At 72.3% G+C, this 56,444-nt stretch carries 52 protein-coding genes (2 of these 52 only partly in view); 29 read left to right on the plus strand and 23 right to left on the minus strand.

Annotation, left to right across the window (positions count from 1 at the left end; all coding sequences use genetic code 11):
- The 3 genes from CHC05_RS31355 to CHC05_RS31365 all read left to right on the plus strand — a co-directional run.
- Positions 1 to 404 carry the 3' portion of a TenA family protein gene (locus CHC05_RS31355; protein WP_089254242.1) on the plus strand. The gene continues 178 nt to the left of window position 1, outside the view, so the window shows 404 of its 582 coding nt (coding positions 179-582); its start codon lies beyond the left edge, outside the window; its stop codon occupies positions 402 to 404.
- Complete coding sequence (locus tag CHC05_RS31360; RefSeq protein ID WP_089254243.1) at positions 401 to 1,021, plus strand: TenA family protein; 621 nt, start codon at positions 401 to 403, stop codon at positions 1,019 to 1,021. Before CHC05_RS31355 ends, CHC05_RS31360 begins: the two co-directional genes overlap by 4 nt.
- A 66-nt stretch (positions 1,022 to 1,087) precedes the next feature.
- Complete coding sequence (locus CHC05_RS31365) at positions 1,088 to 3,976, plus strand: glycoside hydrolase family 2 TIM barrel-domain containing protein (protein WP_089254359.1); 2,889 nt, start codon at positions 1,088 to 1,090, stop codon at positions 3,974 to 3,976.
- Here the strand turns inward: CHC05_RS31365 and CHC05_RS31370 are convergent.
- Both CHC05_RS31370 and CHC05_RS31375 read right to left on the minus strand, forming a co-directional pair.
- Positions 3,953 to 4,717: an SDR family NAD(P)-dependent oxidoreductase gene (locus CHC05_RS31370; RefSeq protein ID WP_089254244.1), complete on the minus strand. Its 765-nt coding sequence runs from the start codon at positions 4,715 to 4,717 to the stop codon at positions 3,953 to 3,955. The genes CHC05_RS31365 and CHC05_RS31370 overlap by 24 nt on opposite strands.
- The gene (locus CHC05_RS31375) at positions 4,714 to 5,544 is read right to left on the minus strand and encodes a VOC family protein (protein ID WP_089254245.1); all 831 of its coding nucleotides are present in this window, start codon (positions 5,542 to 5,544) and stop codon (positions 4,714 to 4,716) included. Before CHC05_RS31375 ends, CHC05_RS31370 begins: the two co-directional genes overlap by 4 nt.
- A 248-nt stretch (positions 5,545 to 5,792) precedes the next feature.
- On the opposite strand from CHC05_RS31375, the gene CHC05_RS31380 reads away from it, so the two are divergent.
- The 6 genes from CHC05_RS31380 to CHC05_RS31405 all read left to right on the plus strand — a co-directional run bounded on the left by CHC05_RS31380 (position 5,793) and on the right by CHC05_RS31405 (position 12,960).
- On the plus strand, positions 5,793 to 7,154 hold the full coding sequence (locus CHC05_RS31380) for an ABC transporter substrate-binding protein (RefSeq protein ID WP_089254246.1): 1,362 nt from the start codon (positions 5,793 to 5,795) through the stop codon (positions 7,152 to 7,154).
- Between the two features lie 3 nt (positions 7,155 to 7,157).
- Entirely contained in the window at positions 7,158 to 8,084 is a 927-nt protein-coding gene (locus tag CHC05_RS31385) for a carbohydrate ABC transporter permease (RefSeq protein WP_245871306.1), read from the plus strand.
- On the plus strand, positions 8,081 to 8,917 hold the full coding sequence (locus CHC05_RS31390; protein WP_218824741.1) for a carbohydrate ABC transporter permease: 837 nt from the start codon (positions 8,081 to 8,083) through the stop codon (positions 8,915 to 8,917). Before CHC05_RS31385 ends, CHC05_RS31390 begins: the two co-directional genes overlap by 4 nt.
- A 4-nt stretch (positions 8,918 to 8,921) precedes the next feature.
- A complete protein-coding gene (locus CHC05_RS31395) occupies positions 8,922 to 10,277 on the plus strand; it encodes a GH1 family beta-glucosidase (protein ID WP_089254247.1) in 1,356 nt (451 codons plus the stop codon).
- 34 nt (positions 10,278 to 10,311) lie between these two features.
- On the plus strand, positions 10,312 to 11,373 hold the full coding sequence (locus CHC05_RS31400; RefSeq protein ID WP_218824742.1) for a LacI family DNA-binding transcriptional regulator: 1,062 nt from the start codon (positions 10,312 to 10,314) through the stop codon (positions 11,371 to 11,373).
- A 72-nt stretch (positions 11,374 to 11,445) separates the two neighbouring features.
- The gene (locus CHC05_RS31405) at positions 11,446 to 12,960 is read left to right on the plus strand and encodes a glycosyl hydrolase 53 family protein (protein ID WP_089254248.1); all 1,515 of its coding nucleotides are present in this window, start codon (positions 11,446 to 11,448) and stop codon (positions 12,958 to 12,960) included.
- Positions 12,961 to 13,659: 699 nt separating this feature from the next.
- Here CHC05_RS31405 and CHC05_RS31410 read toward each other — a convergent pair.
- Positions 13,660 to 15,159, minus strand: a complete 1,500-nt coding sequence (locus tag CHC05_RS31410) for an MFS transporter (protein WP_089254249.1) — start codon at positions 15,157 to 15,159, stop codon at positions 13,660 to 13,662.
- 86 nt (positions 15,160 to 15,245) lie between these two features.
- Between CHC05_RS31410 and CHC05_RS31415 the strand changes: the two genes are divergently transcribed.
- The gene (locus tag CHC05_RS31415; protein WP_089254363.1) at positions 15,246 to 16,214 is read left to right on the plus strand and encodes an Lrp/AsnC family transcriptional regulator; all 969 of its coding nucleotides are present in this window, start codon (positions 15,246 to 15,248) and stop codon (positions 16,212 to 16,214) included.
- Positions 16,215 to 16,224: 10 nt separating this feature from the next.
- Positions 16,225 to 16,629 (plus strand): DUF1801 domain-containing protein, encoded by a 405-nt coding sequence (locus CHC05_RS31420; protein ID WP_089254250.1) that lies wholly within the window; start codon positions 16,225 to 16,227, stop codon positions 16,627 to 16,629.
- Between the two features lie 46 nt (positions 16,630 to 16,675).
- Here CHC05_RS31420 and CHC05_RS31425 read toward each other — a convergent pair whose 3' ends face one another.
- Positions 16,676 to 17,212 carry a hypothetical protein gene (locus tag CHC05_RS31425; RefSeq protein WP_089254251.1) on the minus strand — a complete coding sequence of 179 codons (537 nt, stop codon included), beginning with the start codon at positions 17,210 to 17,212 and terminating at the stop codon, positions 16,676 to 16,678.
- 240 nt (positions 17,213 to 17,452) lie between these two features.
- Here CHC05_RS31425 and CHC05_RS31430 point away from each other — a divergent pair, with 240 nt between their 5' ends.
- Entirely contained in the window at positions 17,453 to 18,556 is a 1,104-nt protein-coding gene (locus CHC05_RS31430; protein WP_089254252.1) for an AI-2E family transporter, read from the plus strand.
- Here the strand turns inward: CHC05_RS31430 and CHC05_RS31435 are convergent, their stop codons facing one another.
- A complete protein-coding gene (locus CHC05_RS31435) occupies positions 18,557 to 19,243 on the minus strand; it encodes a GNAT family N-acetyltransferase (protein ID WP_089254253.1) in 687 nt (228 codons plus the stop codon). It lies immediately after the preceding gene.
- Positions 19,244 to 19,368: 125 nt separating this feature from the next.
- Here CHC05_RS31435 and CHC05_RS31440 point away from each other — a divergent pair, with 125 nt between their 5' ends.
- Entirely contained in the window at positions 19,369 to 22,842 is a 3,474-nt protein-coding gene (locus tag CHC05_RS31440; RefSeq protein ID WP_089254254.1) for a S8 family serine peptidase, read from the plus strand.
- On the opposite strand, the gene CHC05_RS31445 is transcribed toward CHC05_RS31440, so the two are convergent.
- Positions 22,817 to 23,812, minus strand: a complete 996-nt coding sequence (locus CHC05_RS31445) for a helix-turn-helix domain-containing protein (protein ID WP_089254255.1) — start codon at positions 23,810 to 23,812, stop codon at positions 22,817 to 22,819. The genes CHC05_RS31440 and CHC05_RS31445 overlap by 26 nt on opposite strands.
- A 135-nt stretch (positions 23,813 to 23,947) precedes the next feature.
- On the opposite strand from CHC05_RS31445, the gene CHC05_RS31450 reads away from it, so the two are divergent.
- From CHC05_RS31450 to CHC05_RS41770, 7 genes are read left to right on the plus strand one after another with little or no spacing between them, the layout of a single operon-like run.
- A complete protein-coding gene (locus CHC05_RS31450; RefSeq protein ID WP_089254256.1) occupies positions 23,948 to 24,640 on the plus strand; it encodes a DUF1684 domain-containing protein in 693 nt (230 codons plus the stop codon).
- A gap of 39 nt (positions 24,641 to 24,679) precedes the next feature.
- The gene (locus CHC05_RS31455; RefSeq protein ID WP_089254257.1) at positions 24,680 to 26,191 is read left to right on the plus strand and encodes an ABC transporter substrate-binding protein; all 1,512 of its coding nucleotides are present in this window, start codon (positions 24,680 to 24,682) and stop codon (positions 26,189 to 26,191) included.
- Positions 26,188 to 27,144 (plus strand): ABC transporter permease, encoded by a 957-nt coding sequence (locus CHC05_RS31460; protein WP_089254258.1) that lies wholly within the window; start codon positions 26,188 to 26,190, stop codon positions 27,142 to 27,144. The genes CHC05_RS31455 and CHC05_RS31460 overlap by 4 nt, the downstream gene beginning before the upstream one ends.
- Positions 27,141 to 27,953 (plus strand): ABC transporter permease, encoded by an 813-nt coding sequence (locus tag CHC05_RS31465; RefSeq protein ID WP_089254259.1) that lies wholly within the window; start codon positions 27,141 to 27,143, stop codon positions 27,951 to 27,953. The genes CHC05_RS31460 and CHC05_RS31465 overlap by 4 nt, the downstream gene beginning before the upstream one ends.
- On the plus strand, positions 27,950 to 28,738 hold the full coding sequence (locus tag CHC05_RS31470) for an ATP-binding cassette domain-containing protein (RefSeq protein WP_089254260.1): 789 nt from the start codon (positions 27,950 to 27,952) through the stop codon (positions 28,736 to 28,738). The genes CHC05_RS31465 and CHC05_RS31470 overlap by 4 nt, the downstream gene beginning before the upstream one ends.
- Entirely contained in the window at positions 28,735 to 29,475 is a 741-nt protein-coding gene (locus tag CHC05_RS43180; protein ID WP_089254261.1) for an ABC transporter ATP-binding protein, read from the plus strand. Before CHC05_RS31470 ends, CHC05_RS43180 begins: the two co-directional genes overlap by 4 nt.
- A 14-nt stretch (positions 29,476 to 29,489) precedes the next feature.
- A complete protein-coding gene (locus tag CHC05_RS41770; protein ID WP_179266467.1) occupies positions 29,490 to 29,663 on the plus strand; it encodes a hypothetical protein in 174 nt (57 codons plus the stop codon).
- Between the two features lie 790 nt (positions 29,664 to 30,453).
- Here CHC05_RS41770 and CHC05_RS31485 read toward each other — a convergent pair.
- From CHC05_RS31485 to CHC05_RS31495, 3 genes are all read right to left on the minus strand, one after another.
- A complete protein-coding gene (locus CHC05_RS31485) occupies positions 30,454 to 31,191 on the minus strand; it encodes a phosphodiesterase (RefSeq protein WP_089254262.1) in 738 nt (245 codons plus the stop codon).
- A gap of 82 nt (positions 31,192 to 31,273) precedes the next feature.
- Positions 31,274 to 34,333 carry a hypothetical protein gene (locus tag CHC05_RS31490; protein ID WP_144022863.1) on the minus strand — a complete coding sequence of 1,020 codons (3,060 nt, stop codon included), beginning with the start codon at positions 34,331 to 34,333 and terminating at the stop codon, positions 31,274 to 31,276.
- Entirely contained in the window at positions 34,323 to 35,123 is an 801-nt protein-coding gene (locus CHC05_RS31495) for a glycosyltransferase family protein (RefSeq protein WP_089254264.1), read from the minus strand. The genes CHC05_RS31490 and CHC05_RS31495 overlap by 11 nt, the downstream gene beginning before the upstream one ends.
- Before the next feature lie 30 nt (positions 35,124 to 35,153).
- Here CHC05_RS31495 and CHC05_RS31500 point away from each other — a divergent pair, with 30 nt between their 5' ends.
- A complete protein-coding gene (locus tag CHC05_RS31500; protein ID WP_089254265.1) occupies positions 35,154 to 36,626 on the plus strand; it encodes a serine/threonine-protein kinase in 1,473 nt (490 codons plus the stop codon).
- On the opposite strand, the gene CHC05_RS31505 is transcribed toward CHC05_RS31500, so the two are convergent.
- From CHC05_RS31505 to CHC05_RS31535, 7 genes are read right to left on the minus strand one after another with little or no spacing between them, the layout of a single operon-like run.
- Positions 36,619 to 38,091 (minus strand): CoA-acylating methylmalonate-semialdehyde dehydrogenase, encoded by a 1,473-nt coding sequence (locus CHC05_RS31505; protein WP_179266468.1) that lies wholly within the window; start codon positions 38,089 to 38,091, stop codon positions 36,619 to 36,621. The genes CHC05_RS31500 and CHC05_RS31505 overlap by 8 nt on opposite strands.
- 12 nt (positions 38,092 to 38,103) lie before the next feature.
- Positions 38,104 to 39,945 (minus strand): 3D-(3,5/4)-trihydroxycyclohexane-1,2-dione acylhydrolase (decyclizing), encoded by a 1,842-nt coding sequence (gene iolD / locus CHC05_RS31510; RefSeq protein WP_089254267.1) that lies wholly within the window; start codon positions 39,943 to 39,945, stop codon positions 38,104 to 38,106.
- Positions 39,942 to 40,745: a 5-deoxy-glucuronate isomerase gene (gene iolB / locus CHC05_RS31515; protein WP_245871307.1), complete on the minus strand. Its 804-nt coding sequence runs from the start codon at positions 40,743 to 40,745 to the stop codon at positions 39,942 to 39,944. Before iolB ends, iolD begins: the two co-directional genes overlap by 4 nt.
- 32 nt (positions 40,746 to 40,777) lie before the next feature.
- The gene (locus tag CHC05_RS31520) at positions 40,778 to 41,653 is read right to left on the minus strand and encodes a Cgl0159 family (beta/alpha)8-fold protein (protein WP_089254269.1); all 876 of its coding nucleotides are present in this window, start codon (positions 41,651 to 41,653) and stop codon (positions 40,778 to 40,780) included.
- The gene (iolC, locus tag CHC05_RS31525; protein WP_089254270.1) at positions 41,646 to 42,590 is read right to left on the minus strand and encodes a 5-dehydro-2-deoxygluconokinase; all 945 of its coding nucleotides are present in this window, start codon (positions 42,588 to 42,590) and stop codon (positions 41,646 to 41,648) included. The genes CHC05_RS31520 and iolC overlap by 8 nt, the downstream gene beginning before the upstream one ends.
- A complete protein-coding gene (locus tag CHC05_RS31530) occupies positions 42,587 to 43,432 on the minus strand; it encodes a TIM barrel protein (protein ID WP_089254271.1) in 846 nt (281 codons plus the stop codon). Before CHC05_RS31530 ends, iolC begins: the two co-directional genes overlap by 4 nt.
- A complete protein-coding gene (locus tag CHC05_RS31535) occupies positions 43,429 to 44,412 on the minus strand; it encodes a Gfo/Idh/MocA family protein (RefSeq protein ID WP_089254272.1) in 984 nt (327 codons plus the stop codon). The genes CHC05_RS31530 and CHC05_RS31535 overlap by 4 nt, the downstream gene beginning before the upstream one ends.
- A 121-nt stretch (positions 44,413 to 44,533) precedes the next feature.
- Between CHC05_RS31535 and CHC05_RS31540 the strand changes: the two genes are divergently transcribed.
- From CHC05_RS31540 to CHC05_RS31550, 3 genes are all read left to right on the plus strand, one after another.
- Entirely contained in the window at positions 44,534 to 45,280 is a 747-nt protein-coding gene (locus tag CHC05_RS31540) for a GntR family transcriptional regulator (RefSeq protein ID WP_089254273.1), read from the plus strand.
- 121 nt (positions 45,281 to 45,401) lie between these two features.
- Positions 45,402 to 46,154 carry an SDR family oxidoreductase gene (locus tag CHC05_RS31545; RefSeq protein ID WP_089254274.1) on the plus strand — a complete coding sequence of 251 codons (753 nt, stop codon included), beginning with the start codon at positions 45,402 to 45,404 and terminating at the stop codon, positions 46,152 to 46,154.
- A 20-nt stretch (positions 46,155 to 46,174) separates the two neighbouring features.
- Positions 46,175 to 47,053: an RNA polymerase sigma-70 factor gene (locus tag CHC05_RS31550; RefSeq protein WP_089254275.1), complete on the plus strand. Its 879-nt coding sequence runs from the start codon at positions 46,175 to 46,177 to the stop codon at positions 47,051 to 47,053.
- Here CHC05_RS31550 and CHC05_RS31555 read toward each other — a convergent pair.
- The 3 genes from CHC05_RS31555 to CHC05_RS31565 form a co-directional block, all read right to left on the minus strand.
- Complete coding sequence (locus CHC05_RS31555; protein ID WP_245871308.1) at positions 47,046 to 48,266, minus strand: MFS transporter; 1,221 nt, start codon at positions 48,264 to 48,266, stop codon at positions 47,046 to 47,048. The genes CHC05_RS31550 and CHC05_RS31555 overlap by 8 nt on opposite strands.
- Positions 48,267 to 48,461: 195 nt before the next feature.
- Positions 48,462 to 49,493: a D-2-hydroxyacid dehydrogenase gene (locus CHC05_RS31560; protein ID WP_179266469.1), complete on the minus strand. Its 1,032-nt coding sequence runs from the start codon at positions 49,491 to 49,493 to the stop codon at positions 48,462 to 48,464.
- 26 nt (positions 49,494 to 49,519) lie between these two features.
- Positions 49,520 to 49,969, minus strand: a complete 450-nt coding sequence (locus CHC05_RS31565; protein WP_089254277.1) for a response regulator — start codon at positions 49,967 to 49,969, stop codon at positions 49,520 to 49,522.
- 229 nt (positions 49,970 to 50,198) lie between these two features.
- Between CHC05_RS31565 and CHC05_RS31570 the strand changes: the two genes are divergently transcribed.
- Entirely contained in the window at positions 50,199 to 50,465 is a 267-nt protein-coding gene (locus CHC05_RS31570; protein WP_089254278.1) for a hypothetical protein, read from the plus strand.
- 55 nt (positions 50,466 to 50,520) lie between these two features.
- On the opposite strand, the gene CHC05_RS41775 is transcribed toward CHC05_RS31570, so the two are convergent.
- Positions 50,521 to 50,829, minus strand: coding sequence for a hypothetical protein (locus tag CHC05_RS41775; protein WP_179266470.1), 309 nt, complete (start codon positions 50,827 to 50,829; stop codon positions 50,521 to 50,523).
- Between the two features lie 51 nt (positions 50,830 to 50,880).
- On the opposite strand from CHC05_RS41775, the gene CHC05_RS31575 reads away from it, so the two are divergent.
- Entirely contained in the window at positions 50,881 to 51,261 is a 381-nt protein-coding gene (locus CHC05_RS31575) for a VOC family protein (protein WP_089254279.1), read from the plus strand.
- A gap of 25 nt (positions 51,262 to 51,286) precedes the next feature.
- Here CHC05_RS31575 and CHC05_RS31580 read toward each other — a convergent pair whose 3' ends face one another.
- Positions 51,287 to 52,687, minus strand: a complete 1,401-nt coding sequence (locus CHC05_RS31580; RefSeq protein ID WP_218824743.1) for a M20/M25/M40 family metallo-hydrolase — start codon at positions 52,685 to 52,687, stop codon at positions 51,287 to 51,289.
- 163 nt (positions 52,688 to 52,850) lie between these two features.
- On the opposite strand from CHC05_RS31580, the gene CHC05_RS31585 reads away from it, so the two are divergent.
- Entirely contained in the window at positions 52,851 to 53,546 is a 696-nt protein-coding gene (locus CHC05_RS31585; RefSeq protein WP_089254281.1) for a DUF4386 domain-containing protein, read from the plus strand.
- Between the two features lie 4 nt (positions 53,547 to 53,550).
- On the opposite strand, the gene CHC05_RS31590 is transcribed toward CHC05_RS31585, so the two are convergent.
- Entirely contained in the window at positions 53,551 to 54,423 is an 873-nt protein-coding gene (locus CHC05_RS31590) for a hypothetical protein (RefSeq protein ID WP_089254282.1), read from the minus strand.
- Positions 54,416 to 54,925: a sigma-70 family RNA polymerase sigma factor gene (locus tag CHC05_RS31595; protein ID WP_089254283.1), complete on the minus strand. Its 510-nt coding sequence runs from the start codon at positions 54,923 to 54,925 to the stop codon at positions 54,416 to 54,418. Before CHC05_RS31595 ends, CHC05_RS31590 begins: the two co-directional genes overlap by 8 nt.
- A gap of 120 nt (positions 54,926 to 55,045) precedes the next feature.
- Here CHC05_RS31595 and CHC05_RS31600 point away from each other — a divergent pair, with 120 nt between their 5' ends.
- Both CHC05_RS31600 and CHC05_RS31605 read left to right on the plus strand, forming a co-directional pair.
- A complete protein-coding gene (locus tag CHC05_RS31600; protein WP_089254284.1) occupies positions 55,046 to 56,215 on the plus strand; it encodes a monooxygenase in 1,170 nt (389 codons plus the stop codon).
- Between the two features lie 118 nt (positions 56,216 to 56,333).
- Positions 56,334 to 56,444: the start of a nitroreductase family deazaflavin-dependent oxidoreductase gene (locus CHC05_RS31605; RefSeq protein WP_089254285.1), read on the plus strand. 333 nt of this gene lie beyond the right edge of the window; 111 of the gene's 444 nt are visible here — the first part of the coding sequence; the start codon lies at positions 56,334 to 56,336; its stop codon lies off the right edge, out of view.

The raw sequence follows: 56,444 nt of genomic DNA on the forward strand, positions 1-56,444 counted from the left end.
GCGCTCCCCGGCACGCGCAGGCCGTGCTGGCGGCGGGTCTGGTCGCGCTCGTCGACGAGCTGAGCTGGTTCGAGGACCGGGCCGGGCAGCACGGGCTGGACCTGACCGCCGCGCCCGGGCCGGCCACCCTCGCCTACCGGGAGCTGCTCGACCGGCTGGACGCGGCGCCCGTACCGCAGGCGCTGGTCGGGTTGTGGGCCATCGAGCGGGCGTACCTGGACGCGTGGACGTTCGCCGCGCCCGGTGCGCCGGCATTCCGCGAGTACGTGGAGCACTGGACCGCGCCCGGGTTCGCCGACTACGTGGCCGGGCTGGCCGCGGCGGCGTCGCGAGATCTCGGCCCCGCCGACGAGGTGCTCACCGCGGTCGCCGCCGCCGAGACCGCCTTCTGGGGCATGGCATGAGCCTCGCCGCGACACTCTGGCACGACAACGCCGATCTGGCCGAGGCGGCGCTCGCGCACCCGTTCGTCCAACGGCTCGGTGACGGCACCCTCCCCCAGCCGGTGTTCGCCGGCTACGTCGCGCAGGACGCGTTCTACCTGGAGTCGTTCGCCCGCGCGTACGCCCTGGCCGTCGCGCACAGCCCGGACCGCGCCGGCTTCGACGCGTTCGCCGACCTGCTGGCCGGGGTGCGCGACGAGCTTCGCCTGCACGAGGGCTACGCGGCCCGCTACGACATCGACCTGGCGAGCGTCGAGCCGTTGCCGGCCACGCTGGCGTACACGGACTTCCTGCTCGCGACCGCGGCCCTGGGCAGCCTCGGCCAGACCTGCGCGGCCCTGACGCCGTGCATGCGCCTCTACGCCCACCTGGGCCAGTCGCTCGCCGCCGGCACACCCGCCGACCGCTACGGCGACTGGATCCGCACGTACGCCGATCCGGGCTTCGAGGAGCTGGCCGCCACCCTGGAACGCCTGCTGGACACCTACGCCGTGCCCGGCGACGCCCGCACGGCGGCCGTCTACCGCCGCGCGATGCGCCTGGAGGTCGGCTTCTTCGAGGCGGCCTACACCAGCTAGCCGGACCCGCACCACACGACGAATAGGTCTGGCTCTCTGTGAGCGCTCACAGGTAGGGTGCTCGGCATGACCGTCAGCGCCTGGTACGAAGCACTGAGCCCTTGCCCCGCCGCCCGACCGGCCCGGGCCTGGTGCGACAGCGACGCCGAAACGCTCTCGTTGGACGGACTGTGGCGTTTCCGGTTCGCCGACCGGGCCGACGGGCCGACCGACTTCGCGGCCGCCGAGTTCGACGACGCGGCCTGGACCGACCTGCCGGTGCCCGCGCACTGGCAGCTGCACGGGCACGGAGCGCCGGCCTACACCAACACCCGCTACCCCTTCCCGCTCGACCCGCCCCGGGTCCCCGACGAGAACCCGACGGGCGACTACCGGCGCGTGTTCGAGCTGCCCACCGGCTGGGCGGGCCGCACGGTGCTGCGGCTGGGCGGGGTGGACTCCGCCGCCCGGATCTGGCTCAACGGCACCGAGGTCGGCTGGACCACCGGCAGCCGCCTGGTCACCGAGTTCGACGTGACCGACCTGCTGCGGCCTGGCGCGAACGTGCTGGCCGTCCGGGTCGTGCAGTGGAGCGCCGGCAGCTACCTCGAGGACCAGGACATGTGGTGGCTGTCCGGGATCTTCCGCGGCGTCGACCTGGTCGCCCGGCCGGTCGAGGGCGCCCTGGACGACGTGACCGTGCGGGCCGACTACGACCACCGCACCGGCGCCGGGACGCTGCTCGTCACCGCCAGCACGCCCGCGCGGGTGCGCGTCCCGGAGCTCGGCGTCGACGTCGCGGCCGGCGAGAATGTGCGGCTGGCGCACGTCGAGCCCTGGTCGGCCGAGCGCCCCCGGCTCTACGACGCCACCGTCAGCAGCGGCGCCGAGACCGTCCGGCTGCGCGTCGGCTTCCGTACCGTCGCGATGGTCGACGGCCTGTTGACCGTCAACGGACAGCCGTTGCTGTTCAACGGGGTCAACCGCCACGAGTTCCACCCCGACCGGGGCCGGGCGCTGACCGAGGAGGACATGCTCGCCGACGTGCTGCTCATGAAGCAGCACAACGTCAACGCGGTCCGGACCAGCCACTACCCGCCGCACCCACGGTTCCTCGAGCTGTGCGACGAGTACGGCCTGTGGGTCGTCGACGAGTGCGACCTGGAGACGCACGGCTTCTGGCTCGCGGACTGGCGCGGCAACCCGGCCGACGACGCGCGCTGGGAGGACCTCTGCGTCGACCGGATGCGGCGCATGGTGCAGCGCGACAAGAACCACCCCAGCATCGTGCTGTGGTCGCTGGGCAACGAGAGCGGCAGCGGGCGCAACCTGGCCGCGATGGCCCGCTGGACCCGCGCGCACGACCCGAGCCGGCCGCTGCTCTACGAGCGCGACTGGACGTGCCGTGACGTCGACGTCTACAGCCGGATGTACCTGCCCGTCGCCGACGTCGAGGCGATCGGACAAGGGGCCGAGCCGCCGCTGGCGGACGCGGCCCTGGACGCCCGGCGCCGCGCGATGCCGTTCATCCACGCGGAGTACGCGCACGCGATGGGCAACGGCCCGGGCAACCTGCGCGAGTACCAGGACCTGTACGAGAAGTACCCGCGCCTGCAGGGCGGCTTCGTCTGGGAGTGGATCGACCACGGCCTGCGCGCCACCACCGCCGACGGGCAGGAGTTCTATGCGTACGGCGGCGACTTCGGCGAGATCGAGCATGACGGCAACTTCGTCGCGGACGGCCTGCTGTTCCCCGATCGGACCCCCTCCCCCGGGCTGCTCGACCTCAAGAAGGTGTTCGAGCCGGTCCGGATCACCGCGGACGGCGACGGGGTGCGGATCGCGAACCTGCACGGCGTGCGCGACCTGGCGCACCTGGAGTTCCGCTGGCTGCTCGAAGCCGACGGCCAGGAGGTGGCGCGCGGCGTCCTCTCCGTGCCGGACGTGGCTGCCGGCGCGAGCGTGCGGGTGGCGCTGCCAGTCCTGCCTGAGACCGGCGGCGAGGCGTTCCTGACCGTCCGGGCCGTGCTGGCGGCGGACGAGCCCTGGGCCAAAGCGGGGCAGGAGGTGGCGTGGAGCCAGCTGCCGGTGGCGACCGCCCCGCAGATGGTCGCGGCGCGGCGATCCGGGCCGATCAGTCGGTCCACCGACGGGATCCAGGTGGGTCCGGGCCGCTTCGACCCGCGCGACGGGCGGTTGCGCCACCTGGGCGGGCTGGCCGTGGCCGGACCGACCCTGCAGGTGTGGCGGGCGCCGACCGACAACGACCGGGCGCCGCACGGCGAGGCGCTGGAGCCGGTCTGGCGTGCGCTGGGCCTGGACCACCTGCGGCGCCGGGTCGACGCGGTCGAGGTGGCCGACGACACCCTGGTGGTGCGCACCCGCGTCGCCCCGGTCGGCCGGGATCTCGCGCTGCTGGCCACGTACACCTGGACCGCCCGGGGAGACGACCGGCTCGGCCTCAGCGTCGCCGTCGAACCCGTCGGCCCGTGGACGGTTCCGCTGCCGATGCTGGGTGTCCTGTTCGGACTGCCGGACACCCTCACCGGGGTGGAGTGGTTCGGAAGCGGGCCGGGTGAGTCCTATCCGGACACCGGCCTGGCCAACCGGGTCGGCCGGTTCTACCGCACGGTCCCTGAGCTACAGACGCCGTACGTGTTCCCCCAGGAGAACGGCCGGCGCGCGGCGGTCCGCTGGGCCACAGTCACCGACGGGCAGGGCGCCGGGGTACGGGTGTCCGGGCCGGCGCCGTTCGGCCTGACCGTGCGCCCGTGGCGGGCCGAGGCGCTCGACCAGGCGGCCCATCCGACCGACCTGCGGCCGGACGGGCACACCTGGCTGACGGTCGACGCCGGGCACCAGGGCATCGGCTCGGCGTCCTGCGGCCCGGGCGTGCTGCCGGCGTACCTGCTGCCGGCCGCACCGACCCGCCTCGACCTGGAGCTGCGCGTCTTAGGGCAGGGTGACGCCGGATAGCCGCGCGCACTCCGCCACGAGCGCGTCCTGGACGGCCGGGTCGTCGGCCTGGTCGTTCAGGGTCACGCGCCGGCGTTCGTGGAAGAACGCGCCGCTGACCAGGACGGCCGGGTCGGTCGACGTCGCCAGCCAGACCGCGGTGTCGGAGCCCGCCGCCACGTCCAGCGGTGCGATGTCGCCGCTCATCTTCGTGTTGATCCAGCCAGGATGGACGGCGTTGCACAGCGTCCGCGGGTAGCGGCGGGCGACCGCGAAGGCGATCGCGGTCATCGCCAGCTTCGAGTCCGCGTACGCCTCGCCAGCCGTCCAGGCCTTCTCGTGCTGGAGGTCGGCCACGTCGATCGTGGCGCGGACGATGGAGTCGGAGCTCACGTAGACCAGGCGCTTCGGCACCGGCAGCAGCGCGGTCAGCACATACGCGGACAGGGCGTTGACCTGGAAGGTCTGCTCCAGGCCGTCCTCGGTCAACGGACGCTGCTCGGCCCGGCTGACCCAGCCGGCGTTGTGCACCACGACGTCGAACTCGCCCAGCGCGGCCACCTGCTCGGCCAGCGCGCGGGTCTGCGCCAGCGAGGCCAGGTCGCCGGTCACGAACCGGTCGGCGACGCCGGCGGCCCGGCGGTCCGCGGCCCGCCGCTCGTCGCGGGCGTGCCGGACCACCTCGTGGCCCTGCGCGGCCAGCCGGTCGGCGATCCCGGCGCCGATGCCGTCGCTGGAGCCGGTGACGAAGACGCGGCTCATCGCGGGCTCCGGATGGTCACGAGCACGCCGTCCGGGTCGAGCAGCGTGGCGGACGAGTCGCGCTCGGCGAGCAGCCGGCCGCCGGCCGCGACGGCCCGCACCACCGCCGTCCGCAGGTCCTCGGCGGCAACGCTGACCGACCGGAAGCCGACCAGCGGCGCCTCGGCGGCCGGCGTCGGGTTGCCGCCGGTGGGCACGTCGAAGCTGAACACCTCGAGCACGGCCGCTCCGGCGCGCAGGTAGGTCATCAGGAACCCGCGCGGGTCGTCGTGGTGCCGGATCTGGCCGATCAGCTCGAAGCCGAGCCCCTCGCAGTAGAACCGCAGCGTCGCGGTCAGGTCGTCGACCGTGACCGCGACGTGGTCGAACCGTGGTGCGTCGCGCGGGCCGGGCAGGTCGGCGGCCTCGGCGTCGGCGTGCTCGGGCGAGTGGACCACCTGGTAGTTCAGGGCGCCCTGGATGTATTCCAGGCGCGCCCCGTCGGGGTCGAGGAAGAACGCGATGCGGACGTCGCCGAGCACGTCGGCCGGCGGCGAGAGCACCGTGACGCCGGCGGCCTCCAGCCGGCGGATCCGGTCGTCCACGTCGGAGACCTTGAGCCCGACGTGCCGGACACCGCCCTGCAGGTCGTCGTTGACCCAGTCGCCGATCGTGCCGTCCGGCCCGATCTCGGTGAGCTCGACCAGCGCCGGGCCGGCCGAGAGCAGCCCGTCGCGTACCTCGGTGAAACCGAGCAGGTCGCGGTAGAACCGGGTCGACCGGTCGAGGTCGCGGACACCGAGCCGCACGGTGTGGAGTCTGGTGGAGGGGATCGTTTCGGTGGTCACCGCGCCGCCTTCCGGGGACGTCGTAAGCGGTTTGCCTGTGCGGGCAGGTTACGTGACCGCTCACAGCACCGCCACCGTCCGCGCTCCCACGCGCCCCCGAACCACGATCCCGTTGCCAACGCCAGATGATCGGCGATCACCAGGCATCGAAACAAATCCGCAACAGAGCCTTGACAACGGATCACGCCGACTTGGACGCTGTGAACGCTCACAGTCCGCGCTACCGACCGGATCTCAGGAGAGCACCTATGCTTCGCGACAAGACCAACTCTGGCGGCCCCCAGCAGTTCGGGCGCCGCACCTTCCTTCGCGGCGTGGCCGGCATCGGCGCGGCCGTGACCCTGCCGGCCCTGCTCAGCGCCTGCGGCGGCGACGAAGAGGCATCGGCACCGCCGAAGGGCGACCCCGACGCACCGGCCAACCTCACCTTCTGGACGTGGACCACCAACATCGAAAAAGTGGTCGACATCTGGAACGCCAAGAACCCCACCCAGAAGGTCACGGTCAGCCGGCAGGCCCAGGGCGAGGAACTGATCACCAAGGTGCTCACGGCCCACCGGGCCGGCAACGCACCCGACCTGATCCACGCCGAGTACCAGGCCCTGCCCGTGCTGATCACCAACGGCGTGACCGCCGACCTCACGGAGCTCGCCGGCACCATCAAGGGCGAGTTCACCGAGGGCACCTGGGGCCTGACCTCGTTCGGCGGCACGACCCACGCGATCCCGCAGGACGTCGGCCCGATGATGCTCTACTACCGCGCCGACCTGTTCGACAAGCACGGCCTGACCGTTCCGAAGACCTGGGACGAGTTCGCGGCCGTGGCGCGGCAGGTGCGGGCCAAGGACAGCAAGGCCTACCTGGCCACCTTCTCCTCCGGCGACCCGGGCTGGTTCGCGGGGCTCGCCGAGCAGGCCGGCGCCAACTGGTGGGCCAACGACAACGGCACGTGGTCGGTCACCATCAACGACGAGCCGACCAAGAAGATGGCCGCGTTCTGGGGCGGCCTGGTCAACGAGGGCGTCCTGTCCGGCAAGCCGATGTACACGCCGGAGTGGAACAAGGAGATGAGCGACGGCACGCTGCTCGCCTGGCCCAGCGCCATCTGGGGCGCCGGTGTGCTCGAGGGCGTCGCGCCCGGCACCAAGGGCAAGTGGGCGATGACCGCGATGCCGCAGTGGGACAGCGCCTCGGCCACCACCGGCTACTGGGGCGGCTCCGCGACGGCGATCTCGGCCAAGTCCAGCCAGCGGGCCCAGGCGGAGAAGTTCGTCAAGTGGCTCAACACCGACCCCGAGGCGACCTCCGCGATGATCAAGGAGGGCGGGATCTACCCGGCCGCGATCAGCGGGCAGTCGTCGCCGGCGCTCTCGGCTCCCCCGGCGATGATGCCCAACCAGCCGACGTTCTACGCCGACGCCGCCGCGATCGCCAAGACCGCGCGCGGCTTCTCCTGGGCGCCGAACGTCAACGTCACCTACAGCAGCTACAGCGACCTGTTCGCCAAGGCCATCGCCGACAAGGCCGACTTCGGCGCCGCGGTCGACCAGCTTCAGGCCGCGTCCGTGGCCGACCTGAAGAAGCAGGGCTTCCAGGTCAAGGGGGCCTAGCCGGTGACCACCCTGTCCACCGGCCGGCGGCCGGCACGGCGGCGCGGCGGGTCAGCCCCGTTCGTGCTGGTCGCGCCGGCCGTCGTACTCCTGGTGACGTTCCTGCTCGTCCCGATCGGCTACACGGTCTACCTCAGCCTGCGTGCCGCGCGGGTCACCGGAGGCGGGCTCGGCCGGCGGGTCGAGCAGTTCGTCGGGCTGGAGAACTACCGAGGTGTGCTGACCGACTCGGCGTACCTCGACGGTGTGGTCCGGATGCTCGGCTACGGCGCCGTCGTCGTGCCGGTCATGCTGGGCCTCGCGCTGCTGTTCGCGCTGCTGCTCGACACCCCACGGGTCCGGCTCACCCGGACGACCCGCATCGGCATCTTCCTGCCGTACGCGGTGCCCGGGGTGATCGCGTCCCTGCTGTGGGGCTTCATGTACCTGCCCAGCGTCAGCCCCATCCGCGCGGTGCTGGAATCGGTGAACCTGCCGGCGCCGGACTTCCTCGGACCGTCCACGGTGTTCTTCTCCATCGCCAACATCGGCGTCTGGGGCGGCGTCGGGTTCAACATGATCGTCCTGTTCACCGCGCTGCGCGGCATCCCGGGCGAGATGTACGACGCGGCCCGGGTCGACGGCGCCTCGGAGATCCAGATCGCGCTGCGGGTCAAGATTCCGCTGATCGCGCCGGCGCTGGTGATGACCGGCATCTTCTCGATCATCGCCACGCTCCAGGTGTTCAGCGAGCCGGCGGTCATCCAACCGCTGTCCGACTCGATCCCGTCGACCTGGGTGCCGCTGATGACGATCTACCGCGACGCGTTCGTCAACAGCGACATCCACACCGCGGCCGCCGCCTCCGTCGTGCTGGCGTTGGGCACGCTCGCACTGTCGATCGTTGTGCTGACCGTGCTGCAGCGCCGAGCATTCAGGAGCGACCAGTGAGCCGCAGCCGTTTGCTGCCCACCGCCATCCTCGTGCTGGGCGCGCTCTACTGTGTCGGCCCCGTGCTCTGGGTCGCGATCGCCTCGACCAAGGGCCCGACCGAGCTGTTCACGACGTTCTCGTTCTGGCCCAGCTTCGAGGGCGGCTTCTGGTACAACCTCACCCACCTGCTGCGGTACCAGGACGGCATCTACCTGCGATGGGCCCTCAACAGCCTGCTGTACGCCGGTGTCGGCTCGGTGCTGTCCGTCGCGGTCTCGGTGCTGGCCGGCTATGCCCTGGCCAAATACCGGTTCCCCGGCCGGAACGTGCTCTTCTACGTCATCCTGGCCGGGGTGCTCGTCCCGCAGATCACCCTCGCGGTGCCGCAGTACCTGCTGATCTCCGAGCTCGGCCTGGTCAACTCCTACTGGTCGGTGCTGCTGCCGAGCATCATCAGCCCGTACGGCATCTACCTGGCCCGGATCTACGCCACCGCCGTGGTGTCCGACGAGCTGCTGGAGGCGGGCCGGATCGACGGCGCTGGTGAGTACCGGCTCGCCTGGTCCGTCGGCCTGCCGCCGATGCTGCCGGGCATGGTGACACTGCTGCTGCTGCAGTTCGTCGCGATCTGGAACAACTTCCTGCTGCCGTACATCATGATCTCCGACGGCGACCGCTTCCCGATGACCGTGGGGCTGTTCACCATGCTCAACGTGAGCACCAGCCAGCCGGTTCTCTACTCCCTGGTGGTGATGGGGGTCTTCCTCTCCGTCCTGCCGCTGATCGCGCTTTTCCTTTTCCTGCAACGGTTCTGGCGGATCGACATGATCTCCGGCGGACTGAAGGGCTGAGCACATGACCGAAGCGGCACTGCCGTTCCCGTCCGGCTTCGTCTGGGGTTCGGCCACCGCGTCGTACCAGGTGGAAGGGGCCGTCGACACCGACGGCCGGGGACGCTCCATCTGGGACACGTTCTGCGACGTGCCGGGCGCCATCCTGAACGGTGACACGGGTGCGGTCGCCTGCGACCAGTACCACCGTTACCCGGAAGACGTCGCGTTGATGGCCTCGCTGGGGCTCGGCGCCTACCGGTTCTCGGTCGCCTGGCCGCGCATCCAGCCCGACGGCCGGGGCGCGCCCAACCAGAAGGGGCTCGACCACTACCGGCGGCTGGTCTCGACGTTGTTGGAAAACGGCATCACGCCGTACGTGACGCTCTACCACTGGGACCTGCCGCAGGCCCTGCAGGACCGGGGTGGCTGGCCCGAGCGGGACACGGCGTACCGGTTCGCCGACTACGCGGAGATCGTCCACGACGCGCTCGGCGACGTGGTCGAGCACTGGATCACCCTCAACGAGCCGAAGGTCTCGAGCCACGCCGGGTACGGGAGCGGCATCCACGCGCCCGGCATCCGCGACCTGGCCCAGCGCGACCGGGCGGCGCACCACCTGCTGCTCGCGCACGGCCTGGGTGTCCAGCGGCTGCGTGCCGCCGGGGCGCGCCAGGTGGGCATCACGCTGGACCTCAGCCCAGTCGACCCGGCCAGTCCGGCCGAGGAGGACGTCGCCGCCGCGCGGCGGGTCGACGCCGACAGCCACGGTCTGTTCCTCGAACCGATCCTGACCGGCGCGTACCCGGCCGGCGTCATGGATCCTTCGGTTGTCGCTGCTGGCGACTTTGATCTGATTGGCGCTCCGCTGGATTTCCTGGGCGTCAACTACTACCGGCGGATGCTGGTGCGGGCCGCGCCTTCCGGGCACCTGCGGGCCGAGACCGTGCTCCCCTCCGGGACGCCGGTCACCTCCGTCGGCTGGCCCGTGCAGCCCGAGGGGTTCCGCGACCTGCTGGTCGGGCTGTCCGCCCGCTATCCGGGGCTGCCGCCGATCTACATCACCGAGAACGGGGCCGCTTTTCCCGATGCCGTCGGCGCCGACGGCCAGGTACACGATCCGCTGCGGGTCGACTACCTGCACCGGCACCTGCTGGCCCTGCGGTCGGCGATCGAGGCGGGCGTCGACGTGCGGGGCTACTTCGTCTGGACGTTGATCGACAACTTCGAATGGGCGGAGGGCTTCAGCGCCCGGTTCGGCATCGTCTACGTCGACCACACCGATCAGTCCCGAGTGCCCAAATCCAGTGCAACCTGGTACGGCCGGGTCGCCCGATCGAACGCCGTGCCGCCCCCGCTGCGCGCTGACGTGGGAAACTGACCGCGCCCGATCCACCGCAGCCTGAGGATTCGTTGTGGCCGACGCGACAGACACCACCGACCCCTCGCCGCACCCGAAGTCCCGGGGTGCGGCAAGGCGGGCGCTGCGCCGCGGTCCCACGATCGACGACGTGGCCGAGGTCGCGGGCGTCTCCCGGGGCACGGTGTCCCGGGTGCTCAACGGCGCGCACTACGTCAGCCCGGGCGCGCTCAAGGCCGTCGAGCAGGCCATGCGGACCACCGGCTACACGGTCAACCAGAGCGCCCGGAGCCTGGTCACCAAGCAGTCCAACGCGATCGCGTTCGTCCTCTCCGAGCCGCAGGAGCGGCTGTTCGAGGACCCGAACTTCAGCGTCCTGCTCCGGTGCTGCACCCAGGCGCTGGGCGAGCAGGACTTCAGTCTCGTGCTGATGCTGGAGTCCAGCGCCGACGAGCGCGACCGGGTCCTGCGGTACGTGCGCGGCGGCCACGTCGACGGCGTCCTGCTGATCTCCGCCCACGCCGGCGACCCGTTCATCGGCGACCTCGCCCGCGGCGTGCTGCCCGCCGTGGCCTGCGGGCGGCCGGCCGGGCCGGGCATCCCCTACGTCGCCGCCGAGGACCGCCAGGGCGCCCGCGAGATGACGCAGTACCTCGTCGACCAGGGCCGCCGCCGGATCGGCATGATCGCCTGCTCGCCGGTCGTCGGCGGCCCGGAGCGGCTGGCCGGCTACCGCGACGTGCTGGGCCGCAAGGCGCTCAAACGCCTGGTGGTCGACGCGGCCGACTACAGCCACGCGGCGGGTGTCGCGGCGATGCGGGAGCTGCTGGCCGCGAGCCCCGACATCGACGCCGTCTTCGCGGCGTCCGACCTGCTGGCCGCCGGCGCGATCGACGAGCTGCGCCGTTCCGGCCGGCGGGTCCCGGACGACGTCGCGGTCGGCGGGTTCGACGACTCCCGGATCGCCCGCGAGACCGACCCGCCGCTGACCACGATCCGCCAGCCGCTCGAACAGGTCGCCCGCGAGATGGTCGACGTGCTGCTGCGCCTGGTCCGCCGCGAGCCGGCGTCGTCCCGGCTGCTGCCGACGGAGCTCGTGGTCCGCGCGTCAGCCTGATCCTGGACAGCGTCGTTATCGATGCGGTTGAATACTGGGAGCGCTCACAGAATCTTCTTTCGGAGGGCCCCCATGGTTCGACGTTTCGTGGCTGTCGCCCTGGCTGTCCTGACGGTGGCCGCCAGCTCGGCCGCGGCGAAGCCTGCCACCCTGTCGAATCCTGGCTTCGAGTCCGGGGCCGCGGGCTGGACCACGCGTGGTGACCGGTCCGCCGCCGTCGTCGAGGCCGGCGGACACAGTGGAGAGTCGCGGTTGGCCCACGCGGCGGGTGGCCGGGTCGAGACCGCGCAACGGCTTTCGGGCCTCGCGAACGGCGACTACACGCTGCGGGCCTGGGTGCGCTCGAGCGGCGAGTTCGCGTCCCTCGCGCTGCGGGACTGCGGCGGGGCCGATCGGCGCCTCGCGGTGCCGCGTACCGGTGGCGCCTCCGACCCCTGGGTCCAGGTAGCGCTGGGCGTACGGGTGACCCGGCACGCCTGCACGATCGTGCTCGCCTCGTCCGGCGGGCCGGAAGGATGGGTGCAGATGGACGACGTCTCGCTCGCGCGCGGCAGCCACGACGGCCGGCTGGCGATCCGGGGCGCCGACGTGTCCCACCTGACCAAGAACGTCGACCACGGCGCGGTCTATCGCGACGCACACGGCCGCGTAGCTGATCCTTTGCGGCTGCTGTCCTCTGCCGGCGTCAACTACGCCCGACTCAAGGTCTGGGTCGACCCGGTAGACGGCTACAACGACAAGGCCGACACGCTGCGCAAGGCCCGCTGGGCGAAAGAGCGCGGAATGAAGCTGCTGGTGGACTTCCACTACTCGGACGCCTGGGCCGACCCGGGCAAGCAGAACAAGCCGGCGGCCTGGGCTGATCTGCCGTTCGAAGACCTGAAGCAGGCCCTCTACGACCACACGTACGAGGTCCTGTCGGCGCTCCGCGCCCAAGGAACCCCAGCCGCGATGGCCCAGGTAGGCAACGAGATCAACGGCGGTCTACTGTGGCCGGACGGCCGCTGGGACAACTGGGACGGCCTGGCCGCGCTGCTAACGGCAGGCGCGACGGCAGTCCACGCCGCGTCGCCAGGAACCAAGGTCGTCCTACACCTGGCCGAGGGAGGCAACAACGGCGGCCACCGCTGGTGGTTCGACAACGCAACCAGCCGAGGCGTCCCCTTCGACGTGATCGCCGTGTCCCATTACACCTACTGGCACGGCACCCTGGGCGCCCTCCAGGCGAACCTGCTGGACCTGACCACCCGCTACGGCAAACCCATCATGGTCACCGAGACGGCGTACGGCTTCACCACCGCCGAGCAGGACCACGAGGCAAACATCTTCACGCAGGCCCTGGCGGACACAGCCGGCTGGCCCGCCACACCCGCCGGCCAAACCCGAGCGCTACGCGACCTGTGCACCACAGTAGCCGCGGTCCCGGGCGCCCTGGGCGTCTTCTACTGGGAGCCAACCTGGACCGCAGTCGACGGAGCCGGCTGGGACCCAGCGGACCCAACCTCAGGCGACGGCTGGGAAAACCAGGCCCTGTTCGACTACACCGGCCGGGCCTTGCCAGCCATGCGAGTCTTCTCAGAGTTCTGACGGACCGCGGGCGCCCGGCCCCAGGACGACCGAGCGCCCGCCACCGGCCCCAGACCGACCACCCCACCCGCCGGCGCAAACCAACCGAGCACCCGGCCCAAGGCCTCACCAACCGAGCGCCGCGCCCGCCGGGCTCCAGGCCGCCCGACCACCACGCCCGCCGAGCAGAGGCCCCCGCCCCGCCGGCCAGCCCGAGGCGTCCTGGAAGAACGCCGTCCGACCGACCGCCCCGCCCGCGGGCAGAGGCCAAACGCCCCGCCCGCCAGCCCCGGGCCGAACCACCGCGGCTCCCGCCGGCCCCACTGCCGCACCACCGCGGCTCCTGTCGGCCCCACTGCCGCACCACCGCGGCTCCCACCGCCCCCCGGGCCGAACCACCGCGCCGCCCGCCGACCCCCTGACCGAACGACGGCCTCACGCCGACCAAGCGCTCGCGGCCGGTCGGCCGGCCCGACGCCACTCTCTCGACGCCGCACACCACCACCGGTCGCCCTTGCACGGCGGCTTTGCTCTGCACCCATATACGCACCACCTGTTGGCTCGCTACGGTGATGCGTCGATGGAGGCAGAGGCAAGGATCCGGCTGATCAGGCCCGATCCGCTCCAGGCCGGCGTTGCACCAGTTGCCTGGCTACCGGTGGTGCGTATATGGCTGCAGAGCAAAGCAGCTCGAAGTGGGTTTGGTCTCGTGTGGTCTGGTCAGTTTTGCCGCGCCCCGGCCAGGGTTGTTTGCGGTGCCGTCGGTGGCTTCGGGTGGGTCGACGGGCGTAGCAGTGCCAGGATCGCGACGCCTGCCAGGGCTGCGACGACCGCGCTCACCACGAAGATTCGGTCCAGGCCTGCCGCGTATGCCGCTCGCAGCACCCCCTCAGGCGCCTGGCCCAGCAGGTCCGCGTATCCCCCGCCCGTGAGTCGCTGCGCCACCTCCGGCGGCGACGTCACCGCGCCCGTCAGCACCGACTCCGACCGGGCGGTCACGATGGTGGCCAGGATCGGCAGGGCCAGCGCGTACCCCAGCTGCCGGAACGTGTTCGACGCCCCGTTGGCCATGCCGGCCCGTTCCGGGGGTACGACCGACAGCGCCGCCGAGGCCAGTACCGGTGTGCTCAGGCCTACGCCGACGCCCGTCACGCACAGGCCCGGCACCAGGGCGATCCAGCCGGAGTCCGGGCCGACCAGCGTGCACAACGCGGTGCCGGCGGCGACGAGCAGCAGGCCCGACCCGATGCTGTAGCGCGGCGCGACCCCGTGCAGCAGGCGGCCCCCGGCGCCGGCTACCACGAAGGCCACCACCGCCATCGGGGCCAGCACCAGGCCCGCGCTCAGCGCTCCCAGGCCCAGCACCGACTGCGCCCACAGCGAGACGAAGACCAGGTTGGCGAAGGCCGCCGCGGTCAGTGCCGCCGCGCCGAGCATCAGCACGGTGAACGCCGGGCGCCGGAACAACGCCAGGTCCAGCATCGGGTCCGGGCGCCGCCGTTCCACCGCGACGAAGACGCCCGTCGCCAGCACGCCCGCGACCAGCGCGCCGACCGTGAGCGGGTCGGTCCAGCCGGCGCTGCCCGCCCGGATCAGGCCGTAGACGACCAGGGTCGCGGCGACCGTGAAGCTACCGACGCCCGGCAGGTCGATCCGCCCGGCCGGGCCGCGCCCGCCCGGCAGCGCGATGCGGGCCAGCAGCACGGCCAGCGCGGCGACCGGCAGGTTGACCAGGAAGATCGAGCGCCAGCCCACGTACTCCGTGAGCACTCCCCCGAGGATCGGCCCGGCGGCCGCGGCGGCGCCGTTCGCCGCTCCCCACAACCCGAACGCGACCGAGCGGTCCCGGCCCGTGTAGGTCACGGACAGCAGCGCGGCGTTGGTGGCCAGCATGGCGGCGGCGCCGATGCCCTGCACGCCGCGGGCCGCGATCAGCGCGCTGGTGTTCGGTGCCAGGCCGCAGGCCAGCGAGGCGGCGGCGAACACGACCAGGCCGACGACGAAGACCCGCCGCCGGCCGAGCCGGTCGGCGAGCGAGCCGGCCGCCATCAGGAGGGCCGCCAGCACGAGGACGTACAGGTCGACGGTCCACTGCAGGGCGGCGAACGAGGAGTGGAGCTCGCGGGCCAGGTCGGGCGCCGCGATGCTGACGATGGTCAGGTCGACCAACAGCATGAAGGTGCTCAGCGAGACCGCGAGCAGGGGCAACCATTTGCGCATGGTTGGCAACGCTGCCTGCTTCCGGGCCTGATCGGCGTACGCAGGCGGTCAGGCGGCGGAATCCGACGCGCGCTAGGGTCTTGACGGTGGATCCACTCACGCTCGACGACCTCGACCGCAAGCTCGCCCACGCTCTCCAGGTCGACGGCCGGGCGCCGTTCAGCCGGATCGCCGCCGTGCTCGGCACCTCCGACCGCACGCTGGCGCGTCGCTACGGCCGGCTGCGGGAAGCCGGGGCCCTGCGAGTGGTCGGCGTGCCCGACGCGGCGACCCTCGGCCACGTCGACTGGCTCGTCCGCATGCGGTGCACGCCCGACGCCGCCGTGCCGGTGGCCACCGCGCTGGCGCGCCGCGCCGACACGTCCTGGGTCCAACTGCTCTCCGGCGGCACCGAGATCACCTGCATCACCCGGACGCGCGCCCAAACCGCCGATGGTGACCTGCTGCTGCAGAAGCTTCCGCGTACGTCGCGCGTCACCACCGTCGCCGCCCACTGCATCCTGCGGGCCGTGGCCGGCACGAGCGGCTGGCCGGGCCGCACCGCCGCCCTCGACCCGGACCAGATCGCCGCACTCGCACCGGAACAGGCGGCGCCGACCCCACCGGTCGCCCTGACCGCCGCCGACAACCAGCTGTTCGCCGCGCTGGCCAAGGACGGCCGCGCCGGCTATCCGGCCCTGTCGAAGGCCACCGGCTGGTCGGAGACGACCGTCCGGCGCCGGATCGCGCATCTGACGGCCGCCAACGCGCTCTACTTCGACGTGGAGATCGAGCCCGTGCTGTTCGGCTACACCGCCGAGGCGTCACTGTGGCTGACGGTGGCACCGGCCGCGCTGTCCACCGTCACCGCCGCCCTGGCCACCCACCCGCAGATCGGCTTCGCCGCCGCCACCACGGGACCCTCCAATGTGGTGGCGTCGGTCATCTGCGAGAACCTGGACGCGTTGTACGACTACCTCGCCAACAGCATCGGCGCCCTCGACGGAGTGACCCGGGCCGAGACAGCACCCGTCGTACGCCGCATCAAAGGCCCTGGAACCGTGCTCCTGCCCTAGGGTCGCTCTCATGGATGCGACCGACACGGCCGTCGAGCCGTTCCTGGATGCGATCGCGGACGAGCGGCGGCGCGCCGACGCCCGGGCGTTGTCCGCGCTGATGGCCGAGGTCAGCGGCGAGCCGCCGGCGCTCTGGGCTGCCGGCATCGTCGGGTTCGGCAGCTACCACTACCGCTACGAGAGCGGCCGGGAGGGCGACGCTCCCCTGGTCGGCTTCGCGCCGCGCAAGACGCAGCTGGTCGTCTACCTGGTCGGCGGCTACGAGGCCCGCTACCCGCAAACCCTGGCCCGCCTCGGACCGCACAAGACCGGCAAGGGCTGCCTCTACCTCAAACGGCTCGCCGACGTCGACGACAGCGCGCTGCGCGAGCTCGTCGACCGCACGGTCCGCGTCCACCGCGGCATCGGCGTCTGACGCGCCGGACACCCCCGGCGGGGCCGAGGGTGTCCGGTTGCTCGGGTCAGGCCACGCGCCTCCGGCGCAGGGCGACCAGGCCGAGCCCGGCGACCGTCAGCGCGCCGCCGATGCCGGCGAGTTGCGGCAGGGTCAGGCCGCCGACTTCGGGGCCCGTGATCGGCAGCATGCCGCCCGTGGCCGGGCAGGTCTGGGCCAGGTCGAAGGTGCCGTCCGTGCCGGTGACCACCGCGGTGGCGGTGATGATCGAGAACGGGTTGACGAGCTCCCCGGACGCGTTCAGGCCCGCTGAGGTGCGGATCCAGGCCCGGTCGCCGACGATCGCGCGGTCACCCGCCGGCGCGGTGGTGATCGTCTCGGTCTGCGGGCCGCCCTCCGTGGCGAACTCGATCGTCACCGAGCGGAACTCGCCGGCTCCCCGCGGCGCCGCGAAGACCCAGACGTCTTCGCCCGCGAACGGGCCGCCGCCCAGGTTCGGGTCGCAGCGGTTGACCGGGAACGCCGCCGCGGTCTTGCCCGTGTCGGCGGGATCGAGGTGGACGGTGGTGTCGGCCCAGGCCGGTGCGGCCCCGAGCGCGATCATGGCCACCACGATGGCGGCGCCGCCGAGTCGGGCTAGTACGGATATTTTCACAAGATCACCCCAACTGCCTTGTATGCGGGTAAAGCTCATGAACAGGGCGCGACCCGCTGTCAGGTAACCATGTGGGCCCGATCTTCGCGGGCCTTATCAGGAGTCGACGTGATTTGTGCCCGAAAATGGCGGTACGTGATGAGATGAGATGTGCGGAAAGGTGGGGAGGACCGGCGCAGCACCGCAGGTGTGACGCGGGCCCTGTTCGCCACCGCGGCGCTGGTCGTGGTGATCGCCGGCATGAAGACGGCCGGCGGTCTGCTCGGCCCGATCCTGCTCGCCCTGATCCTGGTGATCACGCTGAGCCCGATCCGCTCGGCGCTGGCCCGCTACGTGCCCGGCTGGCTGGCCACCACGGTTCTGATCATCGTCCTGTACGGGATTCTCGCCGCCGGTGTGGCCTCCCTGGTGGCGGCCGGCATCCAACTCGCGTCGCTGGCGCCACGATATTCGGACCGGGTCAGCGACATCGTCAACGACGTGCAGGCCTGGCTGCAGGACCTCGGGGTCGAGGCCAACGACGCCGAGCAGCTCGTCACCCGGATCGACCCCAGCACGCTGGCCAACATCGCCCAGACCGCGGCCGGCGTGGTGCTCAACCTGCTGACCAACATCGTCTTCCTGGTGACCCTGCTGCTGTTCATGGCTGTGGAGACGGGCGGCTACCCGAGCCGGATGGCCCGCGCCGACCTGTTCCGCCCGTCCCTGACCCGGGCGCTGCGCCAGTTCGTCAGCGGCACCCGCCGCTATCTCGTGGTGTCCACCGTGTTCGGCCTGATCGTTGCCGTGTTCGACGGCATCGCCCTGTGGATCCTGGGCATTCCGCTGGCCACGCTGTGGGCGGTGATCGCGTTCGTCACCAACTACATCCCGAACATCGGCTTCGTCATCGGCCTGGCGCCACCGGCGGTACTCGGTCTTCTGGAAGGCGGGGTCGGGCTGATGATCGCGGTGATCGTGGTCTACAGCGTCATCAACTTCGTGCTCCAGTCGATCATCCAGCCGAAGATCGTCGGTGACAGCGTCAACCTCTCGGTCACGGTCACGTTCCTGTCCCTGATCTTCTGGACCTTCATCCTCGGCGGCGTGGGCGCCGTCCTCGCCGTCCCGCTCACCCTGCTGGCCCGCGCCCTGCTGGTCGACGCGTCACCGGGCACCCGCTGGGCCGACATCTTCATAGCGGGCAGCGGCAGCCTGCGCGGCGAGGCGACCTGGCGGGCCGGCCAGGAACCGACGGGCCGGCGCCGCTGGATGATCGGCCGCCGCCGGCCCCAGAACCCTTGGCAGAAGTGATCAGGCGAGCCGGACGCTGAGCTGCCAACCGAGCTCGCGGTAACCCAGCGCCCGGCCCACCCGGCGGGAGGCCTCCGGGCGGGCGCGCCACTGCGCCAGCAGGCCGGCGGCGAGCGCGTGCTCGGTGGCCGCGGCCGCCACGGCTCGCGCCAGCCCCAGGCCGCGGTGGCCGCGCGCCGTCAACACGCACACGTGCGCGGCGCCGCCCGGCCAGCGGTGGTAGCCGGCGGCCGCGACCACCACGCCCCGCGCGCGGACCACGTACGCGGGCGAGGTGACCTCCGCCAGCCCGGACTCGTCGGCGTCGGCGGCGGGGACCGAGGCCAACAGCGTCCGGAGGTCCGCCCGGTCGCCGACAACCACGTCGCGGCCCACCGGAGGGCGGAAAGCGGACGGGTCGAGATACGCGAGCGTTGCCGGCCCCAGCGTCTCGGCGGCGGGCAGTTCGTCCACGAGTGCGGCCGGGTCGTCCCAGGACCGGAGCCCCGCCAACGCGAGCGCCGCCGCGGAGTCAGGAACGGTCGCGATGGCCGCTCCCCCGAGCGAGACCACGCCGGCCCAGCCCGGTGGACACAGCATCGACAACGGCGACACGACGACATCCGCCGGTGACGCGAAGGTGGCCGGTGCCCCGGCCAGGGTCACCCAGAGCGTGCGGGCCCGTGACAGCAGAAGGTCATCGACCACCGTCGCATCGTGACATGGGGTGTCCACATCGCGCCATGTCCGCTCTGCGGCAGGCCTCGGTTACACGAACATGAATATTCGGACTCCAGGATGCGTGCAGCGAACCACCGCGCGAAGGAGTCCTCATGTTCAGTCGTCTGCTCGTCGGCGTCCTCGCCGGCGTGGCGGTCCTGCCCGGGGCGGCGATGGCCAACGGTCCCGCACCCGGGAACCCCGCAGCCAAAAGCCAAAGCCAGAGCCAGGGCGCCCAGATCACCCTCGTCACCGGCGACACCGTCTCGCTCGTCCAGGCAACGCAGGGCCGATTCGCCGCCAGCGTCGCGCCGGCGCCCGGCCGTGAGCGCGTCACCTTCCACACCCTGGAGGTCGACGGCGGCCTGCGGGTCCTGCCCAGCGACGCCGTCCCGCTCATCGAGGCCGGCCGGCTCGACGTGGACCTCTTCGACGTGCAGAAGCTGATCGCAGACGGCTTCGGGGACGCGACGGCCAAGACCCTCCCGCTGATCGTGCGCGGTGGCGCGGCAGCCCAGCGCACCGCCCCGAACCTGCCCAGCATCGGCGCGAGCGCGATCGCCCCGGCCAAGGCCGACCTCGCCGCCTTCTGGCGGGCCCAGACCGGCGCGACAGCCCGTACCACCGGCGCCAGCACGATCTATCTCGACGGCAAGGTGACCGCGAGCCTCGACCGCAGCGCCGCGCAGATCGGCGCCCCGCAGGCCTGGCAGCGCGGGCTCGACGGCCGCGGCGTCAAGGTCGCGGTGCTGGACACCGGCGTCGACGCCACCCACCCCGACCTGGCCGGCCAGATCATCGAGGCGCGCAACTTCAGCGACAGCGCCGACGCGGTCGACCACCACGGGCACGGCACCCACGTCGCCTCCACGATCGCCGGCACCGGCGCCGCGTCCAACGGCAGCCGCAAGGGCATCGCGTACGGGTCGCACCTGCTCGTCGGCAAGGTCCTCGGCGACACCGGCAGCGGCTCCGAGTCGCAGATCATCGCCGGCATGCAGTGGGCCGTCGACAGCGGCGCCAAGGTCGTCAGCATGAGCCTCGGCGGCGACCCGACCGACGGCCTGGACCCGATGAGCCTGGCCGTCGACGAGCTCAGCGAGCGCAGCGGCGCCCTGTTCGTGATCGCGGCCGGCAACGCCGGCGGCACCTCCACGGTCGGCTCGCCGGGTGCGGCCCGCAGCGCGCTGACCGTCGGCGCCGTCGACCGCGACGACAAGCTCGCCGAGTTCTCCAGCCGCGGCCCGCGCCTCGGCGACCAGGGCGTCAAGCCGGAGCTCACCGCGCCGGGCGTCGACATCGTCGCGGCCCGCGCGGCCGGCACGACGATGGGCAGCCCGGTCGACGCCCACTACACGGCGGCCTCGGGCACCTCGATGGCCACCCCGCACGTGGCCGGCGCCGCCGCGATTCTCGCGCAGGAGCACCCGGACTGGAGCGGCGCGAGAATCAAGAACGCGCTGGTCAGCACCGCCCAAACCGCAGAAGACCTCAACGTGTACGCGCAGGGCGCCGGCCGTGTCGACGTCGCGCGGGCCAGCGCCCAGGCCGTCACCGGCACCGGCGTCGCTGACTTCGGCCTGCACACGGTGGGCGAGACGCCGACCAACGGCACCCGGACCATCACGTACACGAACAGCGGGGACGCCCCGGTCACACTCCAGCTGGCCGGGCCCGACAACGTGCAGCTGAGCGCCACCACCGTGACCGTGCCCGCCAACGGCACCGCCACCGTGGACGCGACCGTGGACTTCGCGACGCTGCCGCTCGGCACGCTCAGCGGCTGGATCACCGCGACCGCGACCGGCGTCAAGGTCACCACCGCGGTCGGCGCGGTCAAGGACGGCCCCACCCACCACGTCACCGTCCGGGCGATCAACCGGGCCGGGGCGTCGGCCTCGCTGCCCGTGCTGACGATGTTCGGCGACGACGCCCGCAACGACCTGCTCGGCTGGGCGTCCGAGGGCGGCGCCACGTTCGAGGTCCGCGAAGGCACGTACATCCTGCAGGGTGTGCTCGAGGACGGCCCCCGCAGCGACGAGCAGGCCACGCTGCTGACGATCCCGGAGCTCACCGTCGACCGTGACCTCGAGGTCGTCGTCGACGCCCGCAAGGCCAGGCCCATCAAGATCGAGACGCCCAAGCCGGCCGAGCAGCAGGCGGTGCTGAGCTACTACGTGCACCGGGTCACCGGCACCGGCCGCTCCATCGCGCACGGCGTGATGCACTTCAGCAACATCCGGCAGGTCAACGTCGTGCCGACCAAGGCGGTCCGGGCGGGCAGCTTCGAGTTCTCGTCCCGCTGGCAGCTGGTCGCGCCGATGGCTGTCACGACCGTGCCGGGAGCCAAGGGCCCGCTGGACCTCAACCTGATGGGCAACTCCCCCGCGTACGACGGCACGAAGCGCTTCGAACTGGCCCGCGCGGGTGACCGGAACGTACGCGGCAAGGCGGTCCTGATCCCCGTCGACGACCAGGACGAGCTCACCAAGATCGACGCGGCGGCCCGGGCCGGCGCGGCGGTCGCCCTGGTGGTCCGGCCACCGGACTTCTCCACCTGGACGTCGTGGACCCCCGAGGGCGACCGGCTGCCGATCGTGTCGCTCGTGCTCGACGAGCCCACCGCCGCCAAGCTGGCCCACAAGTCCCAGCTGACGCTGACGCTGACCACCTCGAGCCCATACCTCTACGACGTCGTCCAGGTCTCCCCCGGTCGCATCCCGGACCAGGTGGTGCACAAGGTGACGCCGGCCAACAGCCTGCGGGTCACCACCGACTACGCGGACAACGGCGGCTTCGACTGGGTACGCGAGCAGCGGTTCGGCTGGCGCCCCTGGCAGGAGTACGCGTGGAACGACGCCTCACGCGACGCCCGTACCCCGTCGGTCCGGGAGGAATGGGTGTCGGCCGGGGACTCGCTGTGGCAGCACTACGTCTCCGACGGCTACCCGTGGGGCTGGGGTCCGCTGCAGAGCGGCTTCCGCGACACGCCCCACGCGGTGAAGGCCGGCCGGACCACCGAGAGCTGGGGTACTCCGGTGGTCCGGCCCTCCGACCTGGGCTCGACCCGCGCCGGTGACGTGCTGCGCCTGCGGGTGCCGGCGCTGGTCGACCACGACGGCCACTACGCCCACCTGGGCGGCACCGAGGTGGCGGCCACGCTGTGGCGCGACGGGGCGGTGCTGGCCGAGCTTCCCGACGGCTGGCAGGACGTGGTCACCACGCCAGGTTCGGCGGCCTACCGGCTGAAGGTCACCACCGCCCACGGCGGCGACGACTGGACGGTGGCGACGCGCACGGACACGCAGTGGTCGTTCCGCTCGGCCGCGGCCGGGGACCTGCCGCTGCTGAGCGTCGACTACGACGTGCGCCGCGACGGTGTGGCGTTGGACTTCAACGCCACGCTGCGCACCCTGCGGGTCGACGTCTCCACCGACGACGGCGCCACCTGGCGCCAGGCGACGGTGCGCGCCGGGGTGGCGCTGGTGCCGCACGGCCACAGCGCGGTCTCGCTGCGGGTGCGGGCCACCGACCGCGCCGGCAACACGATCGACCAGACGGTCATCCGCGCCTACCCGCGGGGCTGACCGGCCGGTCCGCCGGGGCTGCGAGCCAGCCCCGGCGGGCCGCCTGGAACGCCAGGCCGGTGCGGGTGTCGACGCCCGCCAGGGCCATCAGCCGGTCGAGCCGGCGCTGCACGGTGCGCTTGCTCACGCCGAGATGGGTGGCGATCGACTTGTCCGGCAGGCCGGAGACGACCAGCGACAGCAGCAGCACGTCGGCCTCGCCGAGATCCTCCGCCGGGTGGCCGTCGGCCCGCAGCGGCGTCGCCCGTTCCCAGAAGCTCTCGAAGAGCGCGACGAGGGCGTCCAGCAGCTCGCTGGAGCGGATCAGCGCCGCCGTCGGCTCGCCCAGGTCCCGCGCCTCGTCCGGGACGAGCGGGCAGATGGCCAGCTCACCATCGGCGATGGCCAGCCGCACCGGCAGCGTCGGCAGGCTGCGCGCCTCCTCACCAGCCGTCATCGACTCGAGGATGCTGGGCAGCTCGCCGGGAATCTCCAGCAGCGCCCGCTCGTAGATGGCCCGGTAGCGCACTCCGCGGGCCAGCGCCGTGTCCTCCTCGGTGTTCTCCGGCCCGGGCATGGCCAGGGGGTTGGCGCGGCAGAACCAGAGGATCTCCTTGCGGGCGCCTTCCTGCATCTCCCGCAGCCGGCCGCGCAGGGCGTCCCGGCCCACGATCACCTCGACCAGGCGGTCGGCGTCGCGGCGGCGGCTGTGGCGGCGGAAGTCCTCGCTGAGCGCCGCGACGGTCCGGCGGGCGTCGTCGAGCACCTCCTGGCGGCGCAGCAGGGCGTCGCCGAGCGCCACGTCGGGCGCCAGCGGGCGGAACACGGGGCCCGCGCTGACCAGCCCTTTCGCGTGCAGGGCGGTCAGCAGCGTCCCGGCCTCGTCGGCCGGCACCTCCGCGGACTCCGCCAGGCCGGCCGCGTCGGCCGCGCCGAGGCGGACCAGCAGCCGGTACGCGTCCTGCTCGCCCGGCGAGAGCAGCTCATCCATGCGGGCCACTGTACGAACGCGCTGTTGATCATGCGGAGGCCAGGTCAGTTGTGATCAACAGCACTGGCTGGATTAACCAACCATGGCAGTAGGTTAAGTCGAGTTGTTGCCGCCTGCCCGTGAGGATGAACGACCGTGCCCACGACCCCCGCTTCCGCCGCGGTGCTCGACCGTGCCCGCGCCGGCTGGCCGGCCTGGCATGCCGCCCGGCTCGAGCGGGTCGCCGGGCCCGACGGCAACCTCGCCCTGGTCGAGACGATCTGGGGCGCGGCCGTGCAGGACCACCCGGGCAGTGTGCCGATCGAGCGCCGCGACCTGCGCACCGGGGTCGTCTTCCACGGGGTGCGCCGGTTCGACGCCGACTCGCCGGCCATCCGCCATTTCGAGACCATCGACGCCTACCCGTTCGACCCGGACTGGGTCGTCGAGGCGCGGTTCGTGCCCCACGACCCGCCCCGGCTGGTGGCCTTCGAGCACCTGCGCGACAACGGGCTGACCCGGGACCTCGCCGTGCCGGGCGACATCCTGTTCACCCTCGACGGCGTCGACTACGCCTTCGACGCGTTCGACGACGAGGGGACGCTGCTGCTGGTCTTCGGCGACGAGACCAACGGCATCACCACGTACGAGTCGGGCCGCTTCCTGATCGTGCCCCGCGAACCCGGCGACGACCGGGTCGTGCTCGACTTCAACCGGGCCTACGTGCCGCCGTGCGGGTTCTCCGGGCAATACAACTGTCCGATGCCGCCGCGGCAGAACCGTTTCCGCAGGGCCGTGCTGGCCGGCGAGAAGCAGCCGATCTTCCGCGACGGCTTCCAGGTGCACTGAGTTCCCCCTCTCTTTTCTTTGAATGCCGGAGATACACACGTGAAGAAGCAACGAATCGCGCTGCTCGGCGCCGCCCTCGCGACCGCCGTGGCGCTGGCCGCCTGCGGCTCGGGCGGCGGCAGTGGGTCGAGCGCCGGCGCCGCGCCGGACGCCAACGCCGTGGTCCAGGTCGGCTCGCTCTACGAGCCGCAGAACCTCGACAACACCGGCGGCGGTGGCCAGGGCGTCACCGAGGCGTTCAACGGCAACGTCTACGAAGGACTGTTCCGGCTCACCGACGACGGCAAGGTCGAGCCCTTGCTGGCGGCCTCGAACACGGTCAGCGCCGACGGCCTGACCTACACCTTCACCCTGCGCGACGGCGTGAAGTTCCACTCGGGCAAGGCCCTCACGTCCGCCGACGTCAAGTACAGCATCGAGAAGGTGCTCGCACCCGACTCGAAGTCGGCCCGCAAGAGCAGCTTCCCGGAGATCAAGTCGATCACCACGCCGGACGCTCGCACCGTGACCGTCACCCTTGCCGCCCGGTCGATCTCCTTCGTCTACAACCTCAGCTACGTGTGGATCGTCAACGACCAGGCCGGCAACCTCGCGGCCAAGGAGGACGGCACCGGTCCGTACACGTTGGACGGTTGGAAGCGCGGCTCGTCCCTGACGCTCAAGAAGAACCCGAGCTACTGGGGCACACCCGCCAAGAACGCCGGCGTGGTGTTCCACTACTTCACCGACGGCAGCGCCCTCGACAACGCGCTGCTGACCAACGCCGTCGACGTGGTCACCAGCGAGCAGAACCCGGACGCGCTCGCGCAGTTCACCGACAACCCCGCGTACAAGGTGAACGACGGGCACTCGAACACCAAGCTGCTGCTGGCGTTCAACGACAAGGTCGCGCCGTTCAACGACGTCAAGGTGCGCAAGGCCGTCAGCTCCGCGATCGACGACAAGAAGCTGCTCCAGTCGATCTGGGGTGACCACGGTTCGCTGATCGGCTCGATGGTGCCGCCGACGGACCCCTGGTACACCGACCTGACCGGGGTCAACGCCTACGACGTCAACGCCGCCAAGGCGCTGCTCGCCGAGGCCGGCCACCCGAACGGCTTCACGTTCACCTTGGACACCCCGAACTACGACCCGCACCCGACGGTCGCGGCGTTCGTCAAGTCGGAGCTGGCCAAGGTCGGCATCACGGTCAACATCAACGTGATCACGCCGGACCAGTGGTACACGAAGGTCTACCAGAACAAGGACTTCACGGCGACGCTGCAGGAGCACGTCAACGACCGGGACGTCGTCTGGTACGGGGATCCGAACTTCTACTGGGGCTACGACAACCCGCAGGTCACCGCCTGGATCAAGCAGGCCGAGCAGGCGGGTTCGGAAGCCGAGCAGACCGAGCTGCTCAAGAAGGCCAACCAGCAGATCGCGGCCGACGCGGCCAGTGACTGGCTGTACCTCTACCCGCAGATCGTGGTCGCCTCGACGAAGCTGTCCGGCTACCCGGTCAACGGCCTCAACTCCCAGTTCTACGCGTACGGCATCACCAAGGGATGACCCGCTACCTGGTGCGCCGGGCGGCGCTGCTGGTCGGCACCCTGCTGCTCGCGAGCGTGGTGCTGTTCCTCCTCCTGCGGCTGCTGCCCGGCGACCCGGCCAACGCCCTGCTGTCGGTCGGCGCCACGCCCGACCAGGTCGCCGCCGCCCGGCACCAGATCGGCACCGATCGGCCCCTGCCCGCCCAGTTCGGGCACTGGCTGAGCCAGTTGGCGACGCTGCACTTCGGTGACTCGTTCGTCAGCTCGCTGCCGGTCGGCCCGGAGATCGTCAGCCGGCTGTCGGTGACCGTGCCGCTGACGCTGGCCGCGTTCGTGCTCGCCGTGGTCGTCGCGGTGCCGGTCGGTTTCCTGGCCGCGCACCGCGCCCACACCTGGTACGGCGCGCTGGCCGGGCTCGTGTCGCAGCTCGGCATCGCCGTACCCGCGTTCTGGCTGGGTCTCCTGCTGGTGTGGGTGTTCGCCCTCAACCTGCGGGTGCTGCCGGCCGGCGGCTTCCCACCCGACGGGTGGTCGTCGTTCCCCGACGCGTTCCGTGCCTTGGTGCTGCCGGTGGTCACCGTCGCCGTCGTCATGGCGGCATCGCTGATCCGGTACGTGCGGTCGGCCACCCTCGACGTGCTCGGCAGCGACCACCTGCGCACCGCCCGCGCGCTCGGCTCGTCGTTCCCCGGCGCGATGTGGCGACACGGCGTACGCAACGCCGCCGTGCCCGTGGTCTCGGTCCTCGGCATCGAACTGGCCACCACGTTCCTCGGCGCCGTCGTCATCGAGAGCGTGTTCGCGCTTCCCGGTCTCGGCAGCATGCTCGTGCGCGGGATCGCCCAGCACGACTACCCGGTGATCCAGGGCGTGCTGTTCGTCAGCACGCTCGCGGTGCTGGTCGTCGGGTTCCTCGCCGACATCGCGCAGCGGCTCATCGACCCGCGCCTCCGCGGCGGGATCGCCCGATGAGGCGCCGCGTCTTCCTCGTGACCGGCATCGTGCTCGTCGCGCTCGTCCTCGCCGTCGCGCTGGTGTCGCTGTTCTGGACACCGTTCCCGGCCGCCGACACCACCGGCGGCCGGCTCGAAGGCCCCGGAGCGCACCACCTGCTCGGCACCGACAAGCTCGGCCGCGACCTGCTCACCCGGCTGATGATCGGCGCCCGGATCGCCGTCGCGGTCGGCCTCGGCGCCGTCGCCCTTGGCGCGGTGCTCGGCGGCCTGGCCGGGCTCCTCGCGGGCTTCGCCAACCGCTGGCTCGACGACACCCTCGCGGCCCTGCTGGACATCCTGATCGCGTTCCCGACCCTGCTACTGGCGATGCTCGTCGTCGCCGCCCGCGGCGCCTCGCTCGCCTCCGCGATCGTCGCGATCGGCCTGGCCATGTCGGCGATCGTCGCCCGCCTCACCCGGGTGCTGGTCAAACGCGTGCTGGCGATGGACTACGTGACCGCGGCCCGCACGTCCGGCGTGAGCTGGCCCCGGATCGTCACCGCACACGTGCTGCCGAACATCTGGCCCACCCTCGCCGTCAACCTCGCCCTTCAGTTCGGGCTCGCGGTGCTCGCCGAAGCCAGCCTCTCTTACCTGGGCCTCGGCCCGCCGCCGCCGAACGCGTCGTGGGGCCGGCTGCTCCAGGAGGCCCAGTCCACGGTCCTGACCGCGCCGACCGGGGCCATCGCACCCGGCGTGCTCCTGGTCGTCCTGGTCGTCGGCGTCAACCTGCTCGCCGACGGCCTGCGCGACGTCGCCGACCCGACCCGAAGGGGGCACCGATGAGCCTGCTGACGGTCTCGGACCTGACGGTGTCCTCCGCTGACGGGCGCACGCTGGTCGACGGTCTTTCGTTCTCCGTGGGTCGCGGCCACCGCCTCGGGCTGATCGGCGAGTCCGGCTCGGGCAAGTCGCTCACCACCCTGGCCGTGGCCGGGCTGCTGCCGCCAGGCCTGCGCGCGTCGGGCACCGTGCTGCTCGACGGGACGTCGGTGCTCGGCGCCCCGGAGCGCTCGCTCAACCGGCTGCGCGGGCGGGTCGCGGCGGTGGTCTTCCAGGAGCCGTCGACGGCCTTGGACCCGCTGATGCGCCTCGGTCACCAGGTGGCCGAGCCGCTGCGCCGGCACCAGGGCCTGCGGGGCGCCGCGTTGAAGGCCGCCGTCCTCGCGTCGCTGGAGGAGGTGGCGCTGCCCGCGCGGGTCGCGCGCGCGTACCCCCACGAGGTCTCGGGCGGCCAGCGCCAGCGCGCCGCGATCGCGATGGCCCTGGCCTGCCGGCCCGCGCTGCTGATCGCCGACGAGCCGACCACCGCGCTCGACGTCACCGTGCAGGCCGAGGTGCTGGCCCTGCTCGACCGGCTGGCGACGGCGCACGAGATGGCGCTGCTGTTCGTCAGCCACGACCTCGCCGTCGTCGGCAAGGTCACCGACGAGGTCGTGGTGCTGTCGGCCGGGCGGGCGGTGCGGACCGGCCCGCTGCGGTCGGTGCTGGCCGACCCAGGCGACGCCTACACCGCGGCCCTGGTGGCCAGCGCCCGCCGCCTCGACGAGGCCCTCGGAGGTGCGTTGTGATTCTCGAGGCCCGCGACGTCGGCTTCCGCTACCCGTCGGGCGCACCGGTGCTCGACGGTGTGTCGTTCGGCGTGACGCCCGGCCGCAGCGTCGCCCTGGTCGGTGAGTCGGCAGCCGGCAAGACCACGCTGCTGCGGCTGCTGCTCGGCCTGCGCCGCCCGACGTCCGGTGCGGTGCTGTTCCAGGGCGCGCCGCTGCCGACCGGGCACCGCGCGGCCCGCGAGTTCCGGCGGCACGTCCAGACCGTGTTCCAGGACCCGTACTCCTCGTTGGACCCGCGCCAGAAGGTCTCGCGGATCGTCGCGGAGCCGCTGCGGGCGGTCGGTTTCACCGACCACGAGCCCCGGGTCTCCGCGGCGCTCGACGCCGTCGGACTGCCCGTCGACGCGGCGGACCGCTACCCGCACGAGTTCTCCGGCGGCCAGCGCCAGCGGATCGCGATCGCCCGCGCCATCGCGGTCGAGCCGACGGTGCTGCTGGCCGACGAGCCCGTCAGCGCCCTGGACGTGACCACCAAGGTGCGCATCATCGACCTGCTGGCCGAGCTACGCGCGACCCGGGGCCTGACCCTGGTGCTGGTCTCCCACGACCTGGCCGCGGTGGCCAGCCTCTGCGACGAGACGGTGGTGCTGGAACGGGGCCGGGTGGTCGAGCAGGGCCCGACCGGTGCGGTGCTCGGCAGCCCGCGGGACGCGTACACCCGCAAATTGATCGCGAGCATTCCCCGCCTGCCCTGAGGCATCCTGTAAGGATGGATCAGAACGTCGAGGACGTGCGCGCGGCGATCGCGCGGGCCGACTGGCCACGGGTCAAGGCGCTGCTGCACCCCTTGCTGCTGGTCGGCGCGGGCGTGCTCGTCTTCGCTGTCGACGTCTGGACCTGGCTCTTGGTGCGCGGGGACCGACGGCTGACTCACAGCCCGTAGCGCTCGATGACCCCCGGCCACCAGTCCGGTTCGCCGAAGCGCAGGCCGTAGCGTTCCGTCAGGTCCCCCCGCGCCGTCCGCGACCGGCCCGGCGGCGATAGCCTCGGCGACCTCGCGGAAGAAGTGCTCGAACCGGGAACGGATGCTCGACAATGGAGAGTGCCCCGCCGGTGTCGTGACCCCACAGCTTGAACTGCACCCCGATCGAGCCGAGCTCGCCAACGAGCCCCTCGCCCGGCCGCACCACCGTCAGCGGCGGCGGATCTGTCTCCACAGGACCTCCCGTGCTAGAGACCTTTCGGGGTCGGGGTGCGGGCGGGTCCAGCGGGTGGGCGCCGGGTCACCGTGACACGCCGCCTAATGGCACCCGGGGCACGCCGGGTCGGGGGGTGGTTTGCCGGGTGTCTTGCGGGTCGTCTTGACGTGTGTGTGAGATCTGATCGGTGGTGTGGCTGCGTGATGATCGGGTGTGGCTGGTCTGGGCGACACGCCGTGACCGAACCAGCTCGGCTGCACCCGATCTTGGTGTCGGGGTGCCGTCTCCTTGATAGTCCTCACCCGATCATGGGCATTCGCGGGGATCGCCAGGGTTGGGGGGTTCGGCTGCCGTGCGGGAACGGTCCACGCCTGCGATCTAGGTAAAGGATTGCGGCTCCGGCAGCTGTTACGGGCGCATTCTTACCAAGATCTGCTGGGTGTTGGCCGTCACGCGGCGTGTCGTGAGCCATGGGGCGGCGCGGCGCGGTGACCTGGAGCCCGCCTACACCCCGACCCCGACCCCGAAAGGTCTCTAGATCGGGACGACGCGGTAGTGGGTCGTGAGCCGACGGTCGTCGTCGAGCAGATGGTAGGCCAGCATCGGCGGCAGGTCCTGGTCAATTGTGGCGGTTGGCTCGAACGGCAACCGGAACGTCGACACCACGCCGGGCGCGACCAGCAGCGGCCGACCCGCGAACGTCGTCGCGCCCGGCGTGTGGGCGTGGCCGCAGAGCAGCGCCACGACGTTGGGATGGGCTGCGACCACCGCGGCCAGGCGGTCGGTGGCGAGCTGGCGGCTCTGGTCCGCGAACGGCAGCCCGAGCACGACAGGCGGGTGGTGGAAGCAGACGAAGGCGGGGAGGTCTACTGCGGCAAGCTCGGCGTCGAGCCACTCCAGTGTCGAGTCCGCGAGCAGGCCGTCGTGCTGGCCGGGAATGCTCGAGTCGCACATCGCGAACAGCGCCCCGCCGACGCGGTGGGCGCGGTTGACCGGCGCGTCACCCGCCGACTCGCCCAGCAGGACCTTGCGGTACGCCCCGCGGACGTCGTGGTTGCCGGGGCAGAACAGCACCGGCGCGGGCAGGTCGCGGCACAGTTCCCGGGCGACCGCGTACTCCCCCTCCTCCCCATGGTCAGCGATGTCGCCGGTGATCAGCACGACGTCGGGTGCCGGCTGCAGCCCGGCCAACTCCCGCACGACCCGCTCGACCCGGTGCCGGCTGCGCTCCCCACCGTCGAGGTGCAGGTCACTGAGCTGCGCAATGATCATGGCGCCGCGTTAGGGCGCCTAGCCGTAGCGGGCGAAGATCCAATCCGCTCCCGGTGGTCGGCCGCACAACCCCTAAAGCGTCCTAGGATGACGGTGGTGTCGAGCGCCGCCATCTGAGGAACGGGTGCTCCAGCTCCTGCGGGTCGTAGTCGATGAGCCGTTTTATCTGGACGGAGTGTTCGAGCAGCTTGAGCACCTCCGTCGCCATCTCGCGCGAGTGGTCGTAGTTCAACACAGCCGCGGCGGTCTCGACACTGGCGTGGCTGAGGATCTCGGCGACGTCGGCCACCGGCAACGTGAGCAGCCGCTTGGCAACCACCCGCCACGTGATCTCGTCGACGACGACCGCGTCGTAGCGCACCAGCAGACGCAGCATCGCCGTCTCCCGCGCCGGGTCGAGGCTGCGGAGGATGGCCTCCAGCCACCACAGTCGCACGTCACGCAGGGCGGCTATCACGCCTGCCGCATCGGCCGGCGGCAGCCGGGCGAGCCGGGCCGCCGCCAGGTACTGCGTCAGACCAGCCACCGACCGGGCCATCTCCTTCTGCCCCGCGCTCGGCACCAGCGGCCGCGCCGCCGGTTGCCGCGCCGACTGCGGCGGGCGATCGGGCCAGTGTCGTGAGCGCCGAAGAGCGTCGGCGTCGTCAGTGCGGCCGGCGGCGTCGAGCAGGTCCGCGCCGATCGAGGCCGCACTCACCAGCAGGCGCTCCCGGGCGTCGGCGTCCAGAAGACTCACCTGGAGCAGCGCTACCGCCTCGTGCAACACCGCGAAAGCGTCCGCTGCGCGGACGCCGGCATCGCGGCACAGCCTGGCGAAGGCGAGCAGCGCCCGGCACAGGTCGACGCCGTGCCGGGCGACGCTGATCCGCGCGAGTCGCCGATAGATCGCGGTCGCCTGCTCCTGCCGGTCGATGGCGTCGGGCCACCGCTCGAGACCGGCCGCGACCTCGGCCTCGACCTGCAGGGCGTGGGCCAGGTCCCGGTCGTACGAGATGTCGACCGCGGCGAGTGGACGGAAGATCTTGACGGCACCGGCCGCGGCCCTGGCGGCGTCGGGGGACCGGCCGAGCGACTGCAGCGTCTTGGCGCGGCCGATCAGGGCAAGTGCGAACTCCGACTCGAGCCCGGCATCAGGGTCGGCCGCGACCTCACGCACCAGGGCGATGGCTTCGTCGAGCGCGCCCAACGAGTCGTCGTGGCGGTCGTCCTGTCGGAGCTGGTCGGCCTGGGCGATGAGCACGCGGATCAGCGTGAGCCGGTGGTGTCGACCGGTTCGCACGAGCTGGCGCAGCCGGACGATGGCCTCCGCGCGGGTCCGGAACGACGACCGATCACCCAGGCGCCACAACGCGAGGCTGAGGTCGCCCAAGCAGCTCGCGATGTCAGCGGACGCCGGCAGCACGCCCGCCACCGGGTCGGACCAGAGGGCGACCGCCTGGGACAGTGCCGCTACCGCCGGCTCCCAGTCGCCGGAGCGCACCTGCGCCCGGCCGAGGCTGCGCAGCGCGATCTCCAGCAGCGCTCCGTGAGCGGCGCGATCCGCCTCCGCCAGGCGATTGGCCGCCTCGAGCGCGCGGCCCAACAGGTCGATGCCATCCCGCACCCGGCCGGCGTCGAGCAGGCGCCAGCCCAACTTCTGCGAAAGCCTGGCCACCCGCAACGGATCGATCGACTGACCAGCCAGCTCGTCGGCGATCCGCTCGGTGATCGCGGCGACCCCGGCGTGCAGATCGGTCGTCGGATCGGTCGGCAGCGCCGACTCGATCGCCTCCAGCATCCGCAACGGCACGTAGGGCGCGGCGGCCAGGGCCGCCAAGGCGGCACTGCCTGCTTGCACGACGAGGCCGGGCCGGTCGTGCAGCAACGGCAGGATCTGGCGCTCGGCGAGGTGTGGCCATCGTCGTGCGGTCTCGATCAGCAGCGGCAACGCGGTGGCCCGGTTGCGAACGCTGTCCGCGATCAACGCCACGAACGCGGTGTTCGCCCACGCGTCGGATCGAAAACCGCGCACGGCGTGCCCGGGCGTCTGGAGCGCGACGAAGTCCTCGGCGAGGCGGTCCGGATACAGCGGCTCGAGCATGGTGGTCGGGTCGTGCGGCGGATAGCACATGGCATGGTCGTCCAGGACCTTCCCCGCGGCCGCGGCCTCGTCCACCACGGCGGTCGCCTTGAGCGCATCCACCGCCGCCGCGTAGTCGAGCGGCCGCGTCAGCGCGGCCAGGTAGGCCGCCCGCCCCATCACCCGCGGCGTCGACTCGACCCGTCGATCGTTGTCGTACATGTACTGCCAGTGGCTCTGTTCGCGTTCGAGCAGGTACGCGGACAGGTCGGCCGGGGTCGTGGGAGGTGTGTCGCCCCGCTTGGCCGCGAGCACCCCGGCGAGTGCCGCCATGTGGATCGACAACACCGAGCCTTGGACCTCTGGTCGTGGCAGGCTCGGGTCCGGCACGCCCAAGGTCCGCGCGAAGCAGGCGCTCGCGACGCGGTAGGCGTCGTCGGTGGCGTCGACCGGGTCGAGCTCCGCACTGTCCGCTTCCACTCCGAGCGCCTCCGCGAGCCGGTGCGTCAGCGCGTGCCACCAGTTGCCGAGGGGACGCGCCAACAACAGCACGCGCAGCGACCGGGCACCGTGCAGGCGGCGATCGAGCAACAGCGCCAACAGGTCGGACAGCGGCCACCGCTCCGCGTAGTCCACCAGCACGAACACGCGACCCGAAGTCGCCAGGGCGTTGCCCTGCTGCACCTCGATGGCTCGGACGGTCCCGTCACGGCTGTGCCGGGCCCGCAGCGTCACCCATCCGGCGGCCCGCGACAGTTCGGCGAACCGGTGCGCCAGGCGGGTCTTGCCCTGTCCGGCGCCACCGTGCACGAGCCGGACCGCGACCGCCGCGGCGTCGTCCCGCCACGCGGTCAGGTCCGCGATCTCCCGCTGCCGGCCCGTGAAGTCGACCACCTGGTTGCCCGCGTTCAGCAGGCGGCTCGGCTGTTCGTCGCTGTGGGGCAGGGCCACGTCGAACGACATCTCGTCGATGAAATGGGTGCCGATGCGCTGGTGTACGTGTAGATCACCGCCCTGGACCGCTGCGACCATTCCGGCGCCGCTGGCCACGTTGAGCTGGCGGCCGACCCGATCACTCCTCATGGCGTCGGTCCGGGTCACCGACGAACAGATCGCCGCCCTGGACTCCGTACACCGTTCCGTCTCCGGAAGCCTGGTTGATCTGGACCGGTGCTGGTGACGTGGACTCCGGGTCAGACGGTCGCTGGGAACGCTTGCGGATCGCCGCCACGAGACTCGCCACGCCGAAGAACGCTGTGAGGATCGTGCCCACCACGCTCGACAACTGGTCGGCGCCCGCCCGGCCGACCATGACGAGGAAGACGATCCAACCGGCGAGCACGACGACGCCGAGCACGGCCGCCAGCGACCACCACCGCCGCTTCATCCACTCATGATGGACGAGGTCCGCGCCAACCGCTACGAGTAGTGCTGGAGGCGTGGCCAGAGGGTGGGCCAGGGACTGGTCGGGTCGCGGCGGACGCGTACGTCGTTGTCCTGTTCCTCGTTCGGGATGTCGACGCCGTTGCCGAAACCCACCGCGACCACCACCGTCGGCGCCCTTGTCCTCCCGGATCGCGTCGGCCAATTCGAGCTGCGGCCAGCCGTGGGTGACCTGGTAGACCACGTTCGGCGAGCCGACCACCAGGGCGACCGCGACGCCCGCCCAGAGCCAGCGCGACGCGAACACCCGCCGCGAACCGACCGCGGCCAGCCCGACGCCGATCGCGACCAGCGTCAGCAGCACCAGGTGCTTGTTGTAGAGCCCGACGCCCACCCCCAGCCCCGCCGCCAGCCGGTTCGTCCACGCACCGACCGTAGCGGTCCGGTCGCCGCGGTGGGGTCCCCCAAAGAAGTCGGCGGATCGACCCATCCGGTGGCGCGGTGGTCTCGAAGCACTGATGTGACCGCCGAAACCGTGCTTGCCGGCCGTTATGTCCTCGACGAGGTCATCGGCACCGGAGGCATGGGACGGGTCTGGCGCGCGCACGACCCCGTCCTCGGGCGGGCCGTCGCGGTCAAGGAGGTGCTGGCGCAGCCGTGGCTGGGCGCCGACCGCTGGCAGCAGACCCTGCGGGAGGCCCGGGCCGCGTCGCGCCTGCGGCACCCGAACGTGGTCGCGATCCTCGACGTGATCCAGACGGACCGGCCATGGATCGTGATGGAGTACGTGCCGGGCCGCTCGCTGCACGAGGTGGTCGCCGAGCGCGGGCCGTTCGACCCGGACGAGACCGCGCGGCTCGGGCTGGAGATCCTGTCCGCTCTGGACGCCGCGCACCGGGCCGGCATCCTGCACCGCGACGTGAAGCCACAGAACATCCTGCTCGCGGACGACGGCCGGGTGGTGCTCACCGACTTCGGTCTCGCGGTCGCCGCCGAGGGCGGGGTGACGATTCCCAAGCAGGTCCTCGGGTCGCCGGACTTCGTCGCGCCCGAGTTCGCCCGCACCGGCGCGTCCACCGTGGAGTGCGACCTGTGGTCGCTGGGCGCGACCCTCTACGCGCTCGTGGAAGGCGCGGCTCCGTACCACCGACCGAGCGTCGTCGCGACGCTGACCGCGCTCGCCGCCGGTCCGCCCGACCCGCTGCGCCGCGCCGGGCCGCTCGCCCCCGTGATCCTGCGCCTGCTGGACCGCGACCCGGGCCGCCGCCCGAACGCCGTCGAGACGCGGCAATCGCTCGAAGCGGTCGCGGACGGCGAACCGCCCCGCCGTGCCCCGGCCCCCGGGTCGCGCGGACGGTTGGCGCGGGTGGGCCGTCGGCTGGCCGGGCAACACCGCTGGCGGGTCGTGCTGGCCGCCGCCGGCGCGCTGACGCTGGCCTCGGTGGGCACCGCCGCCGCGGTCGCCCTCCCGGCCGACGAGCCGGCGCCCGGCCCGCCTCCCGTACACGCATGCTTGAACGCCGCCCCGCAGCCCGGCGCCACCGCACCCAGCGGCGGCACCGGCGCTTTCGCGCTCCCGCCCGGTTGGCGCTGGCACACCGACCAGACCGGGTTCACCGTGGCCGTGCCCGCCACCTGGACGCGCTTCCAGGCCGGCGACGCGGTCTGCTTCCGGGACGCGATCGGCGTCCGGACCCTGGCGATCGACCCCGCCGTCACGCCCACCGCGGACCCCGCGGACCTCTGGCGTCAGGCGGAGCCGGACGTGGCCGGGCGCCCCGCGTACACGCGGCTGCGGATCGGCCCGGTGCGGGCCGCCGAGGGTGGCGCCGAATGGGAGTTCACCTGGTCAGGCAAGCACGCCCGGCGCGTCACCGTCACCACCGACGCCGGCCGGGCGTACGCGCTGTCCTGGTTCACCGACGACAAAGCATGGCCGCGCGACCAGGAGCTGTTCCGACTGGTCCTGAGCAGCTACCGAGGCGTCAGCTAGCGGTCGGGAAGTGCAGCGACGGCGCGGAGGAGGCCGCCGGGCCCGGCCAGCGCGACGTGACCGCCTTGGCCCGGGTGTAGAACGCCACCCCTTCCGGGCCGTGCACGTGGGTGTCGCCGAACAGCGAGTCCTTCCAGCCCCCGAACGAGTGGTACGCCATCGGGACCGGGATCGGCACGTTGACGCCGACCATGCCGGCGCGCACCCCGCGTTGGAATCGTCGCGCGGCCGCACCCGAGTCGGTGAAGATCGCCGCGCCGTTGCCGTACGGGTTCGCGTTCACCAGGTCCAGCGCCTCGTCGAGGGTGGCCACCCGCAGCACGACCAGCACCGGCCCGAAGATCTCCTCCCGGTAGACCGGCATGTCGGTGCCGACGTGGTCGAACAGGCACGGGCCGACGAAGAAACCGGGACCGTCGGCCAGGTTGCGGCCGTCCACGACCAGCTCGGCGCTGGACGAGTCCACAAGGGACAGGATGCGGTCCCGGGCCGCCGCCGTGACGACCGGTCCCATCTGGCTGGCCGGGTCGGCGCCCGGCCCGACGACGATCGCGCGCGCCTGCGCCGCCAGCCGTTCCACGAGCGGGTCGGCGGCGGCGCCGACGGCGACCACGGCCGAAATCGCCATGCAGCGCTGCCCCGCCGACCCGTACGCGGCCCCGGTGATCTGCCGCGCCGCGTCGTCGAGGTCCGCGTCCGGCAGTACCACCGCGTGGTTCTTCGCCCCGCCCAACGCCTGCACCCGCTTGCCGGCCGCAACCGCCCGCTGGTGCACGTAGCGGGCGACCGGCGTCGAGCCGACGAACGAGACGGCGGCGACGTCGGGGTGGTCGAGCAGCGCGTCGACGGCCACCTTGTCGCCGTGCACCACGTTGAAGACCCCGTCGGGCAGGCCGGCATCGGCATATAGGGACGCGATCAGGGACGACGCCGACGGGTCACGCTCGCTGGGCTTGAGCACGAACGTGTTGCCGGTCGCGATCGCCAGGGGATGCATCCACAGCGGCACCATCACCGGGAAGTTGAACGGGGTGATGCCGGCGCACACGCCCAGCGGCTGCCGGAACGTCCAGGCGTCGACGCCGGTCGAGGCCTGGTCGGTGTAGGCGCCCTTGAGCAGCGACGGGACACCGCAGGCGTAGTCGATCACCTCCCGGCCGCGGGTCACCTCGCCGCGGGCGTCGTCGAGGGTCTTGCCGTGCTCGGCGGTGACCAGCCGGGCAAGCTCCTCGGCGTGCCGGTCGACCAGGTCGCGCATGGCGAACATGACGGCGCTGCGCCGCGCGAGCGAGACCTCGCTCCACTCCACGAACGCCTTGCCGGCGGCCGCGACCGCGTCGTCCACGTCGGCGGCAGTCGCCGCGGCCACCCGCGCGGTCTCGACGCCGGTCGCCGGGTCGTAAACAGGCAGGGTCCGCGCCGAGGAGCGCCGGGTGCCGCCGATGACGTGCTCGATGGTGCGCAACAGAAAAACCCCTTACAGGTGAGAACGCTGGGCCTGCTTGGCCTTCTCGTACGCGGCCCGCGCCGCCTCGGTGCCGGACGTGCGCGCCACCTCGGCGACCGGCACGTCCCACCACGCCTCGGAGTCCGGTGCGTGCACCAGCGGGTCGGTCTCGATCTGGATGACGGTCGTGCGGTCAGCCGCCTGCGCCGTCGCCAGCGCCGCCCGCAGCCCGTCGAGGTCGGCCACGCTGACGGTGTGCGCGCCCAGGCTCGCCGCGTTCGCGGCCAGGTCGGTCGGCAGGTTGGCGCCGTCGCGGTCGCGGTACCAGGTGCCGAAGCGGTTGACGCCGACCGTCTCGGACAGGGCGCCGATCGAGGCGAAGCCGTGGTTGACCACCAGCACGACGATCAGCTTCACGCCCTCGGCGACCGCGGTCGCGAGCTCGCTCGACATCATCAGGTACGAGCCGTCGCCGACCAGCACGAACACGTCGCGGTCGGGTGCGGCGAGCTTGACCCCGAGGCCGCCGGCGATCTCGTAGCCCATGCAGGAGTAGCCGTACTCGACGTGGTACTGCTTCGGATCGCGGGGCCGCCACAGCTTGTGCAGGTCGCCGGGTATCGAACCGGCCGCGCAGACCACCACCCCCCGGTCGCCGGCGGCGTCGTTGACCGCGCCGATCACCGCGCTCTGGGCGGGCAGCGGCCGGTGGTCCAGGGCGTACGCCCGGTCGACGGTCTCGTTCCAGGCCGCGGTCAGCTGGGCCGCCCGCACCAGGTAGCCGTCGTCGACCTGCCAGTCGGCCAACGCCTCGTCCAGCGCCGTCAGGCCGGCCCGCGCATCGGCCACGAGGGACAGTCCACTGTGCTTGGCCGCGTCGAAGGACGCCACGTTGAGATTGACGAACCGCACCGAGGGGTCGGCGAACAGCGTGCGCGACGCGGTGGTGAAGTCCGAGTAGCGCGTCCCGATCCCGATCACCACGTCGGCCCGGGCCGCGAGCTCGTTGGCCGCCGTCGTGCCGGTGGCACCGATCGCGCCGACCGCCGACGGGTGGTCGTGATGCAGCGCGCCCTTGCCCGCCTGGGTCTCCGCGACCGGCACTCCGGTCCGCTCGGCGAACGCCGCCAGGGCCTCGGTGGCCTCGGAATAGATGACGCCGCCGCCGGCCACGATCAGCGGGCGGCGGGCCGACCGGATCGCGTCGGCGGCGCGGTCCAGCGCGGCCGGCTCCGGCACCGGGCGGGCCACGTGCCAGACCCGGGGCGCGAAGAACTCGTCGGGCCAGTCGTACGCCTCGGCCTGCACGTCCTGCGGCAGCGCCAGGGTCACCGCGCCGGTCTCCACCGGGTCGGTGAGCACCCGCATCGCCCGCAGCGCCGCCTCCACGAGCTGCTCGGGGCGGTTGACCCGGTCGAAGTAGCGGGACACCGGGCGCAGGCAGTCGTTGACCGACACGTCACCGGCGTACGGGACCTCGAGCTGTTGCAGCACCGGATCGGCGACCCGGGTGGCGAAGGTGTCGCCGGGCAGCAGCAGGACCGGCAGCCGGTTGATGGTCGCCCCAGCCGCACCCGTGACCATGTTGGTCGCGCCCGGCCCGACGGAGGTGGTGCAGGCGTACGTGGACAGCCGGTTGGTCATCCGGGCGTACGCCGCCGCCGAGTGCACCATCGCCTGCTCGTTGCGGGCCAGGTGGTACGGCATCGTCTCGGCGTACTCCCGCAGGGCCTGGCCCATCCCGGCCAGGTTGCCGTGCCCGAAGATGCCGAAGGTGCCGGCGAAGAACCGGTGGCGCACGCCGTCGCGTTCGGTCTCCTGCGCGGTGAGGAACCGGACCAGGGCCTGCGCCACCGTGAGTCGGGTCGTCATGCGGGCCTCCCGTAGAACGGAACGCGGGGATCGGTCGGCTGGTCCGCCCAGGTGTCGCGGATCCAGGCGTGCGCGGGGTCGTCGCGGAACCGCCAGGCCCGGTCGGAGCCGGGCCCGGCCATCACGTTGAGGTAGTAGAGGTCGTAGCCGGGCGCCGCCATCGACGGGCCGTGCCAGCCGTGCGGCACGAGCACGACGTCGCCGGTGCGCACCTCGGCCAGCACGTCGATCGGGCGGTCCGGCGTGCTGCCGTAGACCCGCTGGTAGCCGGGGCCGCCGCTGGCGACCTCGAAGTAGTAGATCTCCTCGAGCGCGGTCTCGTCGGGCCGGTGCTCGTCGTGCTTGTGCGGCGGGTAGCTCGACCAGTTGCCGCCGGGCGTGAGCACCTCGACCACGATCAGCTTCCGGCACTCGAACGACGCCGCGTCGGCGAGGTTGTTGACCTGGCGGGTGGCCACGCCGGCACCGCGCACCTCGACGGGCACGTCGGCGGCGGGGCGGTAGCGCACCGGGAGACCCGGCTCGGCGGCGGCGGACGCGACCGCGAACCGACCACCGGCCTCGCTGGCCAGGCTTACGTCCGCGCCGGGCGGCAGGTAGCACAGGTCGGTGGCCGCGGTGAAGACGTCGGGCCGGCCGTGCAGGGTCAGGTCGACGCCGGCACAGCTCACCTCGGCGGCGCCGGCCAGCGGCACCACCACCATCTCGCGGCCGCCGGTGTGCCAGGTCGTCGACTCACCGGGCGCAAGCGTGACGATCCGCAGCCCCGTGTGCCGCCAGGCCGCGCCGTCGGGGGCCACCTCTGTGCACTGTGGTCGGTGCCAGCTCGCGCTCACAGCAGGCTCACCGCCGTGTCCACCGCGGTCGCCACGTCGTCGTCGGGCGGGTAGAGCAGGGTCCGGCCGACCACGAGCCCGCGTACGGTCGGCAGTCGCAACGCCTTCTGCCAGGCGGCGTAGGTCTCGTCCGGCGCCTCGCCCGGGTCGCCGCCGAGCAGCAGCGCCGGCAGCGTGCTGGCGGCCAGCACCCGCTCCATGTCCGCGACGACCGGGACCTTGAGCCAGGTGTACGCGGACGTGCGGCCGAGCGCCTGCGCGACGGCGATCGACCGGATCACCGCGTCCGGCGAGAGGTCGTTGACGGCCTTGCCGGCCTCGTCGCGGCGTACCCAGAAGGGCTCGACCATCGCCATCAGCCGGTGCGCGGCCAGCGCGCTGACCGCCTCGGCGCAGCCCTGCAGGACGTCGGCGCTGGCCCGGTCGGTCGGGTCGATCCGCAGCAGCATCTTGCCGCCGTCGAGGTGACCGGCGGCCAGCGCGTCGGCGTCGTACGCGGTGAACCGGTCGTCGATCTCGAACGCGGTCCCGGGTATCCCGCCGCGGTTCATCGAGCCGATCACCACCTTGCCGTCGAGCCCGTCGAGCAGCAGCAGGTCCTCGATCACGTCGGGGGTCGCCAGCACGCCGTCGACGCCGGGGCGCGACAGCGCGACCTGGAGGCGGTCGAGCAGGTCGAGCCGGTCGGCCATCGCCATGCCGCGCTTGCCGACGCCGAGGTTCCCGCGGGCCGGGTGGTCGGCGGCGATCAGCATCAGCCGGCCCCGGTCGCCCAGCAGCGGGCGGCGGCGCCGGGCCGCGGCGGTGGCCGCCAGCCGTTCCGGCTCCTCCGCGCGGGTCCGCACCAGCTCCCGCAACGCTTCCTCACGCATGGGTCGTCACCAGTTCCTCCACCTCGGCGGACGTCGGCATGTCGGGCGCACAGGCGAGCCGGCCGGCGACCAGCGCGCCGGCCGCGTTGGCGAACGCCAGCACCCCGGCGAGCGGCCAGCCGGCCAGCAGGCCGTGGCACAGGGCGCCGCCGAACGCGTCGCCGGCGCCGAGCCCGTTGACCACGTCGACCTTCACCGGCGGCACCCGGACCGCCTCGGTCGCGCTGACCGCGAGCACGCCGTCGCCGCCGAGCTTGACGACGGCGATCTCGACTCCCATGGCGCGCAGGGCCGCCGCGGCCCGCTCCGGGTCGCGCTCCCCGGTGGCGACCGCGCACTCCTCCTGGTTGCCGACCGCGACCGTGACCAAGGGCAGGGCTTCGCGGTACGCGGCGCCGGCGGTTGCCTCGTCCGGCCAGAACTGGGCGCGGTAGTCGAGGTCCAAGATGGTCAGTGGAGCCCGGTCGCGGGCGCGCAGCGCGGCCAGGTGCGCGGCGCGACTCGGCTCGGCCGACAGGCCGGTGCCCGTCAGCCAGAGCACGCCGGCCGCGCGCAGGGCGCCGAGGTCCAGGTCTTCGGCAGAGACCCGCAGGTCGGGTGCGGTCGGATACCGGTAGAAGTAGATCGGGAAGTGATCCGGCGGGAAGATCTCGCAGAACGTGACCGGGGTCGGCAGGTCCGGCACGGTCGCCACCCAGCGGTCGTCGACGCCGTAGCCGCGCAGCTCGACGTGCAGGTAGTCGCCGAACGGGTCCTGGCCGGTGCCGCTGACGAGCGCGACCCGCCGGCCGTGCCGGGCGGCCGCGACCGCGACGTTGGCGGCGGTGCCGCCGAGCGACTTGGCGAACGTCCGCACGGCCCCGAGCGGCACGCCGATCTGCTCGGGGTAGAGGTCGACACCGAGCCGCCCGACCGCGACGACGTCAAAACTCGTCATGCGCTCACCTTTCGCAGGTGTTCGAGGCTCCGGCGGACGTCGAGCACGGGGCCCTTCCCCGCCGGCGGGTCCTCGTCCAGCATCGTGTCCTGCTCCAAGACGTACCACCCGGAGTAGCCGTTGGCGGTCAAGGTGGTGACGATGCCGGCCACGTCGACGTCGCCGTCGCCCAGCGGCCGGTACATCCCGGCCCGGACCGCGTCGGTGTAGCTGACCTCGCCGGAGCGCACCCGCGCCGCCCACGCCGCGTCGACGTCCTTGAGGTGGACGTGCGCGACCCGGCCCGGCACCTCGCGGGCCAGCGCCGCCGGGTCGGTGCCGCCGGCCAGGAGGTGGCCGGTGTCCAGGCAGAGCTTGATCTCCGAGCCGTCCAGCACCCGGCGCACCTCGTCCTCACGCTCGACCATCGTGCCGACGTGCGGGTGCAGCGTGGCCAGGACGCCGCGATCGGTGGCCGCGGCGGCGATCCGGTCCAGGTTGGTCAGCAGCGTGCGCCAGCCGTCGGCGTCGAGCGCGGGCCGGGCGTCGTAGCCGTCGGTGCCGGTCGCGGCGGCCAGCACGAGCGCGCCTTCCCAGGTCGCGAGGCCGGGCAGCAGCGCGGGCAGCGGGTCGTGGGCAGGGTCGTGCAGCACCACGGGTACGAAGCCGCCGGCCACCTCGAGGTCGTGCCGGCGCAGCAGCGCGGCCCGGTCGGCCGGCAGATAGCCGTCGGGGCCGAGCTCGGTGGCGGCCAGCCCGAGCGCGGACATCTCGCCGAGCACCCGCTCGGCGGGCAGCACGTGACCCCAGCCGGGCACCTCGCAGACGCCCCAGGAGATCGGTGCCCCAGCGACCCGGATCATGCGGCCACCTCCGCGATCCGCACCGGACGGCCTTCGCGGCGGGACAGGTCGGCCGCCTCGGCGACCAGCAGAGCGGCCAGCGCGTCCTCGCCCGGGCAGGTGTTCGGCCCGCCGCCCGCGACGAGCGCGCAGAAGGCGACGAGCTCGGCGACGTACGCGTCGCGGAACCGTTCGCCGAAGCCGGCGTACGGCGCGCCGGTGGCGAACGGCGGCAGCGGCGCGTGCTCGTCGAGGCCTGCGGCCAGCGAACCGGCGGAGCCGTGCGCCTCCAGACGCACGTCGTAGCCGGCGCCGTTGTAGCGGGTCGCGGTGCAGACGGCCAGGGTGCCGTCGTCGAGGGTCAGGGTGGCGACGGCGGTGTCCACGTCGCCGTGCTCGGCGAAGAACGCGTCGCCGCGGTTGGCCCCGGTCGCGGACACCTCGACGACCTCGCGGCCGGTGACGAACCGGACGGCGTCGAAGTCGTGCACCGCGCAGTCGCGGAAGATCCCGCCGGAGGTGGCGACGTAGCCGGGTGGCGGTGGTGCCGGGTCGTGGGTGGCGGAGCGCACCAGGTGCACGGTGCCGAGCGTGCCGCCGGCGATCGCGTCGCGGACGGCCACGATGCCGGCGTCGTGCCGGCGCTGGAAGCCGACCTGCAGCGGCACCCCGGCGGCGCGCACCGCGGCGAGCGCCGACCGGGTGCCGGCGACGTCGGGCGCCACGGGCTTCTCGCAGAAGACCGGGAGCCCGGCCTCGGCGGCGTACGTGACGAGCGCCCGATGGGTCGAGGTGGGTGTGCTGACCACGACCGCGTCGACGCCGGCCGCGCGCAGGTCGGTCAGGCTGTCGGCCGTCTCGGCGCCGACCTTCTCCGCCAGCACCCGGGCCAGGTCCCGGTCGACGTCGGTGATCACCAACCCGGTCACGGGCGGCAACGAAGCCAGCGTGGAAGCGTGCAGGGCGCCGATGCGTCCCGCACCGATGAGTCCGATGCGCATGTCAGGAAGTCTGCTTGGGGTCCCGAACTCATGTCAAGCGTTTGTCATGACATACTGACGTTCAAACGACCGTTGCCGGTAGCCCTATCATGAGGTCCCCCGAGCGCTCGAGGAGTCCGACGTGGACGGCATCGCCAGCCTCATCACCATCGACAGGTTCAGCCCCGTGCCGCTGTACTTCCAGGTGGCGACGAGCCTCGAGGACCTGATCGAGTCCGGCCGGCTGCCCGCCGGCTCCCGCCTCGACACCGAGGTGATGCTCGCCGACCGGCTCGGGCTGTCCCGGCCCACCATGCGCCAGGCCATCGCGCACCTGGTCGACAAGGGGCTCGTGGTGCGCAAGCGCGGCGTCGGCACCCAGGTCGTGCACAGCGCGGTGCGCCGCAAGGTCGAGCTGACGAGCCTCAACGACGACCTGCGCCGGGCCCAGCGGTCACCGCGCACCGAGGTGCTGGCCTTCTCGGTCGCACCCGCCCCCGAGCACATCGCGGTCGCCCTGCACCTGGAGCCCGGCGCCGACGTCATCACCACCCAACGGCTGCGGTACGCCGAGGACGAGCCGCTCGCGCTCATGCACAACTACCTGCCCGCCGGCGTCGCACCCGGGCTGACCGCCGAGCAGCTCGGCGAGCAGGGCCTCTACCAGGTGCTGCGCACCCACGGCGTACAACTGCGGATCGCCGACCAGACGATCGGCGCGCGCCGCGCCACCGCGGCCGAGGCCCGCCTGCTCGGCGAGAGCCGCGGCGCACCCCTACTGACCATGCAGCGCACCGCGTACGACCACGCGGGCCGCGCGATCGAGTACGGCTCACACGTCTACCGCGCGGACCGCTACTCCTTCGAGGTGTCCCTCGTCGCCCGCTGACGCCTCGTCTGGGGCAGATGTCCGCTTCGAAAAACCGCTGTCACACATCGCCGGGCTGTCTGGTCGAAGTGGTGGCGGTGCTCCACGGTGCCGCGCAGACTGACCCGAGGGGTAAAAACAGATGAAGATCGTGGTTATCGGCGGAACCGGCCTGATCGGCTCGCAGGTGGTGGCCCGGCTGGAGCAGGCGGGGCACGAGGCGGTGGCGGCGTCGCCGTCCAGCGGCGTCAACACGCTGACCGGTGAGGGGCTCACCGAGGTGCTGACCGGCGCCGACGTGCTCGTGGACGTGGCCAACTCGCCCTCGTTCGCGCCCGACGACGTGCTCAAGTTCTTCACGACGGCGACGAACAACCTGGTCACCGCCATGAAGGCGACCGGGGTCGGGCACTACGTCGCCCTGTCGGTCGTCGGTTCCGACCGCAGCCCGCAGAGCACGTACCTGCCTGCGAAGGTCGCCCAGGAGAAGCTGATCCGCGACTCCGGCCTGCCGTACACGGTCGTGCGCGCCACGCAGTTCTTCGAGTTCCTCGGCGCGATCGCCGACTCGGCGACCCAGGACGGCAAGGTGCACATGGCGCCGGTCGCCTTCCAGCCGATCGCGTCCGCCGATGTCGCGAAGGCGGTCGCGGACGCGGCGGTCGCGGCACCGGTCAACGGCGCCGTCGAGGTGGCCGGACCGGACCGCGGCACGTTCGACGCGATCATCCGGCAGGTGCTCGCGGCCAAGGGCGACACGCGCGAGGTCGTCTCCGACCCCGCGGCGCCGTACTTCGGCCAGGTCATGAACGACGAGACGATCGTCCCGATCGGCGACTACCACAAGGGTGCGACGAAGCTCGCAGACTGGCTCGCCGCCCACGCCGGAAAGTAGAGCGGGGCTAGGGTTGTCGGGTGACCGGCACTGACGTCACGGGCGAAGACCTGGACCAGTTCGAGGCGGTACGCGGGCGGCTGTTCGGCATCGCGTACCGGATGCTCGGTTCGGTCAGTGACGCCGAGGACGTCGTCCAGGAAGCCTGGATGCGGTGGCAGAACACCGATCGCCGGAAGGTCGACAACCCAGCCGCTTTCCTCACCACCACGACCACCCGCCTCGCCATCAACGCGGTGACCAGTGCCCGGGCGAGGCGGGAGACGTACGTGGGTCCGTGGCTGCCCGAGCCCGTCGACACCCGGGCGGACCCGTCGCTGGGCGCGGAACGGGCCGAGGCGCTGGAGATGGGCGCGCTGCTGCTGCTGGAACGGCTTCCGGCGCCGGAGCGGGCCGCGTACGTGCTGCGCGAGGCGTTCGGTTACCCGCACAAGGACGTGGCGGAGGTGCTGGAGACCAGCGAGGCCAACGCCCGCCAGCTGGTGACCCGGGCGCGGCGGCACCTGGCCAGCGACCGGGCCGCGCCGGTCGACCGCGCCCAGCACCGCCGCTTCGTCGACCGCTTCCTGGCCGCGTCCCGCAACGGCGACATCGCTGCCTTCGAACAGCTGCTCACCAGCGACGTGATCGCCCGCAACGACGGCGGCGGCAAGGTGCACGCGGCCCGCAAGGACGTGATCGGTGCCGACCGGGTGGCGAACCTGCTCGACAACGTGCTGCGCAAGTACTGGCAGACGTCGACGTTCCGCGAGGTCGAGGTGAACGGCGACGCGGGCGTGCTGGTGTCGCACGCCGACGGGACGCCCGAGGCGCTGATCGCGATGACCACGTCGGCGCGGGGCATCGAGGAGCTCTACATCATCGCCAACCCCGACAAGCTCCGCCACCGGTTCAGCTGAGCTCTCTTCCCAGCCTGGCCAGCGGCGAGCAGGCCATCACCATGGGTGAGAGCAACATCCCGGCGCCCGTCACGGTGAGCGCGGTGCGCAGGCCGACGTGCGTCGCGAGCACGCCACCGAGCAGCGAGCCCAGCGGCGTCATGCCCATGCCGGCGAAGGTGATGGTCGCGGCCACCCGGCCCTGCAGGCCGTCGGGGGTCAACGCCTGCCGGACGGCCTGCGTCGTGACGTTGACGAGCTGCCCGAACACCCCGAAGACCAGATTGACCACCACGAGCGCGGGTACGGTCACTGCCGCCGGGCCGTGCAGCGCGGGCACCGACAACAGCACCCCGTCGCCGATCGCGGCCCCGGACACCAGCACGAAGCCGTGGCCGAGCCGCCGCGGCAGCCGGGCGGCAAGCAGGGACCCGACCACGGCGCCCGGCCCGGTCGCCGCGAGCACCAGCCCGATCGCGGCGGCCGACAGGTGCAGCTCGCGCGGCAGGAACAACAGGTAGGCCGTCATCGTGGCGGAGAAGCAGAACTGGAACGCGGCCGACGCCAGGCACAACGCCCGGAGCGCACCGTCACGGGCGACGAACCGGAGTCCATCATGGACCTGCCGCCACAGCGGACCTGGCGCGCGTGGCGATGGCGCCACCTTCCGGATGCGGCGGATCGTCAGCAACGACACCACGAAGAAAACCCCGCTGGACGCGGCGGCCAGCGGCGCCGAGAGCACGGACACCAGCGCGCCGCCGAGTGCGGGACCGGCGATCTGGGCACCGGACCGGCTGCCCTCCAGCGCGCTGTTGGCCTCGGTCAGCCGGTCGCGGCCGACGAGCCGGACCACGGACGCCTGGTAGGCGACGTCGAAGAACACCGACATGGCCCCGACCGCGAAGGCGACCGCCAGCAGCGCGGGCAGGCCGAGGCCGCCGAGGTAGGCGGCGACGACGGCGGCGGCCAGGGCGACGGCCCGGCCGAGGTCGGCGAGCACCATGACGGTGCGACCACGCCACCGGTCGACCCAGGCGCCGGCCAGGAGCGGAAGCAACAGCAACGGCGCCTGCCCGACGGCCCGAAGCACCCCGAGCTGGTCCGGCGCGGCCCCGAGAGTGAGCACGGCGACCAGCGGCAACACCACCAGGGCGGCCTGCTCGCCGAGCTGGGACGCGGTCTGCCCAACCCAGAGGAAGCGGAAGTCACGGTCGTTACGCAGGGACGGCAAAGGAGAACCCCTTGAGCTGAAGGGCTCGCAGTGCCGCACTGATCAGAGCAGCACGCGAAGCGGACCGGCCGACAATCGGCCTGGAACGTCAGCGCGTGCGCGAGAAGCCGGGCATGGCCCGCACGCTACAGCAGGAACCCGCCCGCCCGCGTCGACCCGGTAGCCGGCTGCTGCGGAACAGGTCGGTCAGGTCCGTCAGTAGCCCAACTCCCGCTGGTAGACGTTGCGCAGCTCGCGGCCGTCGAGGTAGCGCCGCAGGTTTTCGCAGAACAGGTCGGTGATGGCCGCGTTCTCGGTGTCCACCGTGGACGCCGAGTGCGGCGAGACGAGCACGTTGGGCAGGTCCCACAAGGGCGATTCGGCCGGCAGTGGCTCGGTCGCGAACACGTCGAGCGCGGCGCCGGCCAGCGCGCCGCCGCGCAGCGCCGCGACGAGGGCGGTCTCGTCGAGGAGTTGGCCCCGGCCGATGTTGACGACGATCGCGCCGGGCTTGAGCTTGGCGATCCGCTCCGCCGAGAGCAGCCCGTCGGTCAACTCCGTCAGCGGCGTGCAGAGCACCAGCACGTCGGTCCAGCGCAACAGGTCGTCGAGCTCGTCGGTGGAGTGCACGCTGGCGGCGGCGTCGACCGGGTAGTCACGGCCCGGGCGGCCGACGGCGAGCACCCGGGTGCCGAGGGCGGCGAAGCTGGCCACCACCTGGCGGCCGATCCCGCCGAGCCCGACCACGGTGACGGTGCGCCCGGCCAGCCGGCTGGTGGTGTAGCGCTGCCAGCGGTGCGCGGCCTGCTGCGCCGCCAGGTGCGGCACGCCCTTGACGAAGTGCAGGGCACCCAGCACCGCGAACTCGGCGAGCGGGACGGCGTGGATGCCGGCCGCGGTGGTGAAGGTCAGGCCGGTGCGGTCCAGCCCGGTACGCTGGACGAAGCCGCCGATGCCGGCGCTGGTCGCCTGGACCCAGCGCAGCCCGGGCGCGCGGGCCGGCAGGTCGGCGGGCGCCTGCCAGTCGAAGTCGAACGACACGTCGGCGCCGGCGAGGGCCCGCTCCCAGCGGTCCTGCTGGGCCGGGCTGAGCTCGCGCGGGGTGCCGGTGTGGTCGCAGACGTAGCGCGGCACCGGCACGATGTCCGGCTCGTAGCTGACGTCGATCCTCGGGTCCACATCGACGATGCGTTGGACCAGATCTGGTTCGAGGTAGGTGGCGATCAGAACGCCGAGCCGCGCGGACATGATCAGGACCGTAGCGTCGCCACGCCCTACGAAGACGCGGTACGAGGCAGCGAAGCGATCTGGCCGTAGAAGTTGCGGATCTCGGCGACCACCCGGTCGAAGTCATCGAGATCGATGGGCTTCGTGACGTACGCGTTCGCGTGTGACCGGTAGCTGGCCATAATGTCCGGGGTCGCCGCGGAGGTCGTGAAGACGATCGCCGGGATCGACCGCAGGTCGTCGTCGTGCTTGATCTGGTCGAGCACCTGCCGCCCGTCGACCCGCGGCATGTTGAGGTCGAGCAGGATCAGGTCGGGCCGCGGCGCGTCCGCGAACCCGTTCTCGCGCCGCAGGAAGGCCAGAGCGTCGGCGCCGTCGGCCACGTGATGCAGCCTGCTGGAGACGCTGTGGTCCGCGAAGGCGTTCTCCACGAGCGCGAGGTCGCCAAGGTCGTCCTCGACCACGAGCACCTGGAGCAACGACTGGTCACTGGCCATGATCGGCCCTTCGTTCGGTGGTACACGACGCTAACGGCCGAGCCGATGCCGACATGGTTGCACGACCGCAAGCGGACCACCACTATCCCCCGGCGTGCTCGCACGCACCGCACGGACGAGGCACCCGGCGTCGGCCGAGACTGTAGGGACCGTCCTGCGCCGGGGCGGAACGCTTTACCCCGGCCAGTACATCGAGACGACGTACGGCTCGGGAACATTTTGGCTCATCATGCAGCTCGACACGAACCTCGTTCTGTACAAGGGCTCCCCGAGCCACAACACGGCCAAGGTCTGCTGGGCCTCGAACACCGCCGGGCGAGGGTGGAACTCGACGTACGCGATCTATCAGAGCGACGGAAACTTCGTCGTGTACACCTTCAGCGGTGTTCCGATCTGGGACAGCAACTCGGTGGGCATCGGAGGCACCACCGTCGACATCAACTACCTCGGCCAGTGGCATGTCGGCTACAAGCAGATGACCTTCGGCACCTGCTGATCCCGCGTCGGTCTCGGGCGCAGCTCCGTCAGTGCGATGCCATCAGGGGCGGCCGTCAACTCGTGGTGTGGGGTGACGCGAGCAGGCTGGTCCGGGCCGTGCAGGGCGAACGGCGTGAGCTCGGAGGTGGCGTCGCCCGACCCGGCCAGGTCGAGGTCGGTGAGGTGCCGAAAGCTGACCAGCTCGAAAAGCCCGCCGAGGTCTCGACCTGGTACGCGGGAGTCGCCTCTTCCGGATATTCCTGCTCCCACAGGCCCGGCCACACCGGACCAGGCAGACCTGCCTCGTCGGCCCGCACCACATAGCAACGCAGCCCGTCGCGCTGCTGATGCTCGAGCGTCAGGAACCCTTCCGGGCCTGCCACGTCGCCATCGTCGGGCACGACCGCGTACGCACTACCGCTAGGCTGCCGCGCATGACGAGCCGGGTGGGAGACATCGTGATCGACTCTGCGGACCCGGAGCTGCTCGCGAGCTTCTGGGCCGGCGTCCTCGGCTACCGGATCTTCGCCCGCGACGACACCGGCGTAGCCATCCGCGGCGCCACCGTCAGCCCCGACATCCTGTTCATCCGCGTGCCCGAGGCCAAGTCGACCAAGAACCGGCTGCACTTCGACGTCTGCCCCACGGACGGCGACCAGGCCGAGGAGCTGGCGCGGCTGCTCGCCCTCGGCGCCCGTCGCTCCGCCATCCAGGGCGGCGGCTCCTGGGTGGTCCTGGAGGACCCGGAAGGCAACGAGTTCTGCCTCATGGCCAAGCGCATCCCCGCCGAACCCGAGCCCTTCCACGCACCCTGACCGGCACCGCGACGATCGCCGTTGGTCAGCGGGTGGCGTTGGCGTTCAGCAGGGCCGCGATCGCTTCCGTGAGGCGCTGGGCGTACGGGAGGTTGAGGGACTCGTCCGGGGCGTGCATGTTCGACTCCGTCGACGCCGCTCCTGTCACCACGAACTGGGCGTCGGGGTAGCGGCGGCCCAGTAGCTCGATGAACGGGATGCCGCCGCCCAGGCCGATTCCCGCCGGTGGGCGGCCGAAGACCTCGTCGCCGATCGTGGCCAGCGCCGACTCCAGCCACGGGGCCATGCTCGGGGCGTTCCAGCCGTCGATCAACATCAGGTCGGTCACCTCGACGATCGCATCGTACGGGACGGACGTGGTCAGTGCCCGCGTGACGGCGTCAGCCGCGTCGGCGGAACGGACCGTCGGGGGCAGTCGCAGGGCCAGCCGGACCGCGACGCTGCCGTGCTGGAGGACCGACGCGCCTTCGGTCGGCGGCAGGCCGGTCAGGCCGATGACCGTCATGGTCGGACGCCACGTGTTGTTGAGGATCAGTTCCGTGTCGCTGTCGTCGGCCGCACGCGAGCGCAGCGGGAAGCGCGCGGCGACCTGCGGGTGCAGTGCGGCCAGCGTCGCCGCCTCGGTGCGGCGTTCCGGCGGGATGGGCGCGTTCAGTTCGGGCAGGACGAAGGCGCCCGTGGCGCTGTCCTCGATGCGGTCGAGCAGCTGCCGCAGAACGCGGAAGGGCTCGGGCAGGATGCCGCCCGCGATCCCCGAGTGGACGGCCGCGTCGGCGACCGTGACCGTGACCGTCGCGACCAGGGCGCCGCGGAGGCTCGTGGTCAGCCAGAGGCGGTCGGTGTCGGCGATGCCGGAGTCCAGGCCGACGACCAGGGAGACGTCGGCGAGGCTGTCGGCGAGGTCGTCGAGGTACGCGGGCAGGTCGGGACTGCCGGACTCCTCGGCGGTCTCCAGCAGCACGACGACGCGGCCGTGGGAGCCGCCGGCCGCGCGCAGGGCGGAGACCGCCGCCAGCGCCGCGTAGCCGGAGTAGCCGTCGTCGACGGCGCCGCGCCCGTACAGGCGGTCGCCCCGGATCACCGGCTGCCACGGACCGAGACCGTCGGACCAGTCGCCGAGCGGCGGCTGCTTGTCGAGATGACCGTAGATCAGCGTGGTGCCGTCGCCGCCGGACGGCGGGATCTCGATGACCAGCAACGGGGAGCGGCCGTCGGCCTCGACGACATCGGCGCGCAGGCCGGGCAGGCCGATGCGCAGGGCCCAGTCACGCATGTGGTCGGCGGCCGCGCGGAGCTGCCCGTGCTCGCTCCAGAGGCGGTCGTAGGCCGGGGACACCGCCGGAATCTCGATCAACCCGGACAGGCTCGGCAGCACGTCGTCGGCCCACTGGCGAGCGACCGCGGCCCGCACCTTCTCGAAGTTCACTCTGATCACCGTATTCCGGTCGACGGACGGAAGGCGAGGGGGCGTGTGACAGCACACGCCCGAGGAACAGCGACCACACGGTAAAGAATTCTTGACCTCGTGTCGGCATTATTTTACCTTCGAGGTGTCAAGTTTTTCTTACATCGAGCGAAGGAGAGTCACGATGCACGCGCTGACACGTACCGCTCGCTTGGCCGGCCTCTGCTATCTCGGCAACGCCATCACCGGGATGCTCGGGCTCCTGCTCGTCCGCCCGCGGCTCTTCGCCGACGACCCCCAGACGACGCTGGCCAACCTGGTCGCGCACGAGTCGCTCGCCCGCGCCGGCGTTGCCCTGGAGCTGGGCATGGTCGTCACCCAGACCCTCGCCGCGGTCTGGTTCTACCGCCTGTTCCGCTCCGTGAGCTCCTTCGCCGCGAGCGGGATCGCCGCCTTCGGCCTGGTCAGCGCGACCGTCGGCCTCGTCAGCGCGGCGGTGTTGGCCACCGCTGTCGGTGTGTCGGGAGACCCGGTCGGCGACGGGGCGGCCAACGTGCAGCTGCTCCACCTCGTCAGCGAAAGCCTCTGGGGCGTGGGCGCGGTGTTCTTCGGACTGTGGCTGCTCCCCATGGGCTGGTGCGTGCTGCGGTCGGGCTGGATGCCCCGCATCCTCGGCTGGGTCCTCGTCACCGGTGGCGTCGGCTATGTGCTCAGCGCGTTCGTCAGATACCTCGCTCCGGACGCGCCCGCCGTCGCCGAGGCGCTCACGTATCCCGCCGCCGTGGGCGAGCTCTGGATGGTCGGCTACCTGCTCGTCCGCGGAGTGAGGCAGCAACCGAAGACCCAAACCGTCCCGACGCCGACGCCGGTCGCGGGCTGAGGCGTCAGCGCCAGTCCTCGATCGCCTCCACCGCCAGCCGGCCGAAGAGCCGGACGTCGTCCAGGTCGGCCTCGCCGCCCTCCCAGATGGTGTCGTGGACCACGGTCACGATGTCGCCGACGCGGATGAACAGGTACTGGCCGGCGTCCTTGCCGTACTCGGTCTCGCTGTGCCGGACCACGTGGATGGTCTCGTCTCCGTACTCCGGCGGGTTCAGGGTCTCCAGGGTGTAGGTGATCGAATCGACCGTGTACGACTCGCAGTCGGCGAGCTCGTCCCGCAGCCGGTCCATGGCGCGCTCGGCGCCGCCCGGCCGGTAGGCGGAGATCGTCTGTGAGACCGCGCCGCGCGGCACGTAGTCCTGCGGGTCGCCCGGCCCGAGGTGGAAACTCTGCCGGCCGCGCCGCGCGGTCACGCTCGAGTCGGTGGTGAAGGTGTTCGTGCAGAACACCGGCACCTCCTGCTGCTCGAGGAGCGCGATCGGCTCCATGGACTTCTTGACCCGGTTGCTGGGCAACGCGAAGAACGCCCGGGTGGGAATCGACGTCACGGGCTCCGGCGGCGGCACGTTGGACGGTGGCACCGAGGTCGGGCTCGACGCGCTCGGGGTCCCGGTGGGGGCCGACGGCGCCGGCGACGGGCTCGGGCTCGTCGTGGGCAGGACCGGCGGCGGGATGATCGGCTGTGGCGCCGACGATGCCCCGCGGAACACGCCGGCGCCCGCGACGGCGAGCACCACCGCGCCGGCCGAGACGAGCACCGCCATCCGGCGGTGGGCCCGGCGGTCAGCGCCGCGGCGCAGGTCGGCGGGATTGGTCAGGCCTCGCGCGTCCACGTCCCCCGCGAACTCCGCGAATCGGCTCTCGAGGTCACGCATCACGTACCCCCAGGCTCGCGTCGGCTTCGGTTTCGGTCAGCACCGCGGCGAGCCGTTCCCGGCCTCGGGCCAGCCACGACTTCACGGTGCTCGCTCCCGCGCCCGTCTCCGCCGAGATCTGCTCGACGGACAGGTCGCAGAGGTAGTGCAGGGCCAGTGCCCGGCGGTGGTTGGCCGGCAGGCCGCGCAGCGCGGCGACCAGCACGACGGTGTTCTCGCTGGGCGGCGGCGCGGTCGGCGGCGGGCCACTGCGCCGCAGCGCACCCGCCAGCCCGCCGATCCGCCGCCAGCGGTCGGTGGCCAGCCGGCTGATCACCAGGCGCACCCAGGCCTCCGGGGCCGGATGGTCGGCCACCGTCTCCCATCGCCGCCAGGCACGCGCGTACGCCTCCTGCACCGCGTCCTGGGCCTCCCCGTGGTCCCCCACGACGACTACCGCGTACCGCAGCGTTCGCGCCGCGGTCGCCCGGTAGAACTCGTCGAAGCTGGGCGCGTCGCGCACCGGCCGCCTCCTCCCTGTGTGTCCCCCTTCTTACGGGCCTTGGACGGGCCAGGTTGCACCCGAAGCGAAAGAGATTCGCGGGGTACTCCGCGTCGGGCGATTAGGGATACATTGGTGCGCATGTCCCGACGCCTGGGGTTCGTCGCGGTGTTGACCATTTGCGCGCTCGGCCTCGCGGCCTGTGGGTCCGCCGCACCCGAGGTTGCCACACCCGCGCCCGCGCCATCCGAGACCGCGACGGCGCACGGCGGCCACAGTGCGCCATCTCCGGCGAAGGCCCAGCCGTTGCGCGGCGGCGAGCGGTTCGTCGACACCGGGCTGGCGCGACCGTTCACTCCGGACCCGCCCGGCGACGACGCCGACGAGTACCGGTGCTTCGTCGTCGACCCGAAGCTCACCGAGACCGCGTACCTGACCGGCAGCGAGTTCCGGCCCCAGAACCGCGACATCGTGCACCACGCGATCTTCTTCCAGATCCCGGCCGAGGACGCCGACCGGGTACGCGCACACGACGCGGCCACCGACGGCGACGGCTGGCAGTGCTTCGGCGATGCCGGCATCGGCGACGACCCGGCATGGGTGGCGAGCTGGGCGCCCGGCGTCGGCGAGTCCGTCTACCCGCCGGGCGTCGGCTTCGAGCTGAGCCCGGGCAGCCTGCTGGTCATGCAGATCCACTACAGCCTCCTCGGCACCGGCGGTAAGCCCGGCGGGGCCGACCGGTCCGGCATCCGGCTGCGGCTGGCCGGCGGCAACCTGACCCCGCTGCACACCACGCTGGTGCCCGCGCCGATCGAGCTGCCGTGCGCCGCGGGCGAGCAGGGTCCGCTCTGCGACCGGGACCGCGCGGTCGCCGACGTGGTCCGCCGGTTCGGCGAGCAGGCGGGCCAGCGGGCGAACGGCCTCACCCGGCTCTGCGGCGGCGCTCCCCAGCCGGGGCCGACCCAGTCGTGCACGCGTCGGGTCTTCCGGTCGGCCACGCTCTACGGCGTCGGCGGGCACATGCACCTGCTCGGCCGGTCCATCAAGGTCGAGCTCAACCCGGGCACACCGCGCGCGCGTACGCTGCTCGACGTGCCGGCCTTCGACTTCGACGACCAGGCCGTCCGCCCGGTCGGGGAAGGCGTCAAAGTCGAGCCGGGCGACACGTACCGCGTGACCTGCACCCACGACGCCGGCCTGCGCCGGCAACTACCGGCGCTGCGCAAGCTCCCGCCGCGTTACGTGGTCTGGGGTGAGGGCACCGCCGACGAGATGTGCCTGGCCATCGTGATCGAGGCGCGCGCATCCTGACGCGCCCACTTCTCCTGGAACCTGTGGGGCACGAGCCGGACGACCCCGTACCCGGCGGCGGCAGCCGCACGCGAAATCGAGGTAGCTTCACGGCTACCCCCATAGCTAAGGAGACACCGTGCCCCTGAGCGGTGAGTACGCCCCCAGCCCCAGCGATTGGTCCCGCACGCAGGCCGAGCTGTTCGAGAGCACCCAGGGTGCCGAAGGAAACACGTTGCGTGGCCGCCCG

This window comes from Asanoa hainanensis (assembly GCF_900188485.1).
Lineage (GTDB): Bacteria > Actinomycetota > Actinomycetes > Mycobacteriales > Micromonosporaceae > Asanoa > Asanoa hainanensis.

What these genes read in the sequence shown, in the direction of transcription:
- CHC05_RS31360 (WP_089254243.1), top strand. Translation starts at nt 401, where the DNA reads ATGAGCCTCGCCGCGACACTCTGGCACGACAACGCCGATCTGGCCGAG.
- CHC05_RS31365 (WP_089254359.1), top strand. Translation starts at nt 1,088, where the DNA reads ATGACCGTCAGCGCCTGGTACGAAGCACTGAGCCCTTGCCCCGCCGCC.
- CHC05_RS31370 (WP_089254244.1), bottom strand. Translation starts at nt 4,717, where the DNA reads ATGAGCCGCGTCTTCGTCACCGGCTCCAGCGACGGCATCGGCGCCGGG.
- CHC05_RS31380 (WP_089254246.1), top strand. Translation starts at nt 5,793, where the DNA reads ATGCTTCGCGACAAGACCAACTCTGGCGGCCCCCAGCAGTTCGGGCGC.
- CHC05_RS31395 (WP_089254247.1), top strand. Translation starts at nt 8,922, where the DNA reads ATGACCGAAGCGGCACTGCCGTTCCCGTCCGGCTTCGTCTGGGGTTCG.
- CHC05_RS31405 (WP_089254248.1), top strand. Translation starts at nt 11,446, where the DNA reads ATGGTTCGACGTTTCGTGGCTGTCGCCCTGGCTGTCCTGACGGTGGCC.
- CHC05_RS31410 (WP_089254249.1), bottom strand. Translation starts at nt 15,159, where the DNA reads ATGCGCAAATGGTTGCCCCTGCTCGCGGTCTCGCTGAGCACCTTCATG.
- CHC05_RS31420 (WP_089254250.1), top strand. Translation starts at nt 16,225, where the DNA reads ATGGATGCGACCGACACGGCCGTCGAGCCGTTCCTGGATGCGATCGCG.
- CHC05_RS31425 (WP_089254251.1), bottom strand. Translation starts at nt 17,212, where the DNA reads ATGATCGCGCTCGGGGCCGCACCGGCCTGGGCCGACACCACCGTCCAC.
- CHC05_RS31440 (WP_089254254.1), top strand. Translation starts at nt 19,369, where the DNA reads ATGTTCAGTCGTCTGCTCGTCGGCGTCCTCGCCGGCGTGGCGGTCCTG.
- CHC05_RS31445 (WP_089254255.1), bottom strand. Translation starts at nt 23,812, where the DNA reads ATGGATGAGCTGCTCTCGCCGGGCGAGCAGGACGCGTACCGGCTGCTG.
- CHC05_RS31460 (WP_089254258.1), top strand. Translation starts at nt 26,188, where the DNA reads ATGACCCGCTACCTGGTGCGCCGGGCGGCGCTGCTGGTCGGCACCCTG.
- CHC05_RS31465 (WP_089254259.1), top strand. Translation starts at nt 27,141, where the DNA reads ATGAGGCGCCGCGTCTTCCTCGTGACCGGCATCGTGCTCGTCGCGCTC.
- CHC05_RS31470 (WP_089254260.1), top strand. Translation starts at nt 27,950, where the DNA reads ATGAGCCTGCTGACGGTCTCGGACCTGACGGTGTCCTCCGCTGACGGG.
- CHC05_RS41770 (WP_179266467.1), top strand. Translation starts at nt 29,490, where the DNA reads ATGGATCAGAACGTCGAGGACGTGCGCGCGGCGATCGCGCGGGCCGAC.
- CHC05_RS31485 (WP_089254262.1), bottom strand. Translation starts at nt 31,191, where the DNA reads ATGATCATTGCGCAGCTCAGTGACCTGCACCTCGACGGTGGGGAGCGC.
- CHC05_RS31490 (WP_144022863.1), bottom strand. Translation starts at nt 34,333, where the DNA reads ATGAGGAGTGATCGGGTCGGCCGCCAGCTCAACGTGGCCAGCGGCGCC.
- CHC05_RS31495 (WP_089254264.1), bottom strand. Translation starts at nt 35,123, where the DNA reads ATGGGTCGATCCGCCGACTTCTTTGGGGGACCCCACCGCGGCGACCGG.
- iolD (WP_089254267.1), bottom strand. Translation starts at nt 39,945, where the DNA reads ATGACGACCCGACTCACGGTGGCGCAGGCCCTGGTCCGGTTCCTCACC.
- CHC05_RS31520 (WP_089254269.1), bottom strand. Translation starts at nt 41,653, where the DNA reads ATGCGTGAGGAAGCGTTGCGGGAGCTGGTGCGGACCCGCGCGGAGGAG.
- iolC (WP_089254270.1), bottom strand. Translation starts at nt 42,590, where the DNA reads ATGACGAGTTTTGACGTCGTCGCGGTCGGGCGGCTCGGTGTCGACCTC.
- CHC05_RS31530 (WP_089254271.1), bottom strand. Translation starts at nt 43,432, where the DNA reads ATGATCCGGGTCGCTGGGGCACCGATCTCCTGGGGCGTCTGCGAGGTG.
- CHC05_RS31535 (WP_089254272.1), bottom strand. Translation starts at nt 44,412, where the DNA reads ATGCGCATCGGACTCATCGGTGCGGGACGCATCGGCGCCCTGCACGCT.
- CHC05_RS31545 (WP_089254274.1), top strand. Translation starts at nt 45,402, where the DNA reads ATGAAGATCGTGGTTATCGGCGGAACCGGCCTGATCGGCTCGCAGGTG.
- CHC05_RS31560 (WP_179266469.1), bottom strand. Translation starts at nt 49,493, where the DNA reads ATGTCCGCGCGGCTCGGCGTTCTGATCGCCACCTACCTCGAACCAGAT.
- CHC05_RS31565 (WP_089254277.1), bottom strand. Translation starts at nt 49,969, where the DNA reads ATGGCCAGTGACCAGTCGTTGCTCCAGGTGCTCGTGGTCGAGGACGAC.
- CHC05_RS31570 (WP_089254278.1), top strand. Translation starts at nt 50,199, where the DNA reads ATGCAGCTCGACACGAACCTCGTTCTGTACAAGGGCTCCCCGAGCCAC.
- CHC05_RS31575 (WP_089254279.1), top strand. Translation starts at nt 50,881, where the DNA reads ATGACGAGCCGGGTGGGAGACATCGTGATCGACTCTGCGGACCCGGAG.
- CHC05_RS31585 (WP_089254281.1), top strand. Translation starts at nt 52,851, where the DNA reads ATGCACGCGCTGACACGTACCGCTCGCTTGGCCGGCCTCTGCTATCTC.
- CHC05_RS31590 (WP_089254282.1), bottom strand. Translation starts at nt 54,423, where the DNA reads ATGCGTGACCTCGAGAGCCGATTCGCGGAGTTCGCGGGGGACGTGGAC.
- CHC05_RS31600 (WP_089254284.1), top strand. Translation starts at nt 55,046, where the DNA reads ATGTCCCGACGCCTGGGGTTCGTCGCGGTGTTGACCATTTGCGCGCTC.